At 42.3% G+C, this 57,671-nt stretch carries 57 protein-coding genes (2 of these 57 cut by a window edge); 47 read left to right on the forward strand and 10 right to left on the reverse strand.

The genetic code is table 11. The features are described from left to right. The 18 genes from prmA to recO form a co-directional block, all read left to right on the forward strand. Positions 1–189, forward strand: partial view of a 50S ribosomal protein L11 methyltransferase gene (gene prmA / locus NSS77_RS13410; protein ID WP_342469194.1) — the final stretch only. The gene continues 747 nt to the left of window position 1, outside the view; the window shows 189 of its 936 coding nt (coding positions 748–936); its start codon lies off the left edge, out of view; it ends in the stop codon at positions 187–189. A 46-nt stretch (positions 190–235) separates the two neighbouring features. After that, the gene (locus NSS77_RS13415; RefSeq protein ID WP_342469195.1) at positions 236–976 is read left to right on the forward strand and encodes a 16S rRNA (uracil(1498)-N(3))-methyltransferase; all 741 of its coding nucleotides are present in this window, start codon (positions 236–238) and stop codon (positions 974–976) included. Between the two features lie 15 nt (positions 977–991). After that, on the forward strand, positions 992–2,323 hold the full coding sequence (gene mtaB, locus NSS77_RS13420; RefSeq protein ID WP_342469196.1) for a tRNA (N(6)-L-threonylcarbamoyladenosine(37)-C(2))-methylthiotransferase MtaB: 1,332 nt from the start codon (positions 992–994) through the stop codon (positions 2,321–2,323). Positions 2,324–2,470: 147 nt separating this feature from the next. Continuing rightward, positions 2,471–3,124 (forward strand): deoxyribose-phosphate aldolase, encoded by a 654-nt coding sequence (deoC, locus tag NSS77_RS13425; RefSeq protein ID WP_342469197.1) that lies wholly within the window; start codon positions 2,471–2,473, stop codon positions 3,122–3,124. A 104-nt stretch (positions 3,125–3,228) separates the two neighbouring features. Then, positions 3,229–3,405, forward strand: coding sequence for a 30S ribosomal protein S21 (gene rpsU, locus NSS77_RS13430; RefSeq protein ID WP_342469198.1), 177 nt, complete (start codon positions 3,229–3,231; stop codon positions 3,403–3,405). A 295-nt stretch (positions 3,406–3,700) separates the two neighbouring features. Then, the gene (locus tag NSS77_RS13435; protein WP_342469199.1) at positions 3,701–5,032 is read left to right on the forward strand and encodes a nodulation protein NfeD; all 1,332 of its coding nucleotides are present in this window, start codon (positions 3,701–3,703) and stop codon (positions 5,030–5,032) included. After that, positions 5,032–6,021, forward strand: coding sequence for a flotillin-like protein FloA (gene floA, locus NSS77_RS13440; RefSeq protein WP_342471285.1), 990 nt, complete (start codon positions 5,032–5,034; stop codon positions 6,019–6,021). Before NSS77_RS13435 ends, floA begins: the two co-directional genes overlap by 1 nt. Positions 6,022–6,051: 30 nt before the next feature. Next, complete coding sequence (locus tag NSS77_RS13445; RefSeq protein WP_342469200.1) at positions 6,052–6,489, forward strand: hypothetical protein; 438 nt, start codon at positions 6,052–6,054, stop codon at positions 6,487–6,489. A 58-nt stretch (positions 6,490–6,547) separates the two neighbouring features. Then, a complete protein-coding gene (locus NSS77_RS13450) occupies positions 6,548–6,790 on the forward strand; it encodes a hypothetical protein (RefSeq protein WP_342469201.1) in 243 nt (80 codons plus the stop codon). Next, complete coding sequence (locus NSS77_RS13455) at positions 6,787–7,914, forward strand: sporulation protein YqfD (RefSeq protein ID WP_342469202.1); 1,128 nt, start codon at positions 6,787–6,789, stop codon at positions 7,912–7,914. The genes NSS77_RS13450 and NSS77_RS13455 overlap by 4 nt, the downstream gene beginning before the upstream one ends. 2 nt (positions 7,915–7,916) lie before the next feature. Continuing rightward, a complete protein-coding gene (locus NSS77_RS13460) occupies positions 7,917–8,873 on the forward strand; it encodes a PhoH family protein (RefSeq protein WP_342469203.1) in 957 nt (318 codons plus the stop codon). 122 nt (positions 8,874–8,995) lie between these two features. Then, complete coding sequence (locus NSS77_RS13465; RefSeq protein WP_342469204.1) at positions 8,996–10,351, forward strand: IS1182 family transposase; 1,356 nt, start codon at positions 8,996–8,998, stop codon at positions 10,349–10,351. 199 nt (positions 10,352–10,550) lie between these two features. Beyond that, positions 10,551–12,671: an HD family phosphohydrolase gene (locus NSS77_RS13470; RefSeq protein WP_342469205.1), complete on the forward strand. Its 2,121-nt coding sequence runs from the start codon at positions 10,551–10,553 to the stop codon at positions 12,669–12,671. 220 nt (positions 12,672–12,891) lie between these two features. Further along, on the forward strand, positions 12,892–13,368 hold the full coding sequence (gene ybeY, locus NSS77_RS13475; protein WP_342469206.1) for an rRNA maturation RNase YbeY: 477 nt from the start codon (positions 12,892–12,894) through the stop codon (positions 13,366–13,368). Continuing rightward, positions 13,355–13,705 carry a diacylglycerol kinase family protein gene (locus tag NSS77_RS13480; protein ID WP_342471286.1) on the forward strand — a complete coding sequence of 117 codons (351 nt, stop codon included), beginning with the start codon at positions 13,355–13,357 and terminating at the stop codon, positions 13,703–13,705. Before ybeY ends, NSS77_RS13480 begins: the two co-directional genes overlap by 14 nt. A 27-nt stretch (positions 13,706–13,732) precedes the next feature. Further along, entirely contained in the window at positions 13,733–14,140 is a 408-nt protein-coding gene (locus NSS77_RS13485; protein WP_342469208.1) for a cytidine deaminase, read from the forward strand. Continuing rightward, positions 14,127–15,041 carry a GTPase Era gene (gene era / locus NSS77_RS13490; RefSeq protein WP_342469209.1) on the forward strand — a complete coding sequence of 305 codons (915 nt, stop codon included), beginning with the start codon at positions 14,127–14,129 and terminating at the stop codon, positions 15,039–15,041. Before NSS77_RS13485 ends, era begins: the two co-directional genes overlap by 14 nt. A 114-nt stretch (positions 15,042–15,155) precedes the next feature. Next, entirely contained in the window at positions 15,156–15,950 is a 795-nt protein-coding gene (gene recO / locus NSS77_RS13495; RefSeq protein ID WP_342469210.1) for a DNA repair protein RecO, read from the forward strand. 12 nt (positions 15,951–15,962) lie between these two features. On the opposite strand, the gene NSS77_RS13500 is transcribed toward recO, so the two are convergent. Together NSS77_RS13500 and NSS77_RS13505 are read right to left on the reverse strand one after the other, a co-directional pair. Next, complete coding sequence (locus tag NSS77_RS13500; RefSeq protein WP_342469211.1) at positions 15,963–16,439, reverse strand: hypothetical protein; 477 nt, start codon at positions 16,437–16,439, stop codon at positions 15,963–15,965. A gap of 272 nt (positions 16,440–16,711) precedes the next feature. After that, positions 16,712–18,097: a glycine--tRNA ligase gene (locus NSS77_RS13505; protein WP_342469212.1), complete on the reverse strand. Its 1,386-nt coding sequence runs from the start codon at positions 18,095–18,097 to the stop codon at positions 16,712–16,714. A gap of 388 nt (positions 18,098–18,485) precedes the next feature. On the opposite strand from NSS77_RS13505, the gene NSS77_RS13510 reads away from it, so the two are divergent. The 10 genes from NSS77_RS13510 (at position 18,486) to NSS77_RS13555 (ending at position 28,171) form a co-directional block, all read left to right on the forward strand. Beyond that, positions 18,486–19,124: a helix-turn-helix transcriptional regulator gene (locus NSS77_RS13510; protein WP_342471287.1), complete on the forward strand. Its 639-nt coding sequence runs from the start codon at positions 18,486–18,488 to the stop codon at positions 19,122–19,124. 11 nt (positions 19,125–19,135) lie between these two features. Then, a complete protein-coding gene (locus NSS77_RS13515) occupies positions 19,136–19,954 on the forward strand; it encodes a pyruvate, water dikinase regulatory protein (RefSeq protein WP_342469213.1) in 819 nt (272 codons plus the stop codon). Positions 19,955–20,158: 204 nt separating this feature from the next. Next, the gene (dnaG, locus tag NSS77_RS13520; RefSeq protein ID WP_342469214.1) at positions 20,159–21,976 is read left to right on the forward strand and encodes a DNA primase; all 1,818 of its coding nucleotides are present in this window, start codon (positions 20,159–20,161) and stop codon (positions 21,974–21,976) included. A 32-nt stretch (positions 21,977–22,008) separates the two neighbouring features. After that, positions 22,009–23,133, forward strand: coding sequence for an RNA polymerase sigma factor RpoD (gene rpoD / locus NSS77_RS13525; protein ID WP_342469215.1), 1,125 nt, complete (start codon positions 22,009–22,011; stop codon positions 23,131–23,133). A 159-nt stretch (positions 23,134–23,292) separates the two neighbouring features. After that, positions 23,293–23,853, forward strand: a complete 561-nt coding sequence (locus NSS77_RS13530) for a hypothetical protein (RefSeq protein WP_342469216.1) — start codon at positions 23,293–23,295, stop codon at positions 23,851–23,853. A gap of 262 nt (positions 23,854–24,115) precedes the next feature. Beyond that, positions 24,116–24,463 carry a cytochrome c gene (locus NSS77_RS13535; protein ID WP_342469218.1) on the forward strand — a complete coding sequence of 116 codons (348 nt, stop codon included), beginning with the start codon at positions 24,116–24,118 and terminating at the stop codon, positions 24,461–24,463. A gap of 92 nt (positions 24,464–24,555) precedes the next feature. Then, positions 24,556–25,254, forward strand: a complete 699-nt coding sequence (locus NSS77_RS13540) for a tRNA (adenine(22)-N(1))-methyltransferase TrmK (RefSeq protein WP_342469219.1) — start codon at positions 24,556–24,558, stop codon at positions 25,252–25,254. Further along, positions 25,251–26,372, forward strand: a complete 1,122-nt coding sequence (locus tag NSS77_RS13545) for a Nif3-like dinuclear metal center hexameric protein (RefSeq protein ID WP_342469220.1) — start codon at positions 25,251–25,253, stop codon at positions 26,370–26,372. The genes NSS77_RS13540 and NSS77_RS13545 overlap by 4 nt, the downstream gene beginning before the upstream one ends. 332 nt (positions 26,373–26,704) lie before the next feature. Further along, positions 26,705–27,133, forward strand: a complete 429-nt coding sequence (gene vrrA, locus NSS77_RS13550; RefSeq protein WP_342469221.1) for a VrrA/YqfQ family protein — start codon at positions 26,705–26,707, stop codon at positions 27,131–27,133. Between the two features lie 66 nt (positions 27,134–27,199). Further along, the gene (locus tag NSS77_RS13555; protein ID WP_342469222.1) at positions 27,200–28,171 is read left to right on the forward strand and encodes a 4-hydroxy-3-methylbut-2-enyl diphosphate reductase; all 972 of its coding nucleotides are present in this window, start codon (positions 27,200–27,202) and stop codon (positions 28,169–28,171) included. 68 nt (positions 28,172–28,239) lie between these two features. Here the strand turns inward: NSS77_RS13555 and NSS77_RS13560 are convergent, their stop codons facing one another. After that, positions 28,240–28,947, reverse strand: coding sequence for a response regulator (locus tag NSS77_RS13560; protein WP_342469223.1), 708 nt, complete (start codon positions 28,945–28,947; stop codon positions 28,240–28,242). 9 nt (positions 28,948–28,956) lie between these two features. Continuing rightward, positions 28,957–30,531 carry a sensor histidine kinase gene (locus tag NSS77_RS13565; protein ID WP_342471288.1) on the reverse strand — a complete coding sequence of 525 codons (1,575 nt, stop codon included), beginning with the start codon at positions 30,529–30,531 and terminating at the stop codon, positions 28,957–28,959. Positions 30,532–30,626: 95 nt separating this feature from the next. Here NSS77_RS13565 and NSS77_RS13570 point away from each other — a divergent pair, with 95 nt between their 5' ends. Together NSS77_RS13570 and dctA are read left to right on the forward strand one after the other, a co-directional pair. Beyond that, positions 30,627–31,682 carry a DctP family TRAP transporter solute-binding subunit gene (locus NSS77_RS13570; RefSeq protein WP_342469224.1) on the forward strand — a complete coding sequence of 352 codons (1,056 nt, stop codon included), beginning with the start codon at positions 30,627–30,629 and terminating at the stop codon, positions 31,680–31,682. 259 nt (positions 31,683–31,941) lie between these two features. Continuing rightward, positions 31,942–33,201 carry a C4-dicarboxylate transporter DctA gene (gene dctA, locus NSS77_RS13575; RefSeq protein WP_342469225.1) on the forward strand — a complete coding sequence of 420 codons (1,260 nt, stop codon included), beginning with the start codon at positions 31,942–31,944 and terminating at the stop codon, positions 33,199–33,201. 53 nt (positions 33,202–33,254) lie between these two features. Here the strand turns inward: dctA and NSS77_RS13580 are convergent, their stop codons facing one another. Continuing rightward, entirely contained in the window at positions 33,255–33,827 is a 573-nt protein-coding gene (locus NSS77_RS13580; protein WP_342469226.1) for a DUF2642 domain-containing protein, read from the reverse strand. Between the two features lie 302 nt (positions 33,828–34,129). Between NSS77_RS13580 and NSS77_RS13585 the strand changes: the two genes are divergently transcribed. From NSS77_RS13585 to dacB, 3 genes are all read left to right on the forward strand, one after another. After that, the gene (locus tag NSS77_RS13585) at positions 34,130–35,422 is read left to right on the forward strand and encodes a DEAD/DEAH box helicase (protein WP_342469227.1); all 1,293 of its coding nucleotides are present in this window, start codon (positions 34,130–34,132) and stop codon (positions 35,420–35,422) included. 17 nt (positions 35,423–35,439) lie between these two features. Next, positions 35,440–36,327, forward strand: coding sequence for a deoxyribonuclease IV (locus NSS77_RS13590; protein ID WP_342469228.1), 888 nt, complete (start codon positions 35,440–35,442; stop codon positions 36,325–36,327). 379 nt (positions 36,328–36,706) lie between these two features. Next, positions 36,707–38,128, forward strand: a complete 1,422-nt coding sequence (gene dacB, locus NSS77_RS13595; protein ID WP_342469229.1) for a D-alanyl-D-alanine carboxypeptidase/D-alanyl-D-alanine-endopeptidase — start codon at positions 36,707–36,709, stop codon at positions 38,126–38,128. A gap of 1,219 nt (positions 38,129–39,347) precedes the next feature. On the opposite strand, the gene NSS77_RS13600 is transcribed toward dacB, so the two are convergent. Beyond that, the gene (locus tag NSS77_RS13600; RefSeq protein WP_342469230.1) at positions 39,348–39,593 is read right to left on the reverse strand and encodes a hypothetical protein; all 246 of its coding nucleotides are present in this window, start codon (positions 39,591–39,593) and stop codon (positions 39,348–39,350) included. 635 nt (positions 39,594–40,228) lie between these two features. On the opposite strand from NSS77_RS13600, the gene ltrA reads away from it, so the two are divergent. Next, positions 40,229–41,485: a group II intron reverse transcriptase/maturase gene (gene ltrA / locus NSS77_RS13605; RefSeq protein WP_342471290.1), complete on the forward strand. Its 1,257-nt coding sequence runs from the start codon at positions 40,229–40,231 to the stop codon at positions 41,483–41,485. Between the two features lie 83 nt (positions 41,486–41,568). Here the strand turns inward: ltrA and NSS77_RS13610 are convergent, their stop codons facing one another. Beyond that, positions 41,569–41,817, reverse strand: a complete 249-nt coding sequence (locus tag NSS77_RS13610) for a hypothetical protein (RefSeq protein ID WP_342469231.1) — start codon at positions 41,815–41,817, stop codon at positions 41,569–41,571. 110 nt (positions 41,818–41,927) lie between these two features. Here NSS77_RS13610 and NSS77_RS13615 point away from each other — a divergent pair, with 110 nt between their 5' ends. From NSS77_RS13615 to NSS77_RS13635, 5 genes are all read left to right on the forward strand, one after another. Next, entirely contained in the window at positions 41,928–42,668 is a 741-nt protein-coding gene (locus tag NSS77_RS13615; protein WP_342469232.1) for a metal ABC transporter ATP-binding protein, read from the forward strand. Positions 42,669–42,679: 11 nt separating this feature from the next. Beyond that, positions 42,680–43,525, forward strand: coding sequence for a metal ABC transporter permease (locus NSS77_RS13620; RefSeq protein ID WP_342469233.1), 846 nt, complete (start codon positions 42,680–42,682; stop codon positions 43,523–43,525). Next, positions 43,522–43,935, forward strand: a complete 414-nt coding sequence (locus NSS77_RS13625; protein WP_342469234.1) for a Fur family transcriptional regulator — start codon at positions 43,522–43,524, stop codon at positions 43,933–43,935. The genes NSS77_RS13620 and NSS77_RS13625 overlap by 4 nt, the downstream gene beginning before the upstream one ends. A gap of 91 nt (positions 43,936–44,026) precedes the next feature. Beyond that, a complete protein-coding gene (locus NSS77_RS13630; RefSeq protein ID WP_342469235.1) occupies positions 44,027–44,965 on the forward strand; it encodes a cobalamin-binding protein in 939 nt (312 codons plus the stop codon). A 305-nt stretch (positions 44,966–45,270) separates the two neighbouring features. Beyond that, on the forward strand, positions 45,271–46,551 hold the full coding sequence (locus NSS77_RS13635; protein ID WP_340715701.1) for an IS4 family transposase: 1,281 nt from the start codon (positions 45,271–45,273) through the stop codon (positions 46,549–46,551). A 488-nt stretch (positions 46,552–47,039) separates the two neighbouring features. On the opposite strand, the gene NSS77_RS13640 is transcribed toward NSS77_RS13635, so the two are convergent. Both NSS77_RS13640 and NSS77_RS13645 read right to left on the reverse strand, forming a co-directional pair. Further along, entirely contained in the window at positions 47,040–48,281 is a 1,242-nt protein-coding gene (locus NSS77_RS13640) for an MFS transporter (RefSeq protein WP_342469236.1), read from the reverse strand. A gap of 147 nt (positions 48,282–48,428) precedes the next feature. Next, positions 48,429–49,814 carry a DHA2 family efflux MFS transporter permease subunit gene (locus NSS77_RS13645; RefSeq protein ID WP_342471291.1) on the reverse strand — a complete coding sequence of 462 codons (1,386 nt, stop codon included), beginning with the start codon at positions 49,812–49,814 and terminating at the stop codon, positions 48,429–48,431. Between the two features lie 240 nt (positions 49,815–50,054). Here NSS77_RS13645 and NSS77_RS13650 point away from each other — a divergent pair, with 240 nt between their 5' ends. The 7 genes from NSS77_RS13650 (at position 50,055) to NSS77_RS13680 (ending at position 56,262) form a co-directional block, all read left to right on the forward strand. Then, positions 50,055–51,590, forward strand: a complete 1,536-nt coding sequence (locus NSS77_RS13650) for a spore germination protein (RefSeq protein WP_342469237.1) — start codon at positions 50,055–50,057, stop codon at positions 51,588–51,590. Continuing rightward, positions 51,587–52,681, forward strand: coding sequence for an endospore germination permease (locus NSS77_RS13655; RefSeq protein ID WP_342469238.1), 1,095 nt, complete (start codon positions 51,587–51,589; stop codon positions 52,679–52,681). The genes NSS77_RS13650 and NSS77_RS13655 overlap by 4 nt, the downstream gene beginning before the upstream one ends. Continuing rightward, a complete protein-coding gene (locus NSS77_RS13660) occupies positions 52,678–53,883 on the forward strand; it encodes a Ger(x)C family spore germination protein (protein WP_342469239.1) in 1,206 nt (401 codons plus the stop codon). Before NSS77_RS13655 ends, NSS77_RS13660 begins: the two co-directional genes overlap by 4 nt. Positions 53,884–53,973: 90 nt before the next feature. Continuing rightward, a complete protein-coding gene (locus NSS77_RS13665) occupies positions 53,974–54,525 on the forward strand; it encodes a bifunctional adenosylcobinamide kinase/adenosylcobinamide-phosphate guanylyltransferase (protein WP_342469240.1) in 552 nt (183 codons plus the stop codon). 11 nt (positions 54,526–54,536) lie between these two features. Then, the gene (gene cobS / locus NSS77_RS13670) at positions 54,537–55,310 is read left to right on the forward strand and encodes an adenosylcobinamide-GDP ribazoletransferase (RefSeq protein ID WP_342469242.1); all 774 of its coding nucleotides are present in this window, start codon (positions 54,537–54,539) and stop codon (positions 55,308–55,310) included. Continuing rightward, positions 55,283–55,879: a histidine phosphatase family protein gene (locus NSS77_RS13675; RefSeq protein WP_342469243.1), complete on the forward strand. Its 597-nt coding sequence runs from the start codon at positions 55,283–55,285 to the stop codon at positions 55,877–55,879. Before cobS ends, NSS77_RS13675 begins: the two co-directional genes overlap by 28 nt. Next, a complete protein-coding gene (locus NSS77_RS13680) occupies positions 55,831–56,262 on the forward strand; it encodes a bifunctional adenosylcobinamide kinase/adenosylcobinamide-phosphate guanylyltransferase (RefSeq protein WP_342469244.1) in 432 nt (143 codons plus the stop codon). The genes NSS77_RS13675 and NSS77_RS13680 overlap by 49 nt, the downstream gene beginning before the upstream one ends. Before the next feature lie 51 nt (positions 56,263–56,313). Here the strand turns inward: NSS77_RS13680 and NSS77_RS13685 are convergent, their stop codons facing one another. Beyond that, positions 56,314–56,976, reverse strand: a complete 663-nt coding sequence (locus tag NSS77_RS13685) for a CPBP family intramembrane glutamic endopeptidase (RefSeq protein WP_342469245.1) — start codon at positions 56,974–56,976, stop codon at positions 56,314–56,316. A gap of 382 nt (positions 56,977–57,358) precedes the next feature. Here NSS77_RS13685 and NSS77_RS13690 point away from each other — a divergent pair, with 382 nt between their 5' ends. Continuing rightward, positions 57,359–57,671 carry the 5' end (the start) of a carbon starvation protein A gene (locus tag NSS77_RS13690; RefSeq protein WP_342469246.1) on the forward strand. It continues 1,487 nt past the right edge of the window, so the window shows 313 of its 1,800 coding nt (coding positions 1–313); it begins with the start codon at positions 57,359–57,361; its stop codon lies off the right edge, out of view.

Consider the following 57,671-nt stretch of genomic DNA (forward strand, 5'->3'; position numbering starts at 1 on the left):
TTGGCGGAAGTAATCATGACCTTTACCGATGATGCGTATGGGATTCTGAAACCGGGCGGCACGTTTATTACATCCGGCATCATCGGTGCGAAGAAAGAAGATGTGAAAAGCGCCCTCGAAAAATCAGGTTTTTCCATAGAAGAAGTATTAATGCTGGAAGATTGGGTATCCATCATCGCGAAAAAATAATTTATGGAGTTGTCGATAAGACAACTCCTTATTTTAGGAGGACAGAATGCAGCGGTATTTTGTTGAGGAATCATTCAATGACCAAAAGCAAATGACGATCACCGGCGAAGCTGCCCGGCATATTTCAAAAGTCATGCGCATGCGGAAAGGCGAAAAAATAATTGTTGTTCAAAACGGTATTGCTTATGTTTGCACCATTCTTTCAATAGGTCAGGACGTGAAAGTGGAGCAGACGGGGGAAACGGTGCCATCACCGGAAATGCCCGTTCAGGTGGATATCGCTTGCGGTTTGCCGAAAGGGGATAAACTCGAGTTCATTGCGCAAAAAGGAACCGAACTCGGCATGCATGCATTGCTCCCTTTTGCAGCGGAGCGTTCCATCGTGAAATGGGATGAAAAAAAGAGCGACCGGAAAATCGAACGTTTATCGAAAATTGCCCAGGAAGCGGCGGAACAATCCCACCGAACGTTAGTGCCGAAGATTTTTCCACCTCTTTCATTCCAACAGCTCCTGGAAAGAATTCCGTTTTATGATGCCGTATTTGTTGCCGATGAAGAAGAGGCGAAGGGCGGGCACACAAGATTTGCGGACAAGCTAAAAAAAGTGTATGATAAAGAATCGAAGTCCATTTTATTTATTTTTGGGCCGGAAGGTGGACTTTCAAGGAAAGAAGTGGAAGCCTTTAAAGAACAAGGCGCAGTCACTGTTGCTTTGGGTCCCAGAATATTACGAGCGGAAACGGCACCTTTATATGTGCTTTCTGCCATATCATATGAATTTGAATGAAAGAGGTGTGTTGCCTTGCAAACTGTGGCCTTTCACACATTAGGCTGTAAAGTGAATCACTACGAGACCGAGGCCATTTGGCAATTATTTAAAGAACATGGCTACGAACGAGTTGATTTTGAAGAACAGGCAGACGTTTATGTGATAAATACGTGTACGGTGACAAATACAGGGGACAAAAAATCCCGCCAAGTCATCCGCAGGGCGATCCGTAAAAATCCGGACGCGGTGATTTGCGTGACAGGCTGCTATGCCCAAACATCCCCGACGGAAATTATGGATATCCCCGGCGTAGATATTGTAGTCGGTACGCAAGATCGCGCGAAAATGCTTGATTATATCGAGCAGTACCGCAAAGAAAGACAGCCGATCAACGCAGTCCGCAATATCATGAAAAACCGTGTGTTTGAAGAAATGGACGTTCCATATTTTACGGACCGCACCCGCGCTTCATTGAAAATCCAGGAAGGCTGCAACAACTTCTGCACCTTCTGCATTATTCCATGGGCACGTGGACTTATGCGTTCCCGCGACCCTCAGGCGGTCATCAAACAAGCTCAAGCCCTTGTCGATGCAGGCTATTTGGAAATCGTCTTGACCGGCATCCACACAGGCGGTTACGGACAAGACTTCAAAGATTATAATTTGGCGCAGCTTCTTCGTGACATCGAAGCGAATGTGAAAGGTATCAAGCGTTTGAGAATTTCATCCATTGAAGCTTCCCAATTGACGGATGAAGTCATTGACGTACTCCGCGAATCGAAAATTGTGGTCAACCATTTGCACATTCCTCTTCAATCCGGTTCGGATACGGTATTAAAACGCATGCGCCGCAAATATACGATGGCGTTCTTTGCGGAACGGTTGAATAAATTGAAAGAAGCATTGCCGGATTTGGCGATCACTTCCGACATCATCGTCGGTTTCCCGGGTGAAACGGAAGAGGAATTTATGGAAACGTACAACTTTGTAAAAGAACATAAATTTGCGGAACTTCACGTGTTCCCATATTCCAAACGGACAGGAACTCCGGCGGCCCGGATGGAAAACCAGATCGATGAGGAAGTGAAAAATGAGCGGGTACACCGGTTAATCACATTAAATGATCAATTGGCGAAAGAGTACGCTTCCCGATTTGAAGGGGAAGTGTTGGAAGTCATTCCGGAAGAACATGTGAAAGAATTTGGCCCAAACATGTTGGCGGGCTACACGGATAATTATTTACGCGTCGTTTTTGAAGGATCATCGGATTTGATTGGAAAATTGGTGAAAGTGAAAATCACAAAATCCGGTTATCCGCATAATGAAGGGCAATTTGTCCGCGTCCTTGAAGAACAATACCAATAATAATAAGTTGTATCGCGCATTCATCAATTGATGCATGAATGCGCGATGTTTTATTTTGGGCAATTTTCACCTTAATAAGAATGATTTTCGTATGTTATCATAAGGACAATTGGACAAGAATAAATAATACAAAAAGGAGCACTTCCTATGACAACAAACTTTGCTTCATTGATTGATCATACGTTGCTGAAGCCCGATGCAACGGAAGATCAAATAAAACAATTGTGCGAAGAAGCAAAAAAATACCGGTTTGCTTCGGTTTGTGTCAATCCTTGCTGGGTAAAGTATTGCAAAAGTTTATTGCAAGACACAAGCGTCAAAGTCTGCACGGTCATCGGCTTTCCTTTGGGCGCCACAACGACGGCGACGAAAGTTTTTGAGACGGCGGAAGCCATTGAACAAGGTGCAGATGAAATCGATATGGTCATAAATATCGGTTTTTTGAAAGCGCGTGATTATGAACGGGTAAAAGATGAAATGAAACAAGTCGTTGATGCGGCAAGTAACCGGATCGTAAAAGTCATTATTGAAACCTGCTTATTAACCGATGAAGAAAAAGTAAAAGCATGCCAATTGGCAGTGGAAGCAGGTGCCGCATTTGTAAAAACGTCCACCGGTTTTTCGTCGGGGGGAGCGACTGTGGAAGATGTCGCACTCATGCGCAAAACCGTTGGAGAGCAAATGGGCGTGAAAGCTTCCGGGGGCATCAGAAATTTATCGGATATGATCAAAATGATGGAAGCCGGTGCGAATCGGATCGGAACGAGCAGCGGAGTAAAAATTATCGAAGAAACATTGTAGTGTTTACTATTGACTTCAATTATACATTACGATATACTTTTCAAGTACACATTAAAACGCATGTTTTACGTGTATTGACGTGTGTTCGGAGGGAGGGATAAGAGATGACAAAAACTGTCGTAAGAAAAAACGAAACACTTGAAGATGCTCTTCGTCGCTTCAAACGAAATGTATCAAAAAGCGGTACAATTCAAGAAATCAGAAAACGCGAATTTTATGAAAAACCAAGTGTAAGACGTAAGAAAAAATCTGAAGCTGCTCGTAAACGTAAGTGGTCATAATTTAATTTCATATGCCCTTCGTTCGTAACACGCGTAAGATACACTTCATATTAAATTAAAACCCTAGTAATTGCTTAGACGAATACTAGGGTTTTATTTTTTTAAAATATTTTGCCAGTAAAGCCTAATTGAAGGAGTTTTATAAAAAGACATGGGAAATTCGATTTGAAAGAGGAAACCCGTATATTTTTCATGTACAATATAAGTAAGATTGAAATTGAAAATTTTGAAACTTCTGCCCCGATTGGTACGTATATGAACTAACAAGCAATTTTATTACGGAAGGAGGGAAAAAATGAATAAGCCAGGAAATTTCCGATGGATCGTCGTTTTGGCGGCATTGTTGTTTTTCATATTGCCGAATACTGCTTTTGCCAAAGAAAAAGTTTACCACATTCCAATCGATAATGAGGTGGAAAAAGGGTTATACCAATTTTTAAAACGATCTTTCAATGAAGCGGTGGAAAATAAAGCGAGTGCAATCATATTGGAAATACATACCCCTGGGGGTTATGTCGACGTTGCCTATGATATCGGAAAATTGATGGATGAAACACCCGCGAAGTTCATAGCATTTATCAATTCCAAAGCCCATTCGGCAGGCGCCTATATCGCCCTTCATTCGGATGAAATTTACATGACGCCCGGTGCAACGATGGGTGCTGCGCAAATCATCGATATGAACGGGAATGCGGCAAGTGAAAAAGCGAATAGCGCCTGGATTAAAAATATGCAAGCTGCAGCGGAATCGACCAATCGGGATCCCAAATATGCCCGGGCGATGGCGGATGCAAGTGTTGATTTGCCTGAAATGAATAGTCCGAAAGGGAAATTGTTAACATTAACAGCAGAAGAGGCATATAAAGTGGGCTATTCCAATGGCACAGTGGACAATTTGGAAGAGTTGATGTCGAAAACGGGCCTAGATGATCGTGAATTGATTACAATTCATGAATCCTTTGCGGAGAAACTCGCCAGATTTTTGACCAATCCAATCGTCGTTACATTGTTGTTGACAGCCGCTTCTTTGGGCTTAGTCATTGAACTGTTTTCACCCGGATTTGGAGCACCGGGCGTGATCGGTATCATATCATTGATTCTATTTTTCTTCGGTCACTTGGTGGCCGGTTTTGCAGGGATTGAAACGATTGTCTTATTTATTATTGGTTTTGCCCTTTTGATCGCTGAACTGTTTGTTCCTGGAGGAATTTTGGGCCTCTTGGGTGGTGCTGTCATGATTATCAGCTTGTTATTTGCCGGCAAAAGCGTCGTTTACATGGCTTATTCAATTATTATCGCATTGGCAATTGCCATAATAGGAATGGTGGTTTTAGTGAAATTTTTCGGAAAGAATTTACATCTGTTCAGCAAACTGGTGCTGAAAGATGCTACCACAACAGAGGAAGGATATGTATCCAACGTCAACCGCATCGATTTAATTGGAAAAGAAGGGATCACTGTCACTCCATTGCGTCCTGCGGGAACGGTTTTGATTGATGAAGAAAGAATCGATGTCGTTTCCGAAGGCAGTTACATCGATGTCCATACAAAAGTGAAAGTGGTTGAAGTGGAAGGATCGCGTATCGTTGTAAGAGAAGTAAAAGAGAAAGAAGGGGAAAAAGTATGATGTTTGTAGATGGATTATTTGTGACATCCGTTATTGCTATCGTATTGGCCATCATTGTTTTAGCGGTTTTCTTTACGTTTGTTCCGGTGGGATTGTGGATCAGCGCATTGGCTGCCGGTGTGAGAGTCAGCATTTTAACGCTGATCGGAATGCGCTTACGCCGTGTAATTCCTGGAAGAATCGTGAATCCGTTGATTAAAGCGCACAAAGCGGGTTTGGATGTGACGATCAATCAGTTGGAATCCCATTACTTGGCCGGAGGGAATGTGGACCGGGTTGTTAACGCTTTAATTGCGGCGCATCGGGCGAATATTGAATTGTCGTTTGAGCGGGCTGCCGCCATTGACCTTGCTGGACGGGACGTATTGGAAGCGGTTCAAATGTCCGTTAATCCGAAAGTCATTGAAACGCCGTTTATTGCCGGTGTCGCCCTCAACGGGATTGAAGTGAAGGCGAAGGCAAGAATTACGGTACGTGCCAATTTGGACCGTTTAGTCGGTGGTGCCGGTGAGGACACTGTAATTGCGCGTGTAGGTGAAGGTATCGTTTCTACTATCGGTTCAAGTGAATCCCATTCGAAAGTTTTGGAAAATCCTGACATGATTTCGCAAACAGTGTTGAAAAAAGGATTGGACGCGGGTACAGCCTTTGAAATTTTATCCATCGATATCGCCGATGTGGATATCGGCAAAAACATCGGTGCCGAACTTCAAATCGAGCAGGCGCAAGCGGACAAAAACATCGCCCAGGCGAAAGCGGAAGAACGCCGTGCGATGGCCGTTGCGAAAGAACAGGAAATGGTTGCGAGAACACAGGAAATGAAAGCGAAAGTGGTGGAAGCCGAAGCGCAAATTCCGCTTGCGATGGCAGAAGCATTGCGTTCCGGAAATTTAGGCATTATGGATTATATGAATTACAAAAATATTCAAGCGGATACAGCCATGAGAGACTCCATTGCGAACGCGACGAAAACGCAGCAGGAAGAATAGCATAAACTCCTTCGGAAAGGAGTGTTTTCATTGGAGAGTTTATTATTCTTCATTATACTGGGGCTGATCGGTTCGTATTTGAGCAGCAAGTCAAAGGGGCGGCAAGATCAATCGACGCCGCCAGTGTTAAAGCAGCCGGAAAAACGGCCAAAAGTTGAAATAAAAACTTTGGATGAATTTGCAAAGGAAATTTATCAACAATTAACGGAAGAAAAGAAAACGGAATACCAAAAAGAAACGTTGCCGAAAGTGGAAATCAAGACGGAGCAACCGAAAGTTGAGCCAGTCCAAACAAACCAGCGAACATTCAAAAAAGAACAACCGGCCAAAAAACCTGTCGTGGCCAAACAAAATATTCCTTCCCGTCAAAAAGGCACTGTCCCATCATTCTTAACTTCCAAAGAGGGAATCGTAAACGCCATCATCGCACAGGAAATCCTGGGGCCGCCAAAAGCGAAAAAACGTTAAAAAAATCATGTCCTCCCTTTTCTCCGCATATACTTGCGGAAAGGGAGGGCAGTTTTTTTTGAAAAAATTATTCCAGACCGAGCCCATTATTGAAATGATGAATTGCAGCCAAATTCGGATGATTGGAAGCTACAAATTTATCGAAGCATCACCGGAGCATTGCAGATTTTATTATGAAGGCTTCCTTGTAACGATTGAGGCTGCCTCAGTACATATCAATGTGCTACGGGAAGAGGAAATTTTGGTGCATGTTGATGAGTTGAAATATTTTGAAATGAAACGACAGGTGAAGGAAAGATGAAATTATACGATCGTCGCCCTGTAGAAATCCGTATGTCACGCAATGAAAAAGTGCATGAATTTATTCGCCGTCTGCAGCAAAACCGGGTAAAAATTCGGGAACTGGAGTATTTGGAAGATGAGGTCAAATTTGAAATTTCCAAAAAAGATGTGTCTACTGTCCGAAAGTTGCGGAAAAAATATCGTTTGAAAGTGTCAATCCGTTATTTGCAAGAGTCCAGGATCTTCCAGAATACCGGTTGGACAATGTTCGGGCTTGCGCTCTTAGTAATCATCCCAATCCTCTGTTCACAATTCATCTGGAAAGTGGAAGTGGAAGCGGAAACGCCTGAACTCGCTGTAAAAGTCGAAAAAGTCCTGGATGAAAAAATAAAATTGAATCGCCCGTTATTGAAACGGAATCTTGTTTCAGATTTTGAAATCAGACAAATCATCATGGAACAAATCCGGGATCTTTCATGGGTCCATATCATCAAAAAAGGCAGCAGCATCACGATTGTTCCGCAACTTGCCCCAATTACGGAAGTGAAAGAAAATAAACCGGACCGGCTTTACCATTTGGTCGCTGCAAAAAGCGGCGTCATCACCCACTTTGATATTACAAGCGGCGAACGCCGTGTCATGCCGAATACGACGGTATATAAAGGAGATGTTCTTGTCTCCGGGGTTATTCAGGTAGGGGAAGACGAATACCTTGCCGTAGGCGCAAAGGGAGAAGTATACGCCGATTATTGGCTTGAAACGAATTTTGAAATTCCACGCAAAGTGCAATATATTTCCGCCACGGAAAGAAAGTGGACGATTGAATGGAAGAATAAAGAAGAAAAGGAGAAGGAACAATCGTTACAAAAAGTCAATTTGCCAAGGTGGATTTCAAATTATATCGAAGTCAAAAAAACACAAAGTTATACCACAACTGTTCGAGAACTTTCCGAGGAACAAATCGACTCATTTATCTTGCCTCTATTGCACGAAAAAATTTTACGCTCGCTTCCTCCAAAAACGATCATCAAGAAAGAAAATATTTTGCACGTTACCTTCGATGATGATAAAGTAAAAGGGAAAGTCCTATTTTTGGTAAACGAAAATATTGCGAAAGAATATCCTATTGACCAAGGAGATTAGATATGACGGAAGAATTGACAGAGTTACAAGTGGAAAACCCGAATGAAGCAGTCATGCTTCTCGGGATGGGAGATAAAAATTTAAAGTTGATTGAGGAAACGTTCAACTGTCACATCATTACCCGCGGCGAAACCATCCAAATTGCCGGAGAAGATGAACAAAAAAAACAAGTGACCATATTATTGAAAGAACTGCTAAAGGTCATTCGCAAAGGCATCAATATCGATTTAAGGGACGTTGCCAGCGCGATTGAAATGTTGAATGAAGGAACCATCGAATATTTTTCGGAATTGTACGATGTTGAAATAGCAAAAACCCACACGGGCAAACCGATTCGGGCAAAAACGATTGGCCAGCGGGAATACATAAAGGCCATTCGTTCAAAGGATTTAGTTTTCGCAATCGGCCCGGCGGGTACAGGAAAAACGTATTTGGCTGTCGTCATGGCGACGCAGGCATTAAAAAATGGACATGTCAAACGGATCATTTTAACCCGGCCAGCTGTTGAAGCCGGAGAATCCCTCGGTTTTTTGCCCGGTGATTTGAAGGAGAAAGTGGATCCGTATCTCAGACCTTTATATGATGCATTGCACGATATTTATGGAACAGAACATACCCAACGCCTCATCGAACGGGGAACAATCGAAATCGCACCCCTCGCCTATATGAGGGGCCGGACATTGGATGATGCCTTTGTCATTTTGGATGAAGCGCAGAACACGACGCACATGCAAATGAAAATGTTTTTAACCCGTTTAGGTTTCGGTTCCAAAATGGTCATTACAGGAGACAAATCCCAAATCGATTTACCAAAAAAGGTGGAGTCCGGATTAATTATTGCTGAACGTGTATTGAAAAATGTGAAAGACATCCATTTTACGTATTTGGAAGCGGGAGACGTTGTAAGGCATCCCCTTGTGGCAAAAATTATTCAAGCCTATCACGATCAAGAACTGTAAAAATGTGTACGATCCACCGTACACATTTCAGCTTGTAGACAAAGTCCCTAACTAGGGGCCAAATCTACAGGCTTTTTTTGTATAATAGGGATAGAATTCTTGGTTAACGGGGGAAATTTAGGATGTTATCGAAGCGTACTGACAATAATCGAAATCAATTGGAAATGGTGGCTCTTGATCAATTGGTTCCAGAAGATCATTTGGTAAGGAAGATTGAACAAGCCATAGACTTTGATTTTATTTACGATCTTGTCAAAGATACCTATTGCCTAGATAACGGAAGGCCTAGTATTGATCCTGTTGTGCTCATTAAAATGGTCTTTGTGCAGTATTTATTTGGTATTCGATCCATGCGTCAAACGATCAAAGAAATTGAAACCAACGTGGCGTATCGATGGTTCTTAGGATATGGTTTCACAGAGAAAATTCCTCATTTTTCAACGTTCGGCAAGAATTATGTTCGTCGTTTTCAAGGTACTGATTTATTTGAACAGATTTTTTATCGTATTTTAAAAGAAGCGATGAATAAAGGATTAGTGGATGCATCTGTTGCCTTTATTGATTCAACACATGTCAAAGCGAGCGCCAATAAAAAGAAGTTCGATAAGAAAATTGTCCGGGCAGAAACAAAAAGCTATCAAGCGCAATTAGAGTTAGAGATTAACCAAGACCGTGAAAACCATGGAAAAAAGCCCTTTCCCCCGAAAGAGAATGAAGAAACCAAGGAAATAAAGGTCAGTACAACCGATCCTGATAGTGGCTATTACGTAAAAGATGAACGGGAAAAGATGTTTGCCTATTCTTTTCATACCGCCTGTGATGCAAAAGGCTTTGTCTTAGCTACCAAGGTAACGGGAGCGAATATTCATGATAGTCAGGTGTTTGGTCAATTACTCGAACAAGTCATCGAAAAAGTAGGCAAACCAACTGCAGTAGCCGTAGATGCCGGATACAAAACCCCAGCGAATGCGAAAAGTCTGTTGGACAAAGAGATTCGTCCCGTTATGCCATATACAAGACCAAGAACAAAAGACGGTTTCTTTAAAAAGTATGAGTATGTATACGATGAACATTATGATTGTTATATCTGCCCAAACAACCAAATTCTTGAATACCGAACCACGACAAGAGAAGGTTATCGACAGTACGCTTCTAATCCGGAAATATGTAAAACGTGCCCGTTCTTAGAAAAGTGTACCCAAAGTAAAGATCACACTAAATTTATTCATCGCCACATTTGGGAGCACTATGTGGAAGAAGTCGACCACTTAAGACATACAGAAATCAATAGAAATATATATGATAAGCGCAAAGAAACGATTGAACGGGTCTTTGCCGATGGAAAAGAGAAGCATGGCATGCGATGGACAACTCTACGAGGACTGGAAAAATTGTCCATGCAGGCGATGCTTACTTTTGCTGCCATGAACTTAAAGAAAATGGCAAACTGGACATGGAAAAGACCATGTCCAGCCTAAATAAGATAAGAATCTTAGAAAATGATGAGCAAAAAAAGACAAACCCCAACTCAAATGAAGCATTTGAGTTGGGGTTTGTCGACAGTCTGAAATGTGTACGATCCACCGTACACATTTTTATTTTTAAGAATTGATGATATCAATGAAAAACTCCCGAGAAACTGTTAAACTATGTATATACAGAATTTGGGGGTGCGAAATGGATAAGCACTTGAAGCGATTATTGGATATGTTCGGCTTTAGGGTATTATTGGTGGTGGTTTTGTCCATTACCGGGGTAATACAATTTTTTATGATGCTGGGCAATGTACTTGGAGATACATATGATGTACAAGCTTTTCAATTGGCGCCAGAAACGATCCGGGCCGTAAAAACCGTGGAAGATACGGAAAAAACGGAGCAGGAGCGGCTGGAAGCGGAAGAAGCCGTCGAACCTGTTTACGTTTTTGATGAAGAGATTGCCGATCATCGGGTTGCCCTGCTGGATACGATTTTTGATATTACGTTGGATGTAAGAAAAGAGATTTCAAACAGCAGTGCAACTTTATCAAAAGAAGAAAAGATTCAAAAATTGAAGGACAAATTAAAAGAAATCACCGAAAGCCAAACTTCCCTGCAATTGACGGACAATGATTTATGGACGTTATTGACGGCGAATGAAAAAGATTTGATTCAAACCCATAATGCTTTAATCCGGTTGGTGACCAATGTTTTATCCAACCCGATACGCAAGGAGAATGTGACGGCTGTCCGCAACGAGCTGGAAACAAAAATCCGTGGGGATGAAGAAATCAGCGAAGCATTGGTTTCCCCTTCCGTCGCTCTTGGTAAAACGGCTGTCGTCGAAACGGAAACGCTGGATGAAGAAAAAACGGAAGAGCTGAAACAGCAGGCCCGGAATTCCGTAGAGCCTGTCCGTATATTGCAAGGCCAGATCATCGTTCAAGAAGGGGAACTCATTGACCGGGAGAAATACCGTCAGCTGGAACTGTTGGGAATGACGAACAATAAAGCTTCCATCAAACCGGTGTTGGGGCTGGCCATTTTAGTATTATTGCAAATGACTTTCCTGTTTTATTTATTTGATAAACTCAACATGGATGTGCAAAAAAAGCGGAAACAGTTGGTCGTTACGCTGATCATCTATCTCATTTCGATCGCATTGATGGAGCTCATCAATTTATTGGACAACTTTGAAGTGCAGATCGGCTTCATTTTTCCATCCGCACTGGCAACGATGCTGATCAGTTTCCTTGCTTCCAATCAAGTGGCAAGTCTGGTGACAATGCTGGTTGCGGCATCGGCAGGGGTGATTTTCCAGGAAGGATACTCTGCCGTAATGCAAATGGAAATTGCGCTGTATATTTTGCTCGGAGGTTTCTCTTGCATTTATTTCATGAAATCCATTGAAAACCGTTCCGATATTCTAAAGGGTTGCGGTGTGGTTGTCATTGTAAACCTGATTTTCATTGCCATCTATTTATTGATGTCCCAATCCTATTATGAACCGTCGGAATTGTTGTTTTACGGGATTTCCGCCATTGTTTCGGGCATGTTGTCCGGCGCTTTGACAATGGGGCTGTTGCCATTTTTTGAATCAGCCTTTGGAATTTTGTCGACAATGAAATTGATCGAATTATCGAATCCCAACCATCCGCTATTGAAAAAAATCTTGACGGAAACGCCGGGGACTTATCATCACAGCATCATGGTGGCCAATATGGCGGAGGCCGCGTGCGAAGCGATTGGTGCGGACGGTTTGCTTGCGCGTGTCGGAAGCTATTATCATGATATCGGGAAAACGAGACGGCCGGCATTCTTTGTGGAGAACCAAATGTCCGGAATCAATCCCCATGATTCGTTGCCACCGGAAAGAAGCGCGGAAATTATTATCGCCCATACAACCGATGGGGCGGAAATTCTGCAAAAACATAAAATGCCGCAAGAATTTATCGATATTGCCCTTCAACATCATGGGACAAGTTCGTTAAAATATTTCTTGCATAAGGCAAAGGAACAAGGGGAATTAAAAGATCCATCCATTTTCCGCTATCCGGGGCCGAAACCGCAGACGAAGGAAATCGCGGTCATCAGCATTGCCGATAGCGTGGAAGCGGCCGCTCGTTCGATGAAAGAACCGAATGCGGAAAAATTGCGGAATCTGGTGCAATCGATCATTAAAGAACGGTTGGAAGAAGATCAATTTGATGAATGCGATATCTCCATCAGGGAATTAAAAGTGATTGAAAAAGTGCTTTGTGAAACGTTGAATGGCACGTTCCATTCCCGAATCGAATATCCGAAAGACGGAAAAAAATAGAGGTTTGGCAGTTGATGTCTGCTGCGGGAGGATGTTTTCATCGGCCCGTCTCGAGCTACATGGAACCCCCTTCACCGTTTCATGGGACTCGGGTTACGGGCTGGCTGTACCCGTCAGAGCCGACGCCTTCCGTTCAAAAGGGCAAATGAACAAATTATTTCTAATAAGCTATAATTGTTAAACACAAAATATTTTATATTGGATAACATTAGGAGGAACTATGACGTTAACAATCGATTTTCTGGATGAGACAAACGAATTGAGCGATGAACATATTGAACTTGTTGAAAATCTGCTGCAGCATGCGGCGAAACTGGAAAATGTCGGAGAGGCGGAAGTTTCCGTCACTTTCGTAACGAATGAAAAAATTCACGAAATCAACCGGGAATATCGGCATATCGACCGCCCGACGGATGTCATTTCCTTTGCCCTTGAAGAAATGGGGGATGGGGAAATCGAAATCATCGGCGATATGCCCCGGGTGCTTGGGGACATCATCATTTCGGTTGAACGTACGAGAGAACAAGCGGAAGAATACGGCCACTCTTTTGAACGAGAGCTTGGTTTTCTGGCTGTACATGGCTTTTTGCATTTATTAGGTTATGATCATATGACGGAAGAAGATGAAAAAGTGATGTTTTCAAGACAAGAGGAGATTCTTTCATCATTCGGTTTAGGCCGTGATTTGCATGCGTAATTTTTTCCGTTCTTTCCGGTTTGCCTTTGAAGGCATCTATTTGGCAACGAAAGAACGGAACATGCGCATTCATTTGACCTGTGCATTGATCGCGATCATTGCCGGGTTGCTCTCAAAATTAAGCGCTACGGAATGGCTTGTATTAATCATTACCATTGCCCTTGTCATCGGGATGGAAATGGTGAATACAGCCATTGAAAATGTAGTGGATTTAGTTTCGCCGGAATATCATCCGTTGGCAAAGGCAGCCAAAGACGTGGCGGCAGGAGCCGTGCTCGTTTTTGCCATTGCCAGCATTTGCATTGGCATGATTATTTTTCTTCCAAAATGGTTTTAACGTAAGAGAGGTGGCGTTCCGATACATATGGATGCAAACAAGCTGTTAGAAGAAGCGAAAGTCGCCCGTGAAAAGGCGTATGCCCCTTATTCCAAATTTTCTGTGGGAGCGGCGTTGCTGACAAAAAGCGGTAAAGTTTTTCACGGCTGCAATATTGAAAATGCCAGTTTTGGCTTGACCAATTGTGCTGAAAGAACGGCTTTGTTCAAAGCGGTTTCTGAAGGGGAAACGGAATTTCAAGCCCTGCTGGTGGTGGCGGATACGAAAAATCCCGTTGCGCCATGCGGGGCTTGCAGACAGGTGATCGCGGAATTTTGTCCGCCGGAAATGCCCGTCTATTTGGCAAATATCAATGGGGATATCAAACAAACGACGGTGGAACAATTATTACCAAGTTCTTTTACATCGGAGGATATGAAAAATGCAGGAAAATAAAGCATTCAAATCAGGTTTCATTTCCATCATTGGCAGACCGAATGTTGGAAAGTCCACTTTTTTAAATCATGTGATTGGCCAAAAAATCGCCATCATGTCAGATAAACCTCAAACAACGCGCAATAAAATCCAAGGCGTGTTGACAAGGGAACACAGCCAAATGATTTTTATCGACACGCCGGGGATCCATAAACCAAAACATAAACTGGGCGAATTCATGGTAAAAGTATCAAAAAATACATTGCGCGAAGTGGATTTGATTTTGTTTATGGTCAATGCGGAAGAAAAGATCGGAAAAGGCGACGAATTTATCATGGAAATGTTGCGCGATACGGATACACCGGTGTTTTTGGTCGTGAACAAAATCGACAAAGTGCATCCGGATGAATTATTGAAAATCATCGACGACTACCGCCAGCAAATGGATTTTGCAGAAGTTATCCCAATTTCCGCATTGGAAGGGAATAATGTGGAACGGTTGCTCGAAACGATTGAAAAATATTTGCCGGAGGGGCCGCAATATTATCCAAGCGACCAAATTACCGATCATCCGGAACGGTTCATCATTTCCGAGCTGATCCGTGAAAAAGTGTTGCATTTGACGCGGGAAGAAGTGCCCCATTCCGTGGCGGTGGTCATCGATCAAATCCGCCGGGATGAAAAAAATGAAAACCTGATCCATGTCATGGCCACGATTATGGTGGAACGGGATTCGCAGAAGGGCATCATTATCGGTAAAGGCGGGAAATTATTGAAAGAAATCGGCACTTTGGCGAGAAGAGATATCGAAATGCTCCTCGGGTCAAAAGTGTATTTGGAATTATGGGTCAAAGTTCAGAAAGACTGGCGCAATAAAATCACGTATTTGAGAGACTTCGGATATCGGGAAGATGAATATTAATCGCAAGGGACAAAGGGCGGGTCTTGTTGGATAAAAGACACGCTCTTTGTTACCGTTTTCTATTTTTTTGTTTCGGCTTTCGATCAGCCTCTGACCAAAAGGGATGTGCAAAGAATGTTACATAAATTGGAAGGCATTGTATTAAAAACGAGAGATTATGGAGAATCGAATAAAATCGTCACCTTGATGACAAAAGAGGCGGGGAAAATCGGAGTGATGGCAAGGGGAGCAAAGAAACCGAGAAGCCGGTTGGCCGCCATTTCCCAAACTTTTATGCACGGCATTTTTATTGTTCAAAGAACTTCCGGCTTGGGCACTTTGCAGCAAGGGGAACTGATCAATTCAATGCGCCACATTCAGACGGATATTGTAAGGGCTGCTTATGCCAGTTACATCGTGGAATTGGTGGACCGGTTGATGGAAGAGGGGAGCCCGCAACCTTTTGCTTTTGAAGTTTTGAAGCAAGCATTATATGCCATTGATGAGGAATACGATCCGGAGGCGATTGCATTATTTGTTGACTGGAAGCTGCTTCCCTACGCAGGCGTAAGGCCGGTTTTGCATCAATGCGCATCGTGCGGCGCCGTCGAAGGGGAGTTTGCCTTTTCCTTTTCCCAGGGCGGTTTTCTTTGCCATCGTTGCTTCCATGTGGATCAATACATCATTCGACTCAATCCGACCCAGGTCAAATTGATACGCATGTTCGCAAATGTGCCGATTGAAAAAATCGGAAAGTTGGAGTTGAAGCGTGAAACGAAGCGGTTTATTAAAATGATTGTGACCACCATTTATGAAGAACAGACGGGGATGCGCTTGAAATCCCGTTCGTTTATTGATCAGCTGGAGAAATCGGAATCGTTGCTGTCGCTCCAAAAAAACGATGAACACGAAAAAGGCGTCGAATCATGACGCCTTTTTGATTTATTTCAGCTCAGCCAAAATCGGGATTAAATCTTCTTTGAAAGCTTGCCAAAATTTTTCTTCCAGCTCTGGCAATAAGTTATCTTTATTTTGATATTCCATAAATAGTTTTTCAATTTTATCATCCACCAGCCTCAGGCGGTGGTTGACGTTTTCCCGTTCCTCCTCGATATGGAGCAGAATATAACTGTCCATCAGCCGTTGAAGCTGATGGCCTTTTTTTAATGCAATTTCATAGGCTTCTTGATGGAAAAGGCCGACCGCTGTGGACAAGTCGATCCGCTTCCGATGATATTCGGCTGCCTGGGCATATTGTTGAATTTTTATATTCGCGTGATATAGTAAATGGCTCATACTATTGATCGACGGAACTTCCCTTTTGAAAACTGTTGCCACCATCTCCCGCAATTGGCCGAAACAGTCCCCCGTTTCGGATATTTCCACTTTTTTTGAAGGTATTAATTGATGAAACAGCATGTTGACTCCCCCTAATGCAAACAGCGCTTTTTCTCATTATACAAAAGAAGGAAAAAATAAACACTATAAATTCAAATAATTCTGATAGTTTGGTAAATTCAACAAAAGGGAGCTGCATTCATTGCACACGTTGCAAGCAAGGGGGAAGTCTCCATAGAAGCTGGCAAAGAGTCGGGATTGGCCCAGCCATTCACTTTTCAATAACAAAAAGAGCAAATGGAAAAGGCATCGCCTCTCCATTTGCTCTAAAGTTTATCAACCCTATTTATTCATTAAAATTGCAAGTATTTTTCAATATAAGCTTTCACTTCCGCAATCGGGATGCGCACTTGTTCCATTGTATCGCGGTGGCGAACCGTCACTTGGCCGTCTTCTTTTGAATCAAAGTCGTAAGTGATGCAGAATGGTGTACCGATTTCATCCTGACGGCGATAGCGTTTACCGATGGATTGGGATTCATCATAATCCACTGGGAAGTACTTGCGCAATTCGTTCCAAACTTCAGTTGCTTCTTCTGACAATTTTTTGGATAGTGGAAGAACAGCCGCTTTAAATGGCGCAATGACCGGATGGAATCGGAGGACTGTTCGTTTGTCGCCATCTTCCAGTTCCTCTTCATCATAAGCGTCGCATAGGAACGCCAATGTGACGCGGTCTGCCCCTACGGATGGTTCGATGCAGTATGGTACATAACGCTCATTTGTAACAGGGTCCACATATGTGAAATCTTCGCCGGAATATTGCATATGCTGTTTTAAGTCGTAATCGGTACGGTCGGCAATACCCCAAAGTTCGCCCCAGCCGAATGGGAATTTGTATTCAATATCCGTTGTGGCTGCTGAATAGTGGGACAATTCTTCTTTTGAATGGTCGCGAAGGCGGATATTTGCTTCGGTCATTCCCAAACTCAAGAGCCAGTTTTTGCAGAATTCTTTCCAATAATTTTGCCATTCCAAATCTTCGCCTGGTTTACAGAAGAACTCCAATTCCATTTGTTCGAATTCACGGGTACGGAATGTGAAGTTCCCCGGTGTGATTTCGTTACGGAATGATTTACCGATTTGCGCGATACCGAAAGGAATTTTTTTGCGCATGGAACGTTGTACGTTTTTGAAGTTGACGAAAATCCCTTGTGCTGTTTCAGGGCGCAAATAAATTTCGTTGGCGGAACTTTCCGTTACCCCTTGGAACGTTTTAAACATCAAGTTGAATTGGCGGATTTCTGTAAAATCTTGCGCACCGCAATCCGGGCAATGCACATCATATTGCTTCATAATTTCTTCCATTTTGTCGAAAGATAAACCGTCCACCACAATTTCATCGCCTTTTTCGAGAGCGGCCGCTTCGATTAATTTATCCGCTCTGTGTCTCGCTTTACATTGCTTACAGTCGATCATCGGGTCATTGAAATTGCCCACGTGGCCGGAAGCTTCCCAAGTGCGTGGGTTCATGAGGATTGCGGCATCAAGCCCCACGTTATAAGGTGATTCTTGTACGAATTTCTGCCACCATGCTTTTTTAATATTGTTTTTCAGTTCCACACCAAGCGGACCGTAATCCCACGTATTGGCAAGACCTCCGTATATTTCGGAACCCGGAAATACAAATCCGCGATGTTTTGCTAAACTTACAATAGTTTCCATTGATTGAACAGCCATTTTTGTTCCTCCTAATTGTTTATATTTTTTTCATTGATAATAAATAGAAAAGCACTCGCCTCCGGGCAATACGCCCGGGGACGAGTGCTTGATTCCAACGTTACACCCGCGGTTCCACCCCGATTGATTGTATTCTTGAAGAAGAAATACAACCCTCTTTTTTGGAACATGGCTCCAGGATGCCGTTTCTCTTTTCGTGTAGGCTTTCACCATCCCTACTCGCTGTTGGTTGAAAAGATACTTATAGTCCTGTCATCGCCTTCGATATATTAATATAGTATTTTGACCATTCAGTTGTGACATTATTTTATCATGTAGGACTTTTCTTAGCAATTATTAAAAAAATAGTATATAATATTTGAGTAAAAGTATAACACTAATTGAGGCGGTGAGTCCAATAGAACTCAATCAACGTCAAGATAAAATTCTCCAAATCGTGAAAGAAAAAGGTCCAATCACCGGGGAAAAAATAGCTGAACAATTGAATTTAACCCGCGCAACCCTGCGGCCGGATTTGGCGATTTTAACGATGGCAGGGTTTTTAGATGCCAGACCCAGAGTCGGCTATATATATTCAGGAAAGAAAACGCTGGCCTCTGTTACAGAGTCCATGATGAATCTGAAAGTGAAAGACTTTCAATCAATGCCGGTTGTCGTTTCCGAGAATATGACCGCTTATGATGCCATTTGCCAAATGTTCCTGGAAGATGTCGGCACATTATTTGTGGTGGATGAAAAATCCCGCTTGCAAGGGGTTCTTTCAAGAAAAGATTTGCTTCGTACAAGCATCGGGACACAGGCGATTACAAAAATCCCTGTTCATATTATTATGACCAGAATGCCGAATATTGTTTATTGCCACAAAAATGATTCCCTTGTGCATGCGGCGAAAAAACTGATCGATCGGCAAGTGGATTCGTTGCCGGTTGTGGAAGAAAGGGAAGACGGGCTGGAAATTGTCGGCCGGTTGACAAAGACGAATATCACAAAAGCTTTTATTTCCTTGGCAGAAACGAATGATTTGTAAGAGGTGCGAATTTGAAAAACTTAAAAATTTTTGTCGTATCTGATTCTGTTGGAGAAACGGGCGAACAAGTGGTAAAAGCGGCTGCCACCCAATTTCGGCCGAATTTTGACGGCGTAATCATCCGAAGATTTCCGCACATATCAAGCGACGATCATATCAGAAACATTGTCGAAATCGCGGTGATGCAAAATGCAATCATCGCTTTTACGCTTGTGGAAAAGCAAAAACGCCAATTGATGCTTGAATTGTGCCGTCAATTGAATATTGATTGCATCGATTTATTGGGACCTATCATCGAATTGTTTGGTAAAAGGCTCCAGGAATCGCCGCGGGAAGAACCCGGCCTTGTTCATAAATTGGATGAGGACTATTTCCAAAAAGTTGAAGCCATCGAATTTGCCGTAAAATATGATGATGGACGTGATCCAAGGGGAATCTTATTGAGCGATGTCGTATTAATCGGTATTTCGAGAACATCCAAAACCCCGTTGTCCCAATATTTGGCCCATAAACGGTATAAAGTGGCCAACGTGCCAATCGTCCCTGAAGTCGAACCGCCGGAAGAATTGTTCCAAGTGGATCCAAGAAAATGTTTCGGTCTGGTGATTTCCCCCGAAAAACTGAATGTCATCCGGAAGCAGAGATTGATCGCATTGGGATTAAGCGATGATGCAATGTATGCAAGAAAAGACCGGATTGAAAAGGAAATCGCCTATTTTTATAAAGTGGTCGAAAAATTGGGCTGTGAAGTCATTGATGTTACCAATAAGGCGGTGGAAGAAACGGCCAATGACATCATTGAAAGATTGGAACGGTTAAAAAATAAGTGATACCTCCAATTTCCAGGGAGGTTTTTTTGCGTTTTTTTAATTATGGTATAGAATTTTTTTGAAGAATGTTTTATAATGATAAAATTGGGGTAAAAATATTTCTAACAATTATTTTAAAAAAATTAACTTTTTGTGTCGTTTTTTAAAGGGATTTTTAATTTTTTATCGAATCTTGTTATTTAGCAACAAAGTTGGTGATGGGAATTGGTTAATAAAATCCCTGAAGAATTGATTGAAAAAATTCGGACAGAGTCGGATATAGTCGATGTCATCAGCGAATATATCCAGTTGACCAAAAGAGGCCGGAATTGGTTTGGGCTATGTCCATTCCATAACGAAAACACACCCTCTTTTTCTGTCTCCGAAGACAAACAAATATTCCATTGCTTTGGTTGTGGCGCAGGTGGAAATGTCATTACCTTTGTCATGGATATCGAAAATGTATCCTTTCCCGAAGCGGTATCGAAACTGGGAGAACGCATCGGCATACATATAGATATCCAGAACCAAAGTATGGACAACCGCATTCACCGTTATTCAAAAAAAGAAGAAAACATGCTGAATGCCCATCAATTTGTTGCTGAATACTACCATCATTTATTGTTGAACACAGAAGATGGTGAAAAAGCGTTAAATTATTTATTCAAAAGAGGATTTACGAGGGAAGATATCGAATCCAATGGTATAGGATATGCATTGCCAAATTGGGATTCGGTGGCGGTGCTTTTGCAGCGCAAAGGTTTTTCACCGGATGAAATGGTCGAGTGCGGACTCATTATCCAACGGGAAAACGACCATACTTATTTTGACCGGTTTCGGGACCGCATCATGTTTCCGATTCGCAACGAATTTGGAAAGGTGATCGGTTTTTCAGGCCGTATACTTGAGCCGAAAGAATCAGAAGCAAAATATTTAAATAGTCCCGAATCTCCAATTTTCCGAAAAAGCGAAGTTCTGTTCAATTTGGACAAGGCCAGAGCTTCGATTCGAAAAAAGCGCCAAGCAATATTGATGGAAGGATTTATGGATGTACTCGCTGCAAACAAGGCAGGTATTGACAATGCCGTGGCCACCATGGGCACTTCCTTGACGAAAGAGCATATCACAAGGCTGAAACGCTTAGTTCGAAACGTTGTTATCTGTTATGACGGTGATCATGCCGGATGGGAAGCTGCCAAACGTGCTTCGGAGTTGCTGTACAATGAGCAGATGGAGGTCGAAGTTGTCGTACTGCCTGACAAATTGGACCCGGATGAGTATATCCGGAAATTCGGTCCGGAATCCTTCGTTCAGATGATTGAAAGACCACATGCCTATATGTCTTTCATGATGATGTACGCACGTCGCAATAAAAATTTCCAATTTGAAAATGATGTATTGCAATATATTCAGGAAGTACTCGAACAGCTTGTCGGCAGAACATCACCTGTTGAACGTGATTTATATATAAAAGAATTGGCGAAAGAAACAAAGGTTTCAGAAGAAGCCATTTACGCACAATTCAGAAAATTAGATGCTGACTTCGCTAAAAATTATAAACGAGCGGAACAGAAAAATACAATAATAAATGGCCCAATTCAACCCAAAAATTTAAATGCGACGGAACGTGCAGAAAGATTGCTTTTGTCACATATGCTATTTGATATGGAAGTGGTAAACAACATATTGCGCAGTGAAGAACCACAACCTTTTGTACACGATGAATACATTGCGGCTTTTGTCCGTTTAATCGGCTTTTACGAAGAATATGGCACTTCGGATTATCAACGTTTCTTGGAAATGCTGGATGATCCCGAACTCCGGAGAATTGTCATGGAAGCGGCGTTGATTGAACGCGATCCGGGGTTTAAAGAAGCTGAAATTCAAGATTCTTTAAAACAACTGAAAAAACATCGATTAAAGCTTGAGATAGAAAAACTCATGCATGATTCCCAGGAAGCCGAACGGATGCATGAGCATAAAAAAGCTTTGGAACTCTTGCAACGGATAATTGAACTGAAAAGAACTTTATCTGCGATTTGATTGACATTGGTTTTTTATAAGGAGGAAGGTTTATGGCGGACAATTTGTCAGAACGTTCAAGAGAGATTTTGGAAAAGAATTTGGAAGAGGCGAAAAAATTTCTTCGAGAAAAGGCAAAAAATGATGGAATTTCCATGGAGGAAATTTCCAAAAAACTGGAACCATTTGAATTGGAACCTGAAGAAATCTTTCACTTTGCAGAAGAACTGGAAAGCCAATATGATATTCGGGTGGAAGGTAAAGAAGAATTCGAAGAAGAAGCAATCGCTAAACAAGAAGAATTGGAAGAAGAATTTGATTTAAATGATTTAAGCGTTCCTCCTGGTGTGAAAATCAACGACCCTGTCAGAATGTATTTAAAAGAAATCGGACGTGTCGACTTATTAACTGCCGAAGAAGAAACGGAATTGGCAAAACGCATTGAGCAAGGTGACGAAGAGGCTCGCAAAAGACTCGCAGAAGCGAACTTGCGATTGGTGGTTTCCATTGCGAAACGTTATGTTGGCCGCGGAATGCTTTTCTTGGATTTGATTCAAGAAGGAAATATGGGATTAATCAAGGCGGTTGAAAAATTCGACCACCGCAAAGGATTTAAATTCTCCACCTATGCGACTTGGTGGATTCGTCAGGCAATTACACGCGCCATCGCAGATCAGGCGAGAACAATCCGAATCCCTGTTCACATGGTTGAAACCATCAATAAATTAGTTCGCGTTCAACGTCAATTATTGCAAGACTTGGGCCGCGAACCTACTCCGGAAGAAATCGCGGAAGAAATGGATTTAACGCCTGAAAAAGTCCGCGAAATCCTAAAAATTGCGCAAGAACCGGTTTCTTTGGAAACGCCGATCGGTGAAGAAGATGATTCCCATTTGGGCGATTTCATTGAAGATCATGACGCGCAATCACCGGCTGACCATGCAGCTTACGAATTATTGAAAGAGCAGCTCGAAGATGTATTGGATACATTGACAGATCGTGAAGAGAATGTCCTCCGTCTTCGCTTCGGTTTGGATGATGGCCGCACACGCACGCTTGAAGAAGTAGGTAAAGTGTTTGGCGTCACACGTGAAAGAATTCGTCAAATAGAGGCAAAAGCTTTAAGAAAATTGCGTCACCCATCCCGCAGCAAACGGTTGAAAGATTTCTTGGAGTAATCATTTTCATCAATTGCAGCCAAAGGTACCCTTATTGGGTGCCTTTTTATATGAAAACTTTTTTAAATTTTCATAGAGATTTATTACTTTCTATGGATGCCGGAATATAGAAAATAAGATAAAATATAGATAAATAATTTATCATTTCGGGGAAACTATATGGAAAATCCTAAGAAGCAAATCATTTTGAACGAAATCTTATTTTGGAAGCAAAATAAGCTGTTGCCGGAACAATATTGCGACTTTTTATTGAAGCTTTATACCGAAGGGGAAGATATCAAACAGCAGGAAGATGTCAGTTATAAAAAGTCGATCATCGAAAAGGAAAAGCGTAAAAAAAGGATCATCGCTTTGTTGTTGATTTTGTTAACGGTTGCCTTATTGGTGTTTCTTTTTCTCATGACCTCCTACTTTTTTGTTGCCGCATTGATTGCGGGATGTATAGCGATTCTATTTATCATCTATTCTTATCAATTTGCGAAAAAGCATGATTTGATCGCACCAATATTGCAAGTGGCGGCGGCCCTCCTGATTTTTGGGATTTCCGTCAAAGTGAGCCTGGTTTATTTTGAAAATAATAATATTGTATTATATTCATTATTGATCGCCAACTCTCTTATGTGGACCATCACGGGAATCCGTCTGAAGCTTTTGTATTTCAAGATTTCGGGTCTATTGGGATTGTTGATCATCATTGGTTATCAACTATTTTTCCTATAATTACAATAAAAAGAACGTTTTTCATTTTGTTTTGGTAATATAATTTTTGCGGAAACGGAAATAATAAAAATCCAACGTGTTATAGAGAAAAATGATAAATAAAATAAAAGGCAAAATTGTGAAAAATTGTCGAAATTGTTACAGTCCTTGTAAAACTTTCTGTTTAGGTCTTTTCGTTTTGTAAAATATGAAGTACAATAATGATTGTTGACTATATTCTATCATTTATAGCATTGATGAATTATAAGGAGGTTAAAGACACATGAAAAATAACCCGATTGTTCCTTATATCCTCATAATGGCATTGGGTATTGCACTTATCTTCTTCTTGTCTTTAGACGGTGTCGGAAAACAAAATGAAAATGCTGAAGAGGGGACAACTACGGAAGATAATGCTTCTGCAGACGATGGTGCAGCATTAGTTCAAACATGTATTGGATGCCACGGCCAAGACTTGAAAGGTGGCATGGGTCCTCAAATCGCTGGACTTGATGCGGATCGTATCGTGGACGTTCTTGAAAACGGTATCGAAGGAACTCCAATGACTCCAGGAATGAAAACTGGCGACGAAGCCAAAAAAATCGCCGAGTACATCAGTTCATTAGAATAATTACATAAATCCTTAGTTGCTAAAGTAGGCGACTAAGGGTTTATTTTTTTATATAATGAGAGTTATAAATTAACAAAAAAGGCGGGTACATCATGAATGCACAAAATCTTTCCAAACGACTCGAAACCGTTGCTTCCTTTGTACCGAAAGGAGCAACCGTGGCAGATATCGGCTCAGACCATGCCTATTTGCCGTGTTATTTGGTTCATAAAGGCATTGTACAGAAAGCGGTTGCGGGAGAAGTGGTGGATGGACCATACCAGTCCGCGCTGAAAAAAGTGAGAGAAGAAGGGATGGAAAATCAAATTACCGTAAGACTTGCCGATGGATTGGCAGCCATTGAAAGCGGTGATGGTGTGGATACGATCACGATTGCAGGAATGGGCGGATCGTTAATCGTTTCCATTTTGGAAAAGAATCCGGAAAAACTTGAATCCATCCAGCGCCTCATATTGCAACCGAACATTCATGCAAAATTGATCCGTCAATGGGCATTGGCGCATCAATGGAAAATCATTGATGAAGCCATTGTGGAAGAGGATGAAAAAATATATGAAATCCTCGTGCTTGAGCGGGGGCCAATGGAGTTGACGGAAGCGGAGATATTAATGGGGAAAGAATTGATTCGGGAGAAGTCGGACGTTTTCGTGAAAAAATGGACGAATGAAGTGCAACATATGAAAAAAGTGCTCCAATCGCTGGAAAAAGCCGACCAAACGCCCGAAATTCTTGCGAAACGGGAAGAATTGCTTCATCATGTTGCATTAGTGGAGGAGGTATTGAAACCATGAAAAAAGCGAACGGGAATGAGATTATTCAGCTTTTTGAAAGCTGGGCTCCTAAGAAATTGGCATGCATGGAAAATGACCCGATCGGCCTTGCAATCGGCACGTTAAACAAAGAAGTCACAAAAGTGCTGGTGACTCTTGATGTGAATGAAGCGGTGGCCGATGAAGCGATAGAAAAAGGATGCCAACTCATTATTGCCCACCATCCGCCCATCTTCAGAAAGTTGTCCAATTTGAGAACGGACACGCCCAGCGGCAAACTTTACGAAAAGCTGTTGAAAAACGATATTGCGGTATATGCCGCCCATACAAATCTGGATGTGGCGGAAGGCGGCGTCAACGATTTGCTTGCCGATGCTTTGGAACTGGAAAACCGCGGGATTTTAGAGAAAACGTATTCGGAACATTTAATGAAGTTGGCTGTATTTGTTCCGGATGACCATGCGGATGAACTGCGCTATGTCCTTGCAAAAGCGGGTGCAGGGAAAATCGGCAATTATGATTCCTGCAGTTATTCCACGGACGGGAAGGGGCGTTTCCGTCCATTGGAGGGAGCCAATCCTTATATCGGGGACGTGGGCGAAATCGAAGTGACCGATGAAGAGAAAATCGAAGTGGTGTTTCCGGCATCCATGAAAAACCGGATTTTGAAAGCGATGTTAAACGCCCATCCATATGAGGAACCGGCTTATGACCTCTACACATTGGCGCAAGAAACGAATGAATACGGCATCGGGCGGATTGGCACGTTGAAGGAGCCGATGAGCTTAAGACAATTCGCCGAATATGTAAAAGAGCGATTGGATGTTCCGATGGTGCGCATCGTGGGCAATGAAAATGACACGGTTTCGAAAGTCGCGGTGCTTGGAGGCGACGGAAATAAATATATTCACATCGCCAAAAGAGCCGGTGCGGATGTGTTTGTCACAGGGGATATGTATTTCCATGTGGCACAAGACGCCCAAGCGATCGGCTTAAATATTGTCGACCCTGGCCATCATGTGGAAAAAGTGATGATCAAAGGGGTTAAAGAAAAAATGACCGCCCTTTGCAAAGAAGGGAAACTCGATGTGGAATTTATCGAATCGGAAGTAAATACAGAGCCGTTTATTTTTATTTAATGTGGGTAACAATGAAATATGTATATCCAAACAATCCTCTTGGAGCGAATGAAGGAAGCGATGGTTTTCTTCATTTGCTCTTTTTATTTTCGGAGAATCGCGAAACCAAAAATTAATTTATTACAAGAAGATAATCGCCAAATTCGGAAAAATCATCGCCAATCAAGCGAGGATAATCGCCGAAGAGAAGGACATCATCGCAAATGAAGTAAAAAGCAAATGATCTCCCATGGAAGACAATCATAGGTGCTGTACCTTTCACTGACCGTTTGCATATGATAGCTTTTAGAAGACTTACGTCATTATTTGCATCAAACAGAAAGGAGATTTCCATGCGACCACATCATTTTCCTTACCAGATGCCGCCAGGAAGACCGAATCATTTCATACCAAGTCCGCCACAATTTGGCTATAGACCTGGACCATTTCCGCCACAAATGCCTCCTGGTTTCGCGCCGCCAAAAGGAACAGCAAGACTGGATTCGCTGCTGGAAACGGCCAACCGCTTTTTGGCGACTGCCCAAAGTTTCCAACCATATATCCAGCAAGCTGCTCCGATGCTCCGGAATTTGCCTGCATTATGGAAGCTGTACAAAGGGTTTCAAGGAATCCCGTCACAAGGCGGCCCAGGGAATGAACGGGGAAGAAATCAGCCACCATCCGGCCAATCGAACCAAAATGGAAGAAGCCAAAGACCATCCTATGAAACGAGACCATCCGTTCCGAAAATCTATCAACCGCCTTTCGATCATTTAGAATAGAAGCTTTGTATTCAGTGTCCAGCTCCGTTATAATAAAGCTATGTACCAACAAAAGGAGTTGACACGATGGAAGTCATTAAAATAAATCCTCGTGGCTATTGCTATGGCGTAGTGGACGCAATGGTCATTGCAAGAAACGCTTCATTGGATAAAACATTGCCACGACCAATCTACATTTTAGGAATGATTGTTCATAATAAACATGTGGTGGATGCCTTTGAAAAGGAAGGCATCATTACACTTGACGGCGAAAACCGGAAAGAAATCATCGAAAAAGTGGAGAAAGGGACAGTCATTTTCACTGCCCATGGGGTATCACCGGAAGTGCGGGAAATTGCGAAAAGAAAAGGACTTGTGGCCATCGATGCAACATGTCCTGACGTGACGGTGACCCATGATTTGATCCGGGAAAAAGTCAAAGAAGGTTATGATATCATATATATTGGAAAGAAAAACCATCCCGAGCCTGAAGGGGCCATCGGAGTCGCACCTGATCATGTTTATTTAGTGGAAAATAAAGAAGACATTGATAACTTGAATTTGCAGAACGATAAACTCCTTGTGACAAATCAAACAACGATGAGCCAATGGGATGTTAAACATTTGATGGATTACATCAAAGAAAAATATCCTCATGTCGAGGAACATAAAGAAATCTGCATGGCCACTCAAGTGCGGCAGGAAGCGGTCGCACAGCAGGCAAAAGAAGCGGATGTCGTCATCGTTGTCGGCGATCCCCGCTCCAACAATACTAACCGGTTAAAACAAGTGTCGGAAGAAATTGCGGGAACACCCGCATACCGAATCGCCGATCTATCCGAATTGAAAATCGAATGGTTAATGGATGCGGAGAAGGTGGCGGTGACGGCAGGAGCTTCCACACCAACGCCGATTGTCAAGGAAGTCATTGCATTTTTGGAGAAGTTCGACAAAAACGACCCATCGACCCATGAAATTAAACGCACAGTGACCCTTGATAAAATCCTTCCGAAAATCAAAGAGCCGAAACCGGTGAAGAAAATTCTGCCCGAAGAATAATGGGAGAAAATATAAAAGGATTTTATATATTAGCGGACTCTAATATATAAAATCCTTTATTTTTATGCTCAATTATCCTTCTGAATAAAGTATTGGTTGATGGGTCTTCCGATGCCGCCATAATGCACATCGACACTCACCATATTTTGCTTTTCCAAAAAATCCAGATACCGTCTTGCCGTGACTCTTGCCACCCCGATGGCTGCCGCCACATCATCGGCGGAGGCCCCATTTTCTGCTTCTTTCAGATAATGGAGGACTTTATTGAGCGTTGAACGGTTGAACCCCTTCGGAAGTTCCTCGGGCAAATGGCCGCTCTTTGTTTCCCGGTTTTCCATGTTCCCATGGGGATGAATAAGGTTGTCCAACTCTTCCTGATTCAAAATCCGTGTTTCGGCACTGACATGTTTAAACTTTTTATAATTCAACAACGTTTGCTGCATCCGTTCGAAGGTGAAGGGTTTCATAATATAGTCGTACACGCCCAAGTGCAAAATTTGCTGAATGGTTTGCAAATCATTCGCCGCTGTGACGGCAATACAATCCACAGGCAAATTTTCCGACCGGATTTTTCTTAAAGTGGAGAGTCCGTCCTGTTCGGGCATGAATATATCCATGAATACCAAATCCGGTTTACATTCCAGGATTTTTTGAAAACCTTCGACGCCATTTTTGCACATGGCAATGACTTCAAAGTCTTCCACTTTTTCAATAAATTGCCGATTGACTTCCCTAACCATTGGATCGTCTTCGATCAATAACACTTTAATTGCCATGAAATCCTCCTAAAAATTGAATGATATCAAGAATGTGGTTCCTTTGTCAGGTTCGCTGTACACTTCGATGACACCATTTCCTTTTTTCACAATTTCTTTCACCAGGTACAACCCGATTCCACGATTTTCTTTTTCTTTTGTAGAATAACCTCTTTCAAAAATTTGCGACTTCACTTCTTCCGTCATGCCGATGCCGTTGTCACTCACTTCGATCGCGAGGACTTCATCCCGGTCATCGATTGAAATGTGGATTTCTTTTTCGTCTTTATTGGCCATGATCAACGCATCAAAGGCGTTTTCAATCAAATTGCCCAATAATACCACAAAATCATGATAATCCAGCTTTTCAGGAAATCTGGTAAAACGGCTTTCTTTATCGATGGTAACCCTGATCCCCAATTCCTGTCCACGGATGATTTTGCCTAACAATAGGCCGGAGATATTCTCATTATAAATCCGTTCATTCAGAAATTTTGTGACATTATCATGTTGGCTCGATACTTGGGATAAGTATTCGAGCGCTTGTTTTGTCCGTCCTAAATGCAACAGCCCCGCAATGGTATGGAGTTTGTTTTTGTATTCATGGGTTTGGACACGCAATGCTTGTACATAAGCTTTGACGCCCGTCAATTCTTCCGCCATTTTTTTGAAGGCCGTCAAGTCTTTGAATACCGCCACGGCTCCCACCACTTGCCCATCTACGGAAATGGGGATGCGGTTGCTTAAAATGCTGTGGTTGTTCACAAAAATTTCCTGGTCATACACCGGTTTTTTGGAATACACAATTTCCGGCAGCCTTGTGTCAGGAATCACGTCTTCGATCCTTTTTCCGATACATTGGGAAGGTTCCAGATCCACGCCCAAGATTTCGCAAGCCTTTTGATTAAAAATGGTGATCTTCAAATCCTGGTCGATGGCAATGATTCCGTCATGCATGGAATTGAAGGTTTCCGTCCGCTCCACATAGAGTTTTGCAATTTCATGGGGTTCAAGTCCAAAAATTTGTTTTTTGATATGCATGCCAAGGGCTTTCGCTCCAAATGCGCTAAACAACATTGACAGGGCAAAAGTGATTAAAATCTCATTTGAATACTCAGAAAAAAAGTCTGAGAAAGTGGGCAGCGAGTAACCGACCACAGTTACGCCAATTTGTTTATTTTCATCCATGATTGGAACAAATGCCCGCAACATGATTCCTTTTTCACCTTTTGCCTTTGAAAGATAATAATGTTCCGCAAAGGCTGCATTGATATCGGTGGACTTGCTTATTTGTCCGATTTGATTTTTGGATGGATGGGAATATTTGATCCGGTTCATATCCATCACAACAATATACTCCGCGCGGTTAATGGTGCGGATTTCGTCAACGATTTGATTGATTTTCTTTGACGCCTCACCGAAGTTTTCGTTTTGGAGAGAGGTTTTCAATTCGGGCAGATTGGCCACCGTTCGTGCAACGAGCATGGCCCTTTGCCCAATTTCTTTTTCCCTTTCCTTTATCATACTACCAAGGACAAAACTGCCCGCAATAAAAAAGGAGAAGGCAATAATGAAAAAGGTGAGGAACATGATTTTCGAATTCATTGATAATTTTCTTCTTTTCAATTCATTGCCCTCCGAACGCATTTTTGCCATAATGGCTATAATCATATTATATTACAGTGGCTATGGTGAAACGTATGAAATATTTTGTGGCTAGCGCAGTTTTGACGATTCTGCTTGTCATAGGATTGATCGCATATCAGCAAGGGGCATTTTCAAAAGAAAAAATAGCCTATGATGATGAACAAGTGGGATTGGATGATCAAATCATCATCAATTTCAGCCATGTTGTGGCGGAAAATACGCCAAAAGGGATGGCGGCCAAAAAGTTTGCGGAACTGGTGGAAGAAAAAAGCGGGGGCCGGATCATGGTGAAAGTGTATCCTGACGGCATGTTGTACAGCGATTATGATGAATTGGAAGCCTTGTTGGATAATGAAGTGCAAATGATCGCCCCGACCACTTCCAAAATGACCGAACGTTTGCCAAGTTGGCAGGTGCTGGATTTGCCCTTTGTCATCGAAACCAACGAACAGTTGAAGGCCGTTTTGACCGGGGAGTTGAGCGGCAAGCTGTTGGAAGAATTGTCAAAGCTTCATATCAAAGGGCTCACTTTTTGGAGCAACGGATTCAAGCAAATCTCTTCCAACCAACCGATTATCCGTGCGGAAGATTTCAAAGGGAAACAGATCCGGACGATGGGCAGCGATATCATTAAAGAACAATATCGCAAGCTAAATGCGGAGCCGATCCCTTTAAATTTTGATGATGTCTATTATGAAATTCAAAACCAGTTGATTGATGCCCAGGAAAACACGATTTCGAATATTTATTCGAAAAAATTTTATACAATGGAAAATCACATCACCCTTTCCAATCATGGCATCATGGCCTATGCGGTGATGATGAATGAAAATTTTTGGAATAGTTTAACGGAAGAGGATCAACAAATCATCATCGAATCATTGGAAGAAATGCAAGAATGGCAATTTGAGTTGGCTGAACGGATCAACGGGGAATTTTTGGAGAAGCTTTATAAAGAACCGAATGTGGAAATAATCCAATTGAATGAACAAAATAAAAAGCAATGGATGCAATCTGTCAGCCCCCTTTACGAATACTTTAATCAAAAGGGGAATGGCACATATTTCAATCTGCTTCTGCAAGATATCGATAAAGTGGAAGATTTTTGAAATTGAACAAAATGAACAAAATGAAGGTTTCCTTGAAAAAGGGGACCTTTTTTATTTTTGTTATATAACAAAAGAATTGCTTTAAAGATCAGTCATATAACACGCAAACCCTTGAAACATCAGGGTTTTTAAGGATTCTTCCGGATAATGAACAAAACAAACGAAATAACCTTTATAAACGAAAAACTAATTTTCAAATAATTTTTATTATTATAGATTCAAGCATAACAACAAATCAATTTTTGACGGGGATGATGATATGAAAATATTGAAAAATCTTACAGTTCAAGTGATTATAGCAATCATCTTGGGGATTATTGTAGGGGCGGTTTGGCCTGAATTTGGGGCAAAGTTGAAGATACTTGCGGATTTATTCATTAAATTGATCAAGATGTTGATTGCCCCAATCATCTTTTTGACGGTGGTCGTTGGAATCGGCAGCATGGGGGATGTAAAGAAGGTCGGAAAAATCGGCGGCAAAGCGCTGATCTATTTTGAAATCGTTTCCACTATTGCCCTTGCCATTGGAATCATCGTTGCACTAGTCATTCAACCAGGTAAAGGATTGGATACCTCTGCTGCAGGAAATGCCGACATTTCAAAATACACTTCGGCGGCTTCCGAATCGGAGCACGGGCTTGCCCATTTCATTTCCAGTATTATACCTGACAACTTTGTAGGGGCATTGGCCAATGGCGAATTATTGCCGACGTTGTTTGCGGCGGTGTTGTTTGGACTTGCGGCGGCGGCTGTCGGCGAGCGGGCGAAACCTGTGATTACCTTTTTTGAAAACGTTTCAGAAATCTTTTTCAAAATTGTCGGCATGGTGATGATCTTTTCACCGATTGGGGCATTTGGTGCAATGGCCTATACGATCGGCAACTTCGGAATCAAGTCTTTGGCAAACTTGGGACTTTTAATGGTTTCCGTTTATACGACCATGTTTATATTTATCGTGTTCATTTTAGGTTCCATCGCCAGATTTTATGGCATCAATATCTTAAAATTTATTGCCTATATCAAAGAAGAAATCTTCATCGTCATCGGGACATCTTCATCTGAATCGGCATTGCCTTCTTTGATCAGAAAGTTGGAACAATTTGGTTGCTCCAAACAAACAGTCGGATTGGTCGTTCCAACCGGCTACTCCTTCAACCTGGATGGAACAGCGATCTATTTGTCGATGGCAACTTTATTTATCGCGCAAGCTTATGGCATTCATTTAACATGGGTACAAATTGTTACCATCCTGGCCGTGTTGATGATCACGTCCAAAGGGGCTGCCGGGGTGACGGGCTCCGGATTTATCACACTTGCGGCGACACTCGCGGCATTCCCGATGATTCCGATTGAAGGGATCGCCCTGTTGATCGGTGTGGACCGCTTTATGTCAGAAGCCCGTTCCGTGACGAATTTGATAGGGAATGCGTTATCAGCGGTCGTGATTTCAAAATCGGAAAAAGAATTTGATGTGGCGAAATACGAAGAATTGAAACAGCACAAATTGGAAGCTCACTAATAAGAAAAAGGCTTTTAAGAAGGTAAAGAACTTTCTTGAAAGCCTTTTTTCCATTAAACTAGTTGAAGGGTTTGAATGTGGGAGAGATTAAAATAAGTGAGTTTCGATTTTCCGTTTTCTATACTGATCAACTGATTGTTTACATTGATGACTTTCCCGATGTGGGAAAAATCTTTCCCCAAATTCAATATAGCCATTTGATTTTTCAATTCAGCAAGCTGGGAAACGAAAGTGCTTTGAAAGGTTTCATCGTTTGCCGATGCGAAATGCTGAAATTCTTTCTCGCTAAGGCCATAAGGTAATTGGTTCAAATGTGGTATCAGCCATTTCAAATGGTACTGGGCAATGTACATCCTTTTGTAAACAGGCGACTCGAATACAAAATAGTCGTCTTTGATGGTTGTGATCACACCATGCAGGGGTTCGTTTTTGGCGACCATGATTTCCACGTGGATGCCCTTCGCCAATGTGAGTATATTTTTTAGTGTCAAATTTTGGTTGACCCGCGAAATAAATGCCGGGATTTCTGATGGAGTTTGAATATTATTTTCGTTTTCGAAATCTTTATAGAATGATTGGATATGTTCAAATGGTATATAGACAAATTTATTCCCATCATATAACACGATGAGTTCATCACTGGAATCGACAACGGAGCCGTTTAAGTGTTTTCCGCCAGATATTTCAATGACGATAATCTCTTTTTGCAGACTTTGGAATATGTTCCTTCCTCCTTTCCAATACTGATCTTTCTCTTGTTATCCCGCATTCCAGAAATGTTTAGTACTAGACATTATATTATGAGTCGTCTTTTTATATTCCAGTTTGGAAAGGCGGCAATTGATAAAATCCGCACGCAAAAGCTGTAATCATTGTTCTATGACATAGGGTGATGTTACAATATAACTTATGTTAGGAGGGACGAAACATGTCGAACTTTACAGAATTTCAATTGAAACCTTTTATTATGGACGCCATTCAAAAGCTCGGCTTTAAAGAACCAACTCCGATTCAGAAAGAAATGATTCCGTTGATTCTGGAAGGGAAAAGCGCCATTGGGCAAGCCCACACAGGGACCGGGAAAACCCATGCCTTCTTATTGCCGATTGTCCAAAGAATCGATACGGGCAAACAGGAAGTGCAAGCGGTGATCACTTCGCCGACGAGGGAATTGGCGACTCAAATATATGAACGATTGAAAGAAATTATCGAAGGCACGGAAATTACGGCGAAATTGCTGATTGGCGGCACGGACAAGCAACGATTGATGGAAAAGCTGAAAAACCAACCCCACATCGTTGTCGGAACGCCTGGACGAATTCATGATTTGGTGAAGGAAAATGCCCTTCTTGTCCACAAAGCGCCAATTTTGGTGGTGGATGAAGCGGACTTGGCTTTCGACATGGGATTCATTGAAGAAATCGACGGTTTTGCGGCGCGCATGCCGGAAAAGCTGGAAATGTACGTTTTCTCAGCGACCATCCCCGTCAAGTTGCAGCCATTCCTCAATAAATATATGGAATCCCCAGCGCACATCAAAATCAATGACCGGAAACCGGTGGCGGAAGGGATAGAATTTTTCCTTGTGCCGATCCGATCCAAAAACCGGTCGGACAAACTGCTGGAAGTTTGCAAGACTATCAATCCGTTTTTATGCCTCATCTTCTGCAATACGAGAAAAACGGCGGATGAAGTGGCAAGCTTCCTATCGGAAAACGGCATCCGCACAGGGGAAATTCATGGGGATTTGACGCCAAGGGAACGCAAGAAAATGATGAAGCAAATCCGCGACTTGGAATTCCAGTACATTGTCGCAACGGATTTGGCAGCCCGGGGCATTGATATCGAAGGCGTTTCCCACGTAATCAATTATGAAATTCCTGAAGACTTGGAGTTTTTCGTCCACCGCGTCGGACGAACAGCGCGCGCGGGTCTGGAGGGAACAGCCATCACCCTGTATGGTCCGGATGATGAAGATGCTTTGGACCGCATTGATGAAAAATTGGGCATTCCATTTAAACATCGCGACGTGAAGGATGGGGAATGGATTGAATTAAAAGACCGTCAAGCCCGCAAAAAACGCGTAAAGCAGGAAGATGAATTGGACAAAGTCGCAAAAGCGCTGGTGCGAAAACCGAAAAAAGTGAAGCCGGGTTATAAAAAAGCGATGCAGAAGGAAATGCAGAAAATCAAGAAAAAATTGAAGAAGAGTAAGCTGTAGAAAGAGGGAAAAGGAGAATGTTAATCGGTTCACACGTATCCATGAGCGGCAAGAAAATGCTGCTTGCCGCCAGTGAAGAAGCGGCATCCTACGGGGCAACAACCTTCATGATTTATACAGGGGCCCCTCAAAATACGAGAAGAAAAGCCATTGAAGAATTGAATATCGAAGCGGGCTTGCAACATATGAAGGAACACGGCATTTCCGACATTGTGGTCCATGCCCCTTACATCATCAACATTGCCAATACGGTAAAACCGGAAGTCTTTGCTTTGGGTGTGGAATTTTTGCAAAAAGAAATTGAGCGCACGGAAGCGATCGGTGCCACACAAATCGTTCTCCATCCAGGTTCCCATGTGGGGGAAGGGGAAGAAAAGGGCATCAAAAAAATCATCGAAGGGCTGAATGAAGTGCTCTCCGTGGATTCCAACGTGCAAATTGCATTGGAAACGATGGCGGGGAAAGGTTCCGAATGCGGTAAAACTTTTGAGGAACTGGCGCAAATCATCGACGGCGTGACGAACAACGAGCGTCTTTCCGTCTGCTTTGATACATGCCATACCCACGATGCCGGTTACAATATCGTGGAAGATTTCGATGGCGTGTTGGAGGAATTCGATAAAATCATCGGCCTCGACCGCATCAAAGTCGTACATATCAACGACAGCAAAAACGAGCGCGGGGCAAGAAAAGACCGCCACGAGAATCTGGGCTTTGGCCATATCGGATTTGATGCGCTCAACTACATCGTCCATCATGAAGTGTTCAAAGACATCCCAAAAATTCTTGAAACGCCTTGGGTCGGTTCTGATTCGAAAAATAAAAAGCCGCCATATAAAGAAGAAATTGAAATGCTGAAAACCGGGGATTTCCATCCGGAATGGATTGACGCATTGCGCGGCTGAGAGCGAGGAAAACACCTCGCTCTTTTTTTGATTGAGGTTTGGCGAATATATTGATTCATTTGACTAATATACATCGGGGCTATTATGTTTCGGAGTTTGACTATTATTGGCTTTTGGGGCGGCATGTTTTTAGAGATTGGCTAATAAATTGAATCCTTTGACTAATATTCATCGGGGAATGGCTATTATGCTCACGGGTTTGACTATTATCGGCCTTTTTGCATGGCGTTTTTTCATCTTTGGCAATTAAGTTCGCCAATTTGACTATTTTCCCTTAAAGAATGGCTATTATGGATTCTTTTCTTTAGTCAATTTTCAATATAAAAGAAGGCAAACCAGCCATACTAAAATGCAAATGATTTTTTTGAAGGTGGCTGGCATGATTAAAAGATATATTGCTTTAATTACAGTTCTATTTATGTTTTGCTATGTTCATCCCATTCAGGCAAAGTCGCTGAACGAGACAATCCAGCAATATTTGGGCACGGATAATATAAGCGTGTCCATCAGGGATCCGGAAACCGGTGAAATAGTGTATGAAAAAAATGGGGATGTCGGGATGAAACCGGCTTCCACATTGAAATTGCTGACGGCTGCAAGCGCATTGCATACATTGGGGGAACAGCACCGTTTTCAAACAGATGTGTACACCGATGGCAAAATCGAGAACGGTGAGCTGGTGGGCAATCTTTATTTTAAAGGACGCGGCGATCCCACTTTTCAAAAGAACAATTTTTTGCAAATTGCAGATATATTGAAGGTATTAGGAGTTCATTCCATACGGGGTAATCTATATGGCGATGATTTGCATTTTCAAGGTGCGGCCCTTTCTCCAGGGATTGCAAAAGACGATGAAAGCTATTATTACGCACCGCGGATCAGCGCTTTGACGATGTCGCCGGATCAGGATTTTGACGCCGGTACCATGATTGTTCATGTCAAACCGACGGAAATCGGGAACAAACCGATGATTGAATTTGAGCCAAATGATTGCGGCATGATTTTCATCAACCAGGCAAAGACGGTTGCTTCAAATGAAAAAAATACCATTGAAATCATCCGGAAACACCGATCCAATGAGGTTGTCATTTCAGGCAATATTCCTGTTGGAGAGCCCCATAAAGATTGGGTGACCTTAAATGATCCAACCCTTAATACGCTTATTGCATTCAAGAAAACGTTGGAAGAAGCGGGTGTTTCATTTTATGATACGGCCATTGAAAGAAAAGCGGTGCCGAAAAATGCCGTCTTGCTTTATACAAAACATTCCTTGCCATTGGAAGTTCTTGTCCATCCTTTTCTGAAATTGAGCAACAACAGCATTGCGGATATTTTAGTCAAAACAATGGGGCAAACGGTTTACGGACACGGGGATTTTAAAAGCGGATTAAACGTGATCCGGTACTATGGGGAACAAATTGGATTAAATATGGAATTTTGGCAGTTGGAAGATGGTTCGGGCATTTCCTACAAAAACCGGACTACGGCCAATGAGTTGACCAATTTATTAGTAATAGTCCGCCACGAACCCTATTTCCCCATCTTTTTCAGCAGCTTGCCTGTTGGAGGGGAAAAGAAACGGGAGATCGGGGGATCATTGAGGGAACGGTACTTGGATGATCATTTGAAAGGCCGTGTATTTGCCAAAACAGGGCATATATCCGGAGTGTATACCTTGGCGGGATACGTGAAGGCCAAAAGCGGGAAAATGTATGCCTTTGCCGTGATGACCCAGAATCAACAGAAAAATAAAATCAAAGACATTGACAAAGTGGTGGAAGCGATGATGGAACAGTATTGATAAGGCTGAATGTGCGTATTTGGAGTTTTTTTTAGATGGCGGATAAGTTCTTTAACTTGGCTGATATCCCAATGCGGGAAGCTTAAAATAATTGGCTCGGCGGATAAATTTGCAACTTTGGCGGAAAAGCACTGCAGAATGGCGGATATTCGACTGATTTTGGCGGATATTACAATGCCGGGAAGCCTAAAATAATTGGCTCGGCGGATAAATTTGCAACTTTGGCGGAAAACCAATGCAGAATGGCGGAAATACGCCCAATTTTGGCGGATATCCTATTGCCGAGAAGACAAAAAAATTGGCTCGGCGGATAAATTTGCAACTTTGGCGGAAAACCAATGCAGAATGGCGGAAATACCTCTGATTTTGGCGGATATTACAATGCCGGGAAGCCTAAAATAATTGGCTCGGCGGATAAATTCATAACTTTGGAGGAAAAGTACTGAAGAATGGCGGAAATACCTCCGATTTTGGCGGATATCCCAATGCCGGGAAGCCTAAAATAATTGGCTCGGCGGATAAATTTGCAACTTTGGCGGAAAAGCACTGAAGAATGGCGGAAATACCTCCGATTTTGGCGGATATCCCAATGCCGGGAAGCCTAAAATGATGGCTCGGCGGATAAATTCATAACTTTGGCGGAAAAGTACTGCAGAATGGCGGAAATACCTCCGATTTTGGCGGATATCCCAATGCCGGGAAGCCTAAAATGATGGCTCGGCGGATAAATTCATAACTTTGGCGGAAAAGTACTGCAGAATGGCGGAAATACCTCCGATTTTGGCGGATATCCCAATGCCGGGGAGCCTAAAATGAAGGCTCGGCGGATAAATTCATAACTTTGGCGGAAAAGAACTGAAGAATGGCGGAAATACTTCCAATTTTGGCGGATATCCTATTGCCGAGAAGACAAAAAAATTGGCTCGGCGGATAAATTCATAACTTTGGCGGAAAAGTACTGCAGAATGGCGGAAATACCTCCGATTTTGGCGGATATCCCATTGCCGGGGAGCCTAAAATGAAGGCTCGGCGGATAAATTCATAACTTTGGCGGAAAAGAACTGAAGAATGGCGGAAATACTTCCAATTTTGGCGGATATCCTATTGCCGAGAAGACAAAAAAATTGGCTCGGCGGATAAATTCATAACTTTGGCGGAAAAGTACTGCAGAATGGCGGAAATACCTCCGATTTTGGCGGATATCCCAATGCCGGGAAGCCTAAAATGATGGCTCGGCGGATAAATTCATAACTTTGGCGGAAAAGTACTGCAGAATGGCGGAAATACCTCCGATTTTGGCGGATATTCCATTGCCGGGAAGCTTAAAATAATTGGCTTGGCGGATAAATTCATAATTTTGGCGGAAAACCAATGCAAAATGGCGGAGATACCTCCGATTTTGGCGGATATCCCATTGCCGGGAAGCCCCAAAAATTGACTTAGCGCAAATATGACCGATTTCCATCTCATCACAACATAGTCGAAGCAAACCTTCCTCAATTACTTGTTCAAACAAAAAGAGCGAATGGGGGATAGTCCCTTTCGCTCTTTTTGTGCGCCCGGCATGTACATGAACGATAGGGTGTAAGTCCCGAACCCCGAAGACAGAAGTAGAGGTTAGCTCAACACAATGGTGTCCGTGGTGACGCGGAATCTGAAGGAAGCAGGAGGCAAAACACCGGTCCGAGGAACACGAACCTCATATAAGGCTAGGTATGATTGAGTGAGTTTGCATAACAAAACAAAGCTCTTTCTGTCGAAGGTCATATCGAGTAAATGAGGCGGATAGATGGTGTGAAAGTGCATGTACTTACCCGGGGAGGTCTGGCGGATATGTGAAATACTCTTCGTAACCTACTTAGTGATAAGTAGCTGAACCGTCAGAAGTCAGCAGAGGTCATAGTATTAGTTGGTCTAGAACAACTAAGAAGGACCGAACAATGAAGAGAGAATAGCCCTTGGCATTCAGTGAGTCATGATGAAACAGAAAACGTAGTACCTCACTTGAGGAAGGAAGCGGTGAATCCCGTGGGGGACCTCTTGGAGGGTGGAGTGACCACTGGCATAAAGAGAACAGCTATTCACGGAAGGAGAATAACGATGCTTTTGAATCAAATCCTGTCACGGGAGAACATGCTTCAAGCACTAAAACGTGTAGAACAGAATAAAGGAAGCCACGGAGTAGATATGATGCCCGTACAAAACCTACGACAGCACATAGTCGAAAACTGGCTATCTATTAAGGAGGCAATTCTCAAGGGAACTTATGAACCAATGCCAGTCCGCAGAGTCGAAATCCCGAAACCTGACGGCGGTGTTCGTTTACTAGGAATCCCTACCGTAACAGACCGTTTGATTCAACAAGCAATCGCCCAAGTACTTTCAAAAGTGTATGACCCTACATTCTCTGAAAACAGCTACGGATTTAGACCAAACCGAAGTGCCCATGATGCGGTGAGGAAAGCGAAAGAATATATAAGAGATGGACATCGATGGGTTGTAGATATGGACTTGGAGAAATTCTTTGATAAGGTCAACCATGACAGATTAATGGGTACACTCGCGAAGAGAATCCAAGATAAACCATTACTGAAATTGATTCGTAAGTATTTACAATCGGGAGTCATGATTAATGGTGTGGTGTCAAGCACATTAGAAGGAACTCCACAAGGAGGACCATTAAGTCCGCTACTATCTAACATTGTACTAGATGAACTAGATAAAGAATTGGAAAGAAGAGGACACAAATTCGTTCGATATGCGGATGACTGTAACATTTACGTGAAAAGTAAACGAGCAGGACTTCGCACAATGGCAAGCATTCAACGATTCATTGAAGGAAAACTACGACTGAAAGTAAATGAAAAGAAATCAGCGGTCGACCGTCCATGGAAACGTAAGTTTCTAGGATTTAGCTTTACCTATCATAAAGAGCCAAAGGTTCGTATCGCAAAAGAAAGCCTTAAACGAATGAAGAATAAAGTTCGTGAAATCACATCACGCAAGATGCCCTACCCGATGGAATACCGCATTCAGAAACTGAATCAATATCTAATGGGATGGTGTGGATATTTTGCGTTAGCAGACACCAAATCTATATTCCTTGAATTAGATAAATGGATTCGTAGAAGACTTCGAATGTGTCTATGGAAGAACTGGAAGAAACCGAAAACAAAGATGCGCAACCTTATTCAACTTGGCGTACCACAATGGCAAGCGTATGAATGGGGAAATACTCGGAAGAGTTATTGGCGTATTTCAAAAAGTCCAATATTACACAGAACCCTTGGTAACTCCTATTGGAGAAACCAAGGGCTGAAAAGTCTTGAAGCTCGTTATGAAAACTTGCGTCAATGATCTTAATTGAACCGCCGTATACGGAACCGTACGTACGGTGGTGTGAGAGGACGGGAGTTAATCGCTCCCTCCTACTCGATTAGTTATCTCAAATCATCCAGCATCTTCTTATATTTTTTAAATTTCTTCGAACCCAATATTCGCTCGGCTTCTTTCAAAACCCAATCCGGTATTCCCGTCACAAGCCAGGTGATGTTGGCCTTTTGAGCCAGTGGCCGGAGTTGCCGGATCTCCTCAATCGTCAAATCCACTCCGTATTGCTTCGCCATTTTCCTGATTTCGTTATCGGATTTCGATAATAATGACTCCCAAAATTCAATAATCTGATTCATCTCGTCATCCTTTCCATTGATCAAGCAAGAAACCTTTACAAAGATACGCAAATCTCGTATACTTACAAAATGTAAATCGTAATGATTATGAATTAGAAAGAAGAGAAACGATGAAAAAACCTTTTGTCGAGTTGAAAAATGTTTCGTTTAACTATGGATCGGATCCCGTTTTAAATAACGTTTCTATAACAGTGGATGAAGGGGATTTTTTAGCCCTTGTCGGTCCGAATGGTTCGGGAAAATCCACTTTATTGAAAATTATTTTAGGGTTGCTGAAAGCCAAAGGAGAAGTAACGCTTTTTGGCGAACCGGTTTCTTCATTCCAGCATCGGGAATGGATTGGATACGTTTCGCAAAAATCCAATTCTTTCAACACCGCCTTTCCGGCAACCGTGAAGGAAGTGGTGCAAAGTGGATTGACGAAAAAAGCCGGATTATTTAAACGGTTGCCAAAGGATGCAAATAAACGGGTGCATGAAGCTTTGGCTGCTGTCGGAATGGAGCAGTTTCAACACCGCAATATTGGCGAACTTTCCGGCGGCCAACAGCAACGGGTGTTTATTGCGCGGGCATTGATTTCTGAACCCAAATTGCTCGTTTTGGATGAACCGACAGTCGGCGTGGATATCAAACAGGTTCAATCATTTTATGATATGTTGGGAGAATTAAATAAGAAACACAATTTAACCATCATTTTGGTTACTCATGATATTGAAACGCCTTCCAACCAGATCAGTCATGTAGCATTTTTGAATAAGCGCATTCTTTTTTACGGAAACATGGAAGAATACAATCAAATTCCAAAAGAACAAATTTATGAGTGGTACGGTCATTCCGTACGGGCGGTGTAAGGAGAGCGGGTATGTTAGATGCAATCATTCATTATGAATTTTTACAAAATGCTTTTATTGCCGGAATCATTATAGGTTTCATTGCTCCTCTGTTGGGTGTGTTTATTGTGGTCCGCAGAATGTCCCTGATTGCCGATGCGCTCTCCCATGTTACTTTGGCGGGGATTACGGGGGGATTATTGGTAAATCAGAATCTGGCCGCATTGGGTTTCCTCAATCCCATTTATTTTGGAATAGCGGCCAGTGTGCTTGGTTCTGTTTTTATTGAAAGGTTACGGGCTTTATATAAACATTACGAAGAATTGGCGATTCCGATCATCATGTCCTGCGGAATCGGCTTGAGCGCCATCTTTATTTCCCTGGCCAATGGTTTCAGCACCGATGTGATGGGCTATCTTTTTGGCACGGTTTCCGCCGTTTCAAGACATGATTTATGGATCATCCTCGCCATTGCTTTCATTGTGTTGTTATTTTTGGCATTCTTTTTTAAAGAAATGTTTGTGTTATCCTTTGATGAAGAGTATGCAAAAGCGTCAGGGCTTCCGGCGAAAATGATCCATTTTCTGTTCATGGTCGTGGTTGCATTGACCATTGCCGCAAGCATGCGAATTGTCGGGATCCTGCTTGTTTCTTCATTGATTACGCTGCCTGTTGCTAGTGCAATGCGGTTGGCGAAAGGGTTTAAGCAGACGATGATTTATTCGGTTCTATTCGGGGAATTGGCGGTGATCGCTGGATTGATTTTGGCCTTCTATTTGGATTTGGCCCCGGGCGGAACCATTGTCGTGACTTCGATTCTGATTTTGATTATCGTCATCTTGTTCAAAAAAGCGGTTCGGAAGGAGGCGCAGCAATGAACCGGGAAAAAGCTTGGGAAATATTAAAAGCGAATGGATACAAAAAAACGGATAAACGGGAGCTCATTTTATCGATGTTTGAAGCGACCGATAAATATTTGACTGCCCGGGATTTGTTGGAAGTGTTGAAAAAGGATTATCCTGGCATGAGTTATGATACGATTTATCGGAATCTCGCAACCTTTGTCGAGTTAGGGATATTGGAAGAAACCGAATTGAATGGGGAAAAAAATTTCCGAATGCATTGCGAAGTGGATCACCATCATCACCATTTCATCTGTTTGAAATGCGGAATGGTGAAGGAAGTATCGTTATGCCCATTGGAAATGATGGAATCCATGCTACCAGGTTATTCCGTTGAATCCCATAAATTTGAACTCTATGGAAAATGTCCGGCATGTAATGTATAATTTTTCTTATGATGCAAACAAAGGGGCAGAAAAAATACCATTTATGAGCAAATCTGTTCCTGGAAAATAAAGAAATAAAGAGGGGTAAGAAATGAAGCTGAAGAGAATCTATTTTTTACTTGCACTTATACTTGCCTTGGCATTAGCAGGCTGCGGCAAAGATGATGAAGCGGCGCCAAAAGAAACAGATGCCAAAAAATCCGGCGATTCATACACGGTGGTGGATGATCGCGGGGTGGAAATCACATTTGATAAAGTGCCTGAAACCGTCATTTCGTTGCAGCCAAGCAATACGGAAATTTTGTTTGAATTAGGCGTGGGAGACAAAGTTATTGGTGTTACGGATTATGACGTATGGCCGGAAGAAGTGCAAAACATTGAAAAAGTATCCGACACAATCAATGTGAACTTGGAAAGGGTCATTGAATTGAATCCGGATGTGGTATTTGCCTACACAATGGGCGGCGAGGAACAAGTGGAGCAGTTGGAAAGCGCGGGATTGAAAGTGTTTGTCATCCAATCCGCCAGCTCCATCGAGGATGTGTACGGCGACATTGGACAAATTGCCCAAGTGATGGGCGTTGAAGACAAAGGTAAAGAATTGGTTGAAAAAATCAAAGGTCAATTTGCTGAACTGAAAGAAAAAACAGATAAAATAGAGCAGAAGAAAAAAGTTTATTTTGAAATCGCTCCTGCACCGGATATTTGGTCCATTGGTTCAGGCACATTCCAGCAAGAGTTAATTGAAGCAGCGGGGATTGAAAATATTTATAGAGATCAAAATGGTTGGTTTTCAATATCTGAGGAAGACATTATCAACCGCAATCCAGATGCAATTATTACAACGGTGAATTATGGCAAAGATCCAACAGTAGAAATTAAATCTCGCCAAGGTTGGGAATCTGTTACGGCTATTCAAAATGGGGCCGTTTATGAACTGGATGCGAATATTTTGGACAGACCTGGTCCACGCATTGCAGAAGCAGCCGAATTAATGGCCAAAACAATTTATCCGGAAATATTTGAATAATAATAATCCAAATAGAAGCCAGGCCATTCATCCGACAAAAAGAGGCTGGGACAAAAGATAAAAAACACCATTTTCTCACGGGAGAAAAATGGTGTTTTTTTGATAATTGAAGAAAATTGATTTCCGTTCCGGGGACGCTTTCCGCGGGCCCGGCTCGAGCCCAATGTCATCAACTTAACGTTACATTTAATGGAAAATAATATTTAATTTAACTTTTATAAAATTAGGTAATAAGCCTCTTGTAATTTTAAAAAGGCCACCAAAATCGTTTTAGAATCCAATTTTTGGTTAATAAAACGAGGATGGTGGTTTTTTTGAAAACAAAAAGTACTTTTTTAGGGGCAATTGAGATTACTCGAAAGTTGCTGAATGATGTGATGTTTATGCTTGAATCTCGGACAAAAGAAACGTATTTTACACGAAAAGAAAAGAAGTTAAATTTTAAAAATACTATTCTATTTAGCTTAAACTTTGTTAAAAAGAGCCTCCAAATTGAACTTGACGACTTTTTCGACAAATTTAATTTATCAGAAATTAGTATTTCCAAACAAGGCTATTCAGCCGCACGAAAAAAGATTTCTCCTCTCGCTTTTGTAAAACTTACAAAAGCGATTGTGAATTGGTATTATGAAGAAAATTCCTTTAAAACTTATCGTGGATTTAGACTTTGCGCAATCGATGGAAGTGTGCTCCAAATTCCTGATACTGAGGAGCTTCGAAATTATTTTGGGTATGGAAAAAATCATAAGACAAGTTATGCAAGAGCTAGTGCCTCTTGTATTTACGATCTTGAGAATGGAATCATTATTACTTCTAGAATCAATCCATATAAGGTAGCTGAGCGAGATAGTGCAAAGGATATGATTGAAGAACTCGTACAAATTGGATTAAAAAATGATCTTTTTTTATTTGATCGAGGGTATCCATCGAGAGATTTTATTGCCTATTTAGATGCCCTTGGTATCAAATATGTGATGCGATGTCAAAAAAATACGATAAAGGAAATTGTCGAAGCGAAAGATGCTGATCAAAACATTCATATAATACATAGGAAACAAGTGATTACTGCTCGTGTAGTTAGATTCCCACTGGATTCTGGCACGGAAGAAATACTTGTCACAAATTTAACCGAGGAAGAGTTTGATATCTCTGAGTTTAAATCTCTTTATTTTAAACGCTGGGGAATTGAAACAGAATATAATGATGTGAAAAATAAAATCGAAATAGAAAATTTCACGGGTAGTTCGAAAATCGCAATTGAACAAGATTTCTATGCATCAATATATTTATCGAATATGGTCAGTTTATTGAGAAATGATGCCAATGAAACAATTAATGAGGAGAGTAAGAAAAAAAGACGAAAACATGATTATCAAGTAAACACAAATATCTTAATAGGAAAATTAAAAGATAGGATGGTTCACTTATTATTAGAAGATTGTCCAATCAAAAGAGAGAGAATGTTTACAAAAATCATGAAAGTGATTATAAGAAATAAGACACCTATTCGGTTTGGGAGAAGCTACCCACGAAGGAATGGTCTGTCCTCAACAAAGTATCCCCTAAACCAAAAAAGGTGTCTATAAACAATACGTAGGATAAATATAACCTATTTGTTTATTAAATGTAAATAAATTAGGGGCTTAAAAAAATAAAAATTTAAGCCCCGGGCATCCTATTGCCTTTTTTAGCCGATTTTAGAAAATTATCAACACTTTGTAGGTTGAATAGTATTTTTAAAAGTAGACAACCAGATGGTTGCCTACTAACTGTAAATTATTGGTTGTATAAGTTTCTGACATTGGGCTCGAGCCTCCTCGGAGCTCAAACCTTCGCTCCTGCGGGGTCTCGAGACTCGGGCTGTTCCCGCAGGAAAGCTTTTGCTTTGCGACGAAAGCGGAGCGACAGGAGCACTCGCCCCGTCACTCCAATCATTTTTCTGTGATATCAATTTTTTACAAAAAATTTTTTTGCAGCTCGTTCACTTTATTAGTTATGTCCCAGCCTCTTTTTTATGGGTATTGAGGTGGTGCATATCTTCACCCAATGTCCCCCTATGGATAAATTTGAAAATCTAATGTTGCTGTTTTTTGATCACAATGACAAATAGGCTTGCCAATATACAGAAAATGCCTGCCATAAAAAAAGCCCATGTATATGTATTAAAATATTTATAGACCAGTCCTCCCCCGTAGGCGGCGAAAGCGGCGCCAGCCTGGTGGGCAGCATATACCCAGCCGTAAATGACCGCACTCTTCTGCACGCCAAAAATTTGCCTTGAAATATTGATGGTTGGAGGCACCGTGGCAATCCAATCCAAGCCGTAAAACACGGTAAATACAATAAGCCAGGCAATGTGGCCGTTCATTAATAAAAATGGTAGCACCACTAAAGAAGTTCCTCTTAAAAGATAGTAACAAAATAGCAGCCATCGATTATCAAAACGGTCAGACAGCCAACCGGAGAGCGTCGTCCCCAAAATATTAAAAATCCCCATAAAAGAGAGCAGTGAAGCTGCGGTGACAAGCGGGATCCCAAAACTGATGCAATAGGATACAAAATGGGTCCCGATCAGCCCTATTGTTGAACAGCCGCAAATAAAGAAACTTCCGGCCAACAACCAAAATTCTTTTTTCTTTACGGCTTCAGCCAATCCCCCAAATGCTACCACGACAGGATTGCCATGTTGGGTATTCTTTGTTTCCTCCATCTCCTCAAGTTGGCCATAGGGTAAAATCCCCATTTCCTTGGGCGAATTTTTCATAAAGAAAAAGATGATCAGGGTCATTACCATCAGGATCGCAATGATGAACCCGATTGCCCAGCGCCATGAATAATTTTCAATAATCATCGCCAAGATGGGTAGCAATAGTAACTGGCCCGTTGCGGTGCTCGCTGCCAGGATCCCGGTGGCAAGCCCTCTTTTTTCCTTGAACCAATGATTCGCCACATAGGGACTTAATACGGTTAATAACAGACTGGAACCGAGACCAAGGATTGTTCCCCAGATGATAATCAAATGCCAGGATTGTTTCATGAAGAAGGTCGAAAAGAGCCCGGCCAGCAAAATTCCCATTGAAGCGAGCATCATTTTCTTCAATTTCCATTTTTCCAATAAGGCGGCCATAAAAGGGCCAGCCATTCCGTAGAAAAGCATGCAGATCCCAAAGGAAAGGGAAATGATGGAGCGGTCCCAGCCAAATTCTTTCTCAAATGGGGTCAAGAAAACGCCTGAGGATGAAACCACGATTCCTGCTGTCAGAATGGAGAAAAATGAAATGATTAATATAACCCAACTATAGTGAATGCGTTTCAAGGTGACCCCGCCTCTCAATCAATGATTCTTGTTTTAAACCGCCCGTCCAACATATGACGGAATTTTCTGATAACAAAAGGGTGGAAAGGATAGATTCAGGCATTTCTTTCCGCCCGGCTATCCTTATATAGTGTTGCTAGGAAACGATCAATTCGCGCTTTCCATCGGACGCTTTTCCTTTTTTGCAAGGAAGAAGGAGAGAAGAAGGCCGACCGCACCGAAAAGCATCGCAACGAAAAAGGCGATTTTGATTCCTTTAAAGATCCCATCGTGTTGGATATTGCCAAAACTCATGACGGTCACAAGCAATGCGGCGAAAATGGAAGAGCCGACTGTACGGATCGTGTTATGCATGGCCGTGCCATGGGCAATGAGTTCATGTGGCAATGAATTGATCCCTGCTGTCATCAAAGGCATGGAAAGCAAGGCAAATCCCAGCATTTGAACTGTAAAGATCGCGGAAATAGCGGCAAATGACGTATCCTGGCCGATGAAATTATACAGAATGGTTGCCAGTACAATACAGCTGAATCCGATGATGGCAAGCCCTTTTACGCCGAACCGGTCAAACAGCTTTCCGGAAATCGGCGACATGGCACCGGTAATGATGGCACCTGGCAAAAGCATCAATCCGGAGGTGAGGGCCGTGCCTTGTCGGACATTTTGAACAAAAATCGGCAAGATGGTTTCAATGCCGATCAGCAACCCGAATACGACGATGGAAAGAATCGTCGTCAACGTAAATTCCTTGGATTGGAACACGGTGAAATTCAACATCGGCTGGGACAGTTTAAATTGTCTCCGGATAAAAAAGAATAATGAGATGGAGCCGATCAGGATGGAAAGGATGACATTCAGCCCCGTCCATCCATAAGTCCCCACCATACTTGTCGCGTAAAGGAGGCCGCCCCATCCAAAGGAAGATAAAATCACCGATAACACATCCAGTTTCCGTTCATGCTGTGTTGTCACATTCTTCATTAAAAAGATGGCAAGGACGAATACGATCAGTGTAATAGGCAAAACGGTATAAAATAAAAATCTCCAGGAAGTGTGGTCAATGATCCATCCTGCAAGAGTCGGTCCGATAGCCGGAGCAAAACCGACCACCAATCCGCTCATCCCCATCGCTGCGCCGCGTTTTTCCACGGGATAGATGGAGAAAATCACCGTCTGCATCAACGGCATCAACATACCCGCCCCGATGGCCTGAACGATCCTTGCAACGATGAGCAGCCAAAAATTCGGCGTGACGGCACCAATCAAGGTTCCAATGGCAAAAATGCCAAGAGCAAAAATTAATAAAGCTTTGCTGCTATATTTTTCAATCAGAAAGGCGGTAATGGGAATCATGACGCCATTGGCCAGCATGAAGCCCGTTGTCACCCATTGGGCCAGTGTCGGACTGACGGAAAATTCTTCCATGATAGATGGCAATGCCACGATGAGCAACGTTTGATTCAGCAAAGAAACAAAAGATGCTGCAAGCAATATACTGACAATCAAATTCCGATTATATGAAACACTTTTCATAGTTTCCAAAGCTGCAATTCTCCTTTTTTTCAAATGAAAAGGAAATAATAAGAAAATCTTAAATTAAGTGAGAATAGAAATCAAGCAAAGAGAAAATAATCGCATGTATGGAATATCTTTCTTTGAACATAATAACAACAAAAACATGAAATATTCAGGTAGGTGATTGGATTGTCACCGTTCTTCAAGAAAAGCAATCATAAGACAGATCAAACGTCCATTTATCCGGTGAGCAAGATAGTGAACGAATATAAGGATAAACAAATGACAGGCATTCTGGATGACAATGTCCGCCTGCTGAAAGAGATTTTTCATAAGGATATGGATTATTCTTTGCGGACCTTTGAACTTTTTCAACATAGACATGCCGCCATTGTTTATCTGAATTCTTTGGTGGATCAAGAGGTCATCAATCATGACGTCATAAAACCATTGCAACATTATGAAGCTCCTGAAAAAGAACCCTTGGACATCCTAAAATTTCTCATCGACAATATCCTTTATTTCAACGATGTAAAAAAAGTGAAAGACTTTTCAACGATTATCAGCTCCATTGTGCAGGGAAAAGCGGTTGTTTTTATCGACGGGATCGCTGAGGCGCTGGAACTGGATGTTGTAACAAAAGAAAAAAGGAGCATCGAGGAACCGGAAACGGAACGGGTGGTACGGGGAGCGAGGGACGGTTTTATCGAACATTTGTCCACGAATATTGCCTTGCTCCGTTACCGCCTGCCCATTCCGGAATTCCGGGTGGAAGAATCGGAAGTGGGGGCAAGAACGAAAACGAAAGTGGTGGTTTGTTATATCGAGGATATTGCCAACCCCACATTGGTGGAAGAAATGAAAAAAAGAATCGATGCGATTGAAATTGATGGGGTTCTGGACTCCGGTTATGCGGAGCAATTTCTTGAAGATAATCCGTTATCGCCTTTTCCCCAATTGATCAATACCGAAAGGCCGACCAAAGTGGTGGGAAATCTTTTGGAAGGCCGTGTGGCGGTAATGTTTGAGGGGAGCCCATCCGCGCTGATCGCACCCGCCACGTTTAATCAGTTTTACCATACAACGGAAGATTACAATGAACACTGGGTCATTTCTTCATTCGTGAGAGTTTTCCGGATTCTCGCCCTTTTGTTTTCATTGACTTTTTCTTCCCTTTATGTGACCGTCATTTCTTTTCATCCGGAATTGATTCCGGCGAAATATGTCGTTGCGGCTTCCAGCGGGCGGCACAGCATTCCGTTTCCCGTCGTCCTTGAAGTGTTGATGTTGGAACTCGCCATGGAAGTGTTGAGGGAAGCTAGTGTGCGGATGCCGCAACAAGTCGGCGGGGCCTTATCCATCGTCGGGGTGCTCGTTGTTGGACAGTCAGCGGTGCAGGCGGGATTTGTCAGTCCCATCACCGTTGTCATCATTGGAATGTCCACCATCGGATCCTTTGCGATTCCCTCATATAATGCGGCCAATACGTTCCGCATGCTGCGATTTCTTCTCATTATTTTGGCAGGCACCCTCGGCTTGTTGGGGCTCGCTTTAGGTCTTATGGTTGTGGTGAATCACATGCTGTCCTTGCGTTCCTTCGGTGTGCCTTATATGGATCCTTATGCGCCATTCAATATGAAAGCGATGAAGGATTCCATTATCCGGTTTCCGTTTTATAAATTAAAAAAACGTCCTTCCAATATTCATCCGCAAGATCAAACACGTCTGGGAGAAATGGAAAAGCACTATACCAATTACAATTTCCTCGATAAAGAAGAAAGGGAAAAAATATGAAACATACCGATTCAATCAGTTCCATTCAAATGGCCATCATTATTGCAAGTTCAATCATTGGGGTATCCTTGATGGTATTGCCAAGATTCGTTGCCTCCAAGGTGGGGGAAGCGGCAATATTGGCAAGCGTTGTCGGGCTGTTGATATCATTTTTGAGTGTCCTTGCTATCACTTTATTGGGCAGGAAATATCGAAATTATACCATCATCGGATGCAACCGATTAATATTGGGGAAATTTGTGGGCAATTTGATGAATTACATGATCATCCTTTTGACCATTTTCCTTATGGGGCTTGAGGTTCGGCAATTTTCGGAAGTCCTTGCCAGCGGTTTATTGCCGAACACACCGATCGAAATATCCATCGCTTTAATGATCATTCTTTGCGCATTGGTCGGCTTCCACAATGTTTCCACCTTCGCTTATATTCATACGTTCTATTTGCCTTTTTTATTGATTCCGATGGTCTTTTTTATTCTTGCCTTTGAAGATATGGAAAGTTATCATTTATTGCCCATTTTCGGCCATGATTTATCCTTTTTTGAGTTTATGTCCGGTGCTTTCGAGATGTCCTCCGCAATCACCAATTTTTTTGTAATCTCCTTGTTGATCCCTTATATAAAGGATAACGAAAGCATGGTAAAAAACGGGATTTGGGGTTTCTTCCTGGGCGGGCTCGCCATCCTGTATACCATTATCGTTGCTCTTGGCGTATTCGGGGTGAAAGAGCTGGAGCAAATTCATTGGCCTGCATTGTCGTTGAGCCGGGTGATCGAAATACCGGGAGAAGTATTATCAAGAGTGGATGCAATCATTCTCATAACATGGATTTTTGCGGTTTTTACCACATTGCTGTCTTACTTTTTTGTCATTGTCCGGGGAACCGCAGAGATTTTTCGGACGAACCGGTTTGCCTTTATTTCAACGATTATGATCCCCATCATATTCGTGGTTGCCTTAATTCCAAACAATGTATATGAAATTTTTGAATATGTCATCACCATCGCTAAAATTGTGACAGTTCTCTTTATATTGCTTCCGTTCGGTTTGATCGTCATAGGCCGTTTCCGGAAAAAGGTGGGAGTGCAATGAAAAGGGTCCTATTATTTATGGCTATCATTCCAATCCTGATGTTGTTGAGCGGGTGCTGGGACCGATATGAGCTGGAAGAAAGGGCGATGATTCTTGCCATCTCCATCGATGTTACCGATGATAGGGAAGAAGTGGAAAAGTATGAAGTGACCCATTCGAAAGGGGATTTTCCGGTTCGTGAAGATCAAAAGTATTACAAACTGACGGCCCAATTGGCGGTTCCGGGAAAAATCATGCTCGGTCCCGGCGGTGGAGAAACGAATTCAGAAGATACGGACTGGCTGTTGGTCACATACGGCTATACGATGAAAGATGCGCTGTCCAATTTGCAACAGGAACTGGCTGAGAAAATATATTTGGGACATATTCAAATTATTGTCGTCAGCGAAGAAATCGCGAAAAACGGAATCAGTGAGATCATGGATTTTTTGAGAAGGGATTATGAAGTTCGGAGAAGCGCCTGGCTCATGATTACAGATGGGGGGGAGGCCCAAGATATATTGAATGCCACGCCCCCAATCCAAACGATACCTTCTTTATATTTATCCAACACATTGAAAGATGCGGTACGATTCGGAAAATTGCCGAAAGAGTTTTTGGGGAAGATATGGATCGATTTTTCGGATATCGGGGTGGATGCCATGATTCCCCTCGTCAAATCCATGGGGGATCATATTCTCGTGCATGGGCTCGCGTACTTTAAAGGAGATAAGATGGTTGGAAAACTGACACCGACCGATACAGGTGCCATATTGGCGATGCAAGGCATGAATCCCGCAGGATATTCGAACGTTGTTGAAACGGAGGATCAAAGCGGAGTATACCTTATCAAGCCGCAAAGAAGAAAGTCGAAAATTTCGGTGAAACTGGTGGATGGTGAACCGAAAGTGACCATCAATGTGAAAATAGAAGGGTTTGTGGAAGAACAAAATCATGTAAATGATTTAAGCAAAGACAGGCTGGAGGAGCTCGAAAAGACTTTATCCAACTACGGTGAAAAAGCATTGTCCAAGCTGATGAAAAGACTTCAGCAAGATGAATCGGATATTCTTGGAATTGGAGCGAGGGTGAGGGCGAAATATCCGAAATATTGGCATGAAAAGGTCAAAGACGATAAGGGCTGGTATGAAGTGTACAAGGATTTGGATATTCAAATTCATTTGGATTATAAAATCCGTCGTGTCGGCATGGAATGGAAATAGGAAATTTATTTGATTCAGGCTGTCCTTTCAATGATATACTCATTGTTGGACAGCCATTATTTTTTGTTGATTTTAAAAGGAGCGGACAAGGTGGGCAAAATCATTTTTATTACCGGTGGAGTCCGGAGCGGAAAAAGCGCCTTTGCGGAACACTATGCGAAAACCCTTTTTGGGCGGCATCAGAAAGGGTTATTTTATATCGCTTCCGGCGTCCCTTTTGATGAAGAAATGAAAAAGCGGATACGCCGGCACCAAAATGACCGGGAACGATCACAATTGCCGTGGGTGACAATGGAAGTCGCCGATGACCTGCCGCAAGCGACTTTCGGTGCGGACGACATTGTATTGTGGGATTGTATCACGACCTGGTTAAACAATGTATTGTATAAAACGGAACAGAGTGAAAATCGATATGTAAAAATTCAACAATCGATTGAAAGATTCCAACAAACGGTCGGGCGATGGAAACAGGACGGTGCCATTGTGCTGTTGGTATCGAATGAAGTGCTCGATGAAGCCTCTTCAATCTATGAGGAAGTCAATTTATATCGTGAACTGATCGGCAAGCTTCATCAATGGATTGTGGCAATTTGCGATGAAGCGTATGAATTGGATTATGGAATCAATGTACGTAGGAAATAGGCGGTGTTTTTGTGAAAAATTTAGTATATGGATTTTTATTATCTTTGCAATTTTTTACTTCCTTTCCCATCCGGAAGGCGCTTCCGATGACGGACAAAAGCGTGACAGCAATGTTTGGCGCAATGCCGTTTATCAGCCTGTTGATGGGAATGGCGGTTGTACTGGTGATCCGATTAAATGATGTTTATTTTGAATTTTCCCCGCTTTTTTTAGCCATTTTGGTGGCGGTGCTGAATGTGGCCATGACAGGCGGTTTGCATCTGGATGGCTGGATTGATTTGGGGGATGCGTACTTTTCCTACCGGGACAAAGAAAAAAGGCTGGAAATTTTGAGCGACTCCAGGGTTGGAGCATTCGGCGCGATCGCTTTGGCGGTCCTATTATTATTGAAAGTGGGCATTTTTCATGAGATGTTCCTTCAGCGCCCTTCACATCTTTTTTATTATGTTCTTATAGTGCCCCTTTTGTGCCGTCTGGCGATCATGATCTATTTTAATATGTCGGTCAATGTGAAGGAGTCGGGATTGGCCGCTTATTTTAAAAAACAGGTGATTCCGGGTCGTCTTTGGATCTTTATAGGGGTTTATCTGTTGATCATTCTCGTGTTTGGAATTTTGTTGAAGGACGTTTTTTTCTTTGTTTTGCTAGTGGTCATGCTGATTTCGGCCTTATTTTACCGAAACTGGACGTACAAACATTTCGGCGGCATGACGGGCGATTTGCTCGGCGCATTATATGAAGGGATGGAACTGGTGCTATGGGGAATTCTGTTGTTGTGCATCTGATTCGCCACGAAAAAACGAAGGCGAATTGGCAACGGAAATATCTTGGATGGACGGATGAACCGATCGCGATCCGGAAGGCGGTTTGCTCGGTTCCGGTACATACAGAAACCGTCTATGGCAGCGATTTGAAACGCTGCCGGGAAACGGCAGAACTGTACTTTCCCAATGCCCGGTACCTCCCGTTTTCCGGTTTGAGGGAACTCGATTTCGGGGATTTTGAGATGAAAACCTATGAAGAATTGAAACATTTTGAAACCTATCGCCGATGGATTGATGCGCCGTACAAGGTGACGCCCCCCGACGGCGAATCTTTTGTTGATTTTGAAAAGCGGGTGCTGGACACGTTTCATCATATTGTGGGCAGCGGAGGAGAGTATGTGTTTGTCGTCCATGGCGGGGTGATCCGATTGTTGATTTCAAAATTTTTGAAGGAACATAGTTTCCAGGAAGTGACGGCAGAGCATCGAACGATTTACACTTTCGTTTGGGATGATGTTGGATCGTTGAAAGGGGGAGAAGCATGCAATCGGTTATCGGTGGCGCCTATAACGGTAAGAGAAAATTTGTAAAGGAATCATTGAAAGACTTGGAGAATCAGCGGATCTTTTTCTTTGAAGGGGAAATTCCGGACGGCCCCTTTACAAAAGGGGATTATGTCATCGTTGGCCATTTTGAAAAGATGGTCCCCCAATACGAAGGCTTGTCCGAAGATGAAATTGTGGAACAAATGATGGCCAAGTTGTTGAAATTGGATGAAGTGACGAATTTGATTTGCATATGCACAGACATCGGCCGCGGCATCGTCCCCCTTTCCAAAGAGGAGCGCCATTTGAGGGATACTTGCGGCCGGTTGTATCAGCAACTGTTTGAAAAGAGCGAAAAAGTGATCCGGGTGTGGTATGGGATTCCTGAAGTGTTGAAAGGGGACCATTGCCGTTTGATCAAATCTTAAACACACCAATTGAAAACTTCTGCAACCAAATTATCGGTGCAGAAGTTTTTTTCATGCAAAAAACATGACCCATCCGATGAGGATGATGGCAAGATCCGCGCTGATATGCACCACCCAGGAGCCTTTAAAGGAACCGGCCCGTTTCGTGAGAACGTCAAAAACAAAACCCACGGCAAATAATGAGAGAAGAATAAGGAGCATAATCCAAAGGGAAAACCAGCTTTGAAACAACGCAATATGATAAATGGAAAACAACAAGGAAGAAAACCCATAGGCGGTTTTCCGGTAACCCGATTCATAAAGATTCAAGAAGATGAATCCCCGGAAAAAGAACTCTTCCAAAAAAGAATTCCCAAAAATGATATAAATGCCTCTCAAAATATACTCGTTTTTTGACAGTTCCAGTTCTTTCAGGATATTGGAAAAGTCCACAAAGGAACCAAAGAGCCAAAAAACAAGCCAAATGATGCAGAAAACAGCGGTGGAAAGGGCAAAGCTCAACCGCAGCCCCGATTGTTTTTCTTTCATCCTTTTGGCAGGTTGAAACCATTTCCAATAAATCAGCGGAATGGAAGTAAAAAAGATAATTTTGAAGATCGTTTTGATTTCATAGGTGGATAAAAGAATCTGTTCAATGATGTATAACATGATGCATGCAAAAATGGACGCAACAATGATGAAAGCGGGTTCTTTGTATTTATGAATCAATGACAATAAACTGCAACTCCTTTTTGGAAAAAAACAACTGAATTGGATTGTACTATATAAACGTTTCAACCTCCCATCCGGTTTCGGAGAAGAGGAAGTTGGATGGAAATCATTGAAATCATTGAATTTTTAGAAGATTTATAAAAAAATAGTAATTTACTAGAATATTTTACCGTTAATATAGAAAAATAAAGCAAAACTGATTTTAAAGGTTTTTATAGTGAAAACAATTTCTTCTATTATTATGTAGTTGATTTTTATATAACAGATGAAACAGAAAACTATTGTTATATAACAAAAATGGTGCTAGGATATGTTTATATTCAAAATAAAAAGATTATTAGAATAATGAAATGGAAAGTAGAGAGAGAAAGGGGAATAAAAGGGGATGAATGCAATCACCATTGTAATCGGGGCAATCTGCATTTTAGTAATTGCTTACCGATTTTACGGCATTTTCTTTACGAAAAAAGTGTTGAAAATCAAAGATGATCAACCGACACCGGCACATACATACAATGACGGAAAAGACTTTGTGCCAACAAATAAATGGATTGCTTTTGGCCATCACTTTGCGGCCATTGCAGCGGCTGGTCCATTGGTGGGACCGGTGTTGGCGGCCCAATTCGGATATCTGCCGGGATATTTATGGCTTTTGATTGGGGCCGTTATTGGCGGGGCTGTGCATGATGCGGTGGTGT

The organism is Ureibacillus sp. FSL K6-3587 (assembly GCF_038593165.1).
Taxonomy (GTDB): Bacteria; Bacillota; Bacilli; order Bacillales_A; family Planococcaceae; genus Ureibacillus; species Ureibacillus suwonensis.

Bases quoted from the DNA above. Each gene is read 5' to 3' on its own strand.
- rpoD (WP_342469215.1), top strand. From the start codon at position 22,009: ATGGCGGACAATTTGTCAGAACGTTCAAGAGAGATTTTGGAAAAGAAT.
- NSS77_RS13660 (WP_342469239.1), top strand. From the start codon at position 52,678: ATGAAAAGGGTCCTATTATTTATGGCTATCATTCCAATCCTGATGTTG.
- NSS77_RS13615 (WP_342469232.1), top strand. From the start codon at position 41,928: ATGAAAAAACCTTTTGTCGAGTTGAAAAATGTTTCGTTTAACTATGGA.
- NSS77_RS13630 (WP_342469235.1), top strand. From the start codon at position 44,027: ATGAAGCTGAAGAGAATCTATTTTTTACTTGCACTTATACTTGCCTTG.
- NSS77_RS13505 (WP_342469212.1), bottom strand. From the start codon at position 18,097: ATGGCTGTTCAATCAATGGAAACTATTGTAAGTTTAGCAAAACATCGC.
- NSS77_RS13465 (WP_342469204.1), top strand. From the start codon at position 8,996: ATGTTATCGAAGCGTACTGACAATAATCGAAATCAATTGGAAATGGTG.
- NSS77_RS13565 (WP_342471288.1), bottom strand. From the start codon at position 30,531: ATGAATTCGAAAATCATGTTCCTCACCTTTTTCATTATTGCCTTCTCC.
- era (WP_342469209.1), top strand. From the start codon at position 14,127: ATGCAGGAAAATAAAGCATTCAAATCAGGTTTCATTTCCATCATTGGC.
- NSS77_RS13530 (WP_342469216.1), top strand. From the start codon at position 23,293: ATGGAAAATCCTAAGAAGCAAATCATTTTGAACGAAATCTTATTTTGG.
- NSS77_RS13675 (WP_342469243.1), top strand. From the start codon at position 55,283: ATGGGGAATTCTGTTGTTGTGCATCTGATTCGCCACGAAAAAACGAAG.
- NSS77_RS13415 (WP_342469195.1), top strand. From the start codon at position 236: ATGCAGCGGTATTTTGTTGAGGAATCATTCAATGACCAAAAGCAAATG.
- NSS77_RS13680 (WP_342469244.1), top strand. From the start codon at position 55,831: ATGCAATCGGTTATCGGTGGCGCCTATAACGGTAAGAGAAAATTTGTA.
- NSS77_RS13455 (WP_342469202.1), top strand. From the start codon at position 6,787: ATGAAATTATACGATCGTCGCCCTGTAGAAATCCGTATGTCACGCAAT.
- vrrA (WP_342469221.1), top strand. From the start codon at position 26,705: ATGCGACCACATCATTTTCCTTACCAGATGCCGCCAGGAAGACCGAAT.
- NSS77_RS13610 (WP_342469231.1), bottom strand. From the start codon at position 41,817: ATGAATCAGATTATTGAATTTTGGGAGTCATTATTATCGAAATCCGAT.
- NSS77_RS13625 (WP_342469234.1), top strand. From the start codon at position 43,522: ATGAACCGGGAAAAAGCTTGGGAAATATTAAAAGCGAATGGATACAAA.
- NSS77_RS13540 (WP_342469219.1), top strand. From the start codon at position 24,556: ATGAATGCACAAAATCTTTCCAAACGACTCGAAACCGTTGCTTCCTTT.
- NSS77_RS13600 (WP_342469230.1), bottom strand. From the start codon at position 39,593: ATGGAAATCGGTCATATTTGCGCTAAGTCAATTTTTGGGGCTTCCCGG.
- NSS77_RS13590 (WP_342469228.1), top strand. From the start codon at position 35,440: ATGTTAATCGGTTCACACGTATCCATGAGCGGCAAGAAAATGCTGCTT.
- NSS77_RS13585 (WP_342469227.1), top strand. From the start codon at position 34,130: ATGTCGAACTTTACAGAATTTCAATTGAAACCTTTTATTATGGACGCC.
- NSS77_RS13645 (WP_342471291.1), bottom strand. From the start codon at position 49,814: ATGAAAAGTGTTTCATATAATCGGAATTTGATTGTCAGTATATTGCTT.
- NSS77_RS13470 (WP_342469205.1), top strand. From the start codon at position 10,551: ATGGATAAGCACTTGAAGCGATTATTGGATATGTTCGGCTTTAGGGTA.
- ybeY (WP_342469206.1), top strand. From the start codon at position 12,892: ATGACGTTAACAATCGATTTTCTGGATGAGACAAACGAATTGAGCGAT.
- NSS77_RS13535 (WP_342469218.1), top strand. From the start codon at position 24,116: ATGAAAAATAACCCGATTGTTCCTTATATCCTCATAATGGCATTGGGT.
- NSS77_RS13460 (WP_342469203.1), top strand. From the start codon at position 7,917: ATGACGGAAGAATTGACAGAGTTACAAGTGGAAAACCCGAATGAAGCA.
- floA (WP_342471285.1), top strand. From the start codon at position 5,032: ATGTTTGTAGATGGATTATTTGTGACATCCGTTATTGCTATCGTATTG.
- NSS77_RS13500 (WP_342469211.1), bottom strand. From the start codon at position 16,439: ATGCTGTTTCATCAATTAATACCTTCAAAAAAAGTGGAAATATCCGAA.
- deoC (WP_342469197.1), top strand. From the start codon at position 2,471: ATGACAACAAACTTTGCTTCATTGATTGATCATACGTTGCTGAAGCCC.
- dctA (WP_342469225.1), top strand. From the start codon at position 31,942: ATGAAAATATTGAAAAATCTTACAGTTCAAGTGATTATAGCAATCATC.
- NSS77_RS13435 (WP_342469199.1), top strand. From the start codon at position 3,701: ATGAATAAGCCAGGAAATTTCCGATGGATCGTCGTTTTGGCGGCATTG.
- NSS77_RS13485 (WP_342469208.1), top strand. From the start codon at position 13,733: ATGGATGCAAACAAGCTGTTAGAAGAAGCGAAAGTCGCCCGTGAAAAG.
- recO (WP_342469210.1), top strand. From the start codon at position 15,156: ATGTTACATAAATTGGAAGGCATTGTATTAAAAACGAGAGATTATGGA.
- NSS77_RS13545 (WP_342469220.1), top strand. From the start codon at position 25,251: ATGAAAAAAGCGAACGGGAATGAGATTATTCAGCTTTTTGAAAGCTGG.
- ltrA (WP_342471290.1), top strand. From the start codon at position 40,229: ATGCTTTTGAATCAAATCCTGTCACGGGAGAACATGCTTCAAGCACTA.
- NSS77_RS13560 (WP_342469223.1), bottom strand. From the start codon at position 28,947: ATGGCAATTAAAGTGTTATTGATCGAAGACGATCCAATGGTTAGGGAA.
- NSS77_RS13570 (WP_342469224.1), top strand. From the start codon at position 30,627: ATGAAATATTTTGTGGCTAGCGCAGTTTTGACGATTCTGCTTGTCATA.
- NSS77_RS13555 (WP_342469222.1), top strand. From the start codon at position 27,200: ATGGAAGTCATTAAAATAAATCCTCGTGGCTATTGCTATGGCGTAGTG.
- NSS77_RS13620 (WP_342469233.1), top strand. From the start codon at position 42,680: ATGTTAGATGCAATCATTCATTATGAATTTTTACAAAATGCTTTTATT.
- rpsU (WP_342469198.1), top strand. From the start codon at position 3,229: ATGACAAAAACTGTCGTAAGAAAAAACGAAACACTTGAAGATGCTCTT.
- dacB (WP_342469229.1), top strand. From the start codon at position 36,707: ATGATTAAAAGATATATTGCTTTAATTACAGTTCTATTTATGTTTTGC.
- NSS77_RS13655 (WP_342469238.1), top strand. From the start codon at position 51,587: ATGAAACATACCGATTCAATCAGTTCCATTCAAATGGCCATCATTATT.